Source organism: Nocardia sp. MDA0666 (genome assembly GCF_003023875.1).
Taxonomy (GTDB): Bacteria; Actinomycetota; Actinomycetes; order Mycobacteriales; family Mycobacteriaceae; genus Nocardia; species Nocardia aobensis.
Genome location: NZ_PYHT01000004.1, coordinates 1 through 57671 on the forward strand (window position 1 = coordinate 1; position 57671 = coordinate 57671).

The 57671-nt window shown below is 68.6% G+C and carries 50 protein-coding genes, 2 tRNA genes and 1 riboswitch (1 of these 53 running past the window's edge); of the genes, 20 read left to right on the forward strand and 32 right to left on the reverse strand.

Going from position 1 to position 57671, the window contains the following annotated elements; all coding sequences use genetic code 11:
- Positions 1 to 531 precede the first annotated feature (531 nt).
- The 12 genes from proB to C8258_RS08150 all read right to left on the reverse strand — a co-directional run bounded on the left by proB (position 532) and on the right by C8258_RS08150 (position 16370).
- Positions 532 to 1650 (reverse strand): glutamate 5-kinase, encoded by a 1119-nt coding sequence (gene proB, locus C8258_RS08100; protein WP_106954642.1) that lies wholly within the window; start codon positions 1648 to 1650, stop codon positions 532 to 534.
- A gap of 107 nt (positions 1651 to 1757) precedes the next feature.
- Positions 1758 to 3218 (reverse strand): GTPase ObgE, encoded by a 1461-nt coding sequence (gene obgE / locus C8258_RS08105; RefSeq protein ID WP_036499485.1) that lies wholly within the window; start codon positions 3216 to 3218, stop codon positions 1758 to 1760.
- Between the two features lie 126 nt (positions 3219 to 3344).
- Positions 3345 to 3611: a 50S ribosomal protein L27 gene (gene rpmA / locus C8258_RS08110; RefSeq protein ID WP_025352062.1), complete on the reverse strand. Its 267-nt coding sequence runs from the start codon at positions 3609 to 3611 to the stop codon at positions 3345 to 3347.
- Between the two features lie 48 nt (positions 3612 to 3659).
- Positions 3660 to 3971 carry a 50S ribosomal protein L21 gene (gene rplU / locus C8258_RS08115; RefSeq protein WP_030512746.1) on the reverse strand — a complete coding sequence of 104 codons (312 nt, stop codon included), beginning with the start codon at positions 3969 to 3971 and terminating at the stop codon, positions 3660 to 3662.
- Between the two features lie 340 nt (positions 3972 to 4311).
- Positions 4312 to 7671, reverse strand: a complete 3360-nt coding sequence (locus tag C8258_RS08120) for a translation initiation factor IF-2 N-terminal domain-containing protein (protein ID WP_233224975.1) — start codon at positions 7669 to 7671, stop codon at positions 4312 to 4314.
- Positions 7672 to 7858: 187 nt separating this feature from the next.
- The gene (locus C8258_RS32225; RefSeq protein ID WP_143859875.1) at positions 7859 to 8056 is read right to left on the reverse strand and encodes a hypothetical protein; all 198 of its coding nucleotides are present in this window, start codon (positions 8054 to 8056) and stop codon (positions 7859 to 7861) included.
- Positions 8057 to 8351: 295 nt separating this feature from the next.
- Complete coding sequence (gene ndk, locus C8258_RS08125; protein ID WP_030512744.1) at positions 8352 to 8753, reverse strand: nucleoside-diphosphate kinase; 402 nt, start codon at positions 8751 to 8753, stop codon at positions 8352 to 8354.
- Positions 8754 to 8798: 45 nt separating this feature from the next.
- Positions 8799 to 9140, reverse strand: coding sequence for a DUF4233 domain-containing protein (locus C8258_RS08130; RefSeq protein ID WP_106954869.1), 342 nt, complete (start codon positions 9138 to 9140; stop codon positions 8799 to 8801).
- A 165-nt stretch (positions 9141 to 9305) separates the two neighbouring features.
- Positions 9306 to 10694, reverse strand: coding sequence for a folylpolyglutamate synthase/dihydrofolate synthase family protein (locus tag C8258_RS08135; RefSeq protein ID WP_106954870.1), 1389 nt, complete (start codon positions 10692 to 10694; stop codon positions 9306 to 9308).
- 86 nt (positions 10695 to 10780) lie between these two features.
- Positions 10781 to 13483: a valine--tRNA ligase gene (locus C8258_RS08140; protein WP_106954644.1), complete on the reverse strand. Its 2703-nt coding sequence runs from the start codon at positions 13481 to 13483 to the stop codon at positions 10781 to 10783.
- Between the two features lie 341 nt (positions 13484 to 13824).
- Positions 13825 to 14796: a diacylglycerol kinase family protein gene (locus C8258_RS08145; protein ID WP_369974728.1), complete on the reverse strand. Its 972-nt coding sequence runs from the start codon at positions 14794 to 14796 to the stop codon at positions 13825 to 13827.
- The gene (locus C8258_RS08150; protein WP_106954872.1) at positions 14793 to 16370 is read right to left on the reverse strand and encodes an FAD-binding oxidoreductase; all 1578 of its coding nucleotides are present in this window, start codon (positions 16368 to 16370) and stop codon (positions 14793 to 14795) included. The genes C8258_RS08145 and C8258_RS08150 overlap by 4 nt, the downstream gene beginning before the upstream one ends.
- Before the next feature lie 158 nt (positions 16371 to 16528).
- On the opposite strand from C8258_RS08150, the gene C8258_RS08155 reads away from it, so the two are divergent.
- Positions 16529 to 17134 carry a TetR/AcrR family transcriptional regulator gene (locus tag C8258_RS08155; protein ID WP_106954645.1) on the forward strand — a complete coding sequence of 202 codons (606 nt, stop codon included), beginning with the start codon at positions 16529 to 16531 and terminating at the stop codon, positions 17132 to 17134.
- 46 nt (positions 17135 to 17180) lie between these two features.
- Entirely contained in the window at positions 17181 to 18761 is a 1581-nt protein-coding gene (locus C8258_RS08160; RefSeq protein WP_106954646.1) for a glycerol-3-phosphate dehydrogenase/oxidase, read from the forward strand.
- 6 nt (positions 18762 to 18767) lie between these two features.
- On the opposite strand, the gene C8258_RS08165 is transcribed toward C8258_RS08160, so the two are convergent.
- Positions 18768 to 19610, reverse strand: coding sequence for a patatin-like phospholipase family protein (locus tag C8258_RS08165; RefSeq protein ID WP_233224951.1), 843 nt, complete (start codon positions 19608 to 19610; stop codon positions 18768 to 18770).
- Positions 19611 to 19708: 98 nt separating this feature from the next.
- Entirely contained in the window at positions 19709 to 20503 is a 795-nt protein-coding gene (locus tag C8258_RS08170) for a VOC family protein (RefSeq protein ID WP_106954647.1), read from the reverse strand.
- 154 nt (positions 20504 to 20657) lie between these two features.
- On the opposite strand from C8258_RS08170, the gene C8258_RS08175 reads away from it, so the two are divergent.
- Both C8258_RS08175 and C8258_RS08180 read left to right on the forward strand, forming a co-directional pair.
- Entirely contained in the window at positions 20658 to 22901 is a 2244-nt protein-coding gene (locus C8258_RS08175) for a molybdopterin-dependent oxidoreductase (RefSeq protein WP_106954648.1), read from the forward strand.
- Entirely contained in the window at positions 22898 to 23395 is a 498-nt protein-coding gene (locus C8258_RS08180) for a helix-turn-helix domain-containing protein (protein ID WP_106954649.1), read from the forward strand. Before C8258_RS08175 ends, C8258_RS08180 begins: the two co-directional genes overlap by 4 nt.
- A gap of 20 nt (positions 23396 to 23415) precedes the next feature.
- Here C8258_RS08180 and C8258_RS08185 read toward each other — a convergent pair whose 3' ends face one another.
- Positions 23416 to 23853, reverse strand: coding sequence for a MarR family winged helix-turn-helix transcriptional regulator (locus tag C8258_RS08185; protein WP_036499443.1), 438 nt, complete (start codon positions 23851 to 23853; stop codon positions 23416 to 23418).
- 99 nt (positions 23854 to 23952) lie between these two features.
- Between C8258_RS08185 and C8258_RS08190 the strand changes: the two genes are divergently transcribed.
- Positions 23953 to 25425: an MFS transporter gene (locus tag C8258_RS08190; RefSeq protein ID WP_233224952.1), complete on the forward strand. Its 1473-nt coding sequence runs from the start codon at positions 23953 to 23955 to the stop codon at positions 25423 to 25425.
- 22 nt (positions 25426 to 25447) lie between these two features.
- On the opposite strand, the gene C8258_RS08195 is transcribed toward C8258_RS08190, so the two are convergent.
- Positions 25448 to 25804, reverse strand: coding sequence for a hypothetical protein (locus tag C8258_RS08195; protein WP_106954650.1), 357 nt, complete (start codon positions 25802 to 25804; stop codon positions 25448 to 25450).
- A gap of 62 nt (positions 25805 to 25866) precedes the next feature.
- Between C8258_RS08195 and C8258_RS08200 the strand changes: the two genes are divergently transcribed.
- The gene (locus C8258_RS08200) at positions 25867 to 26334 is read left to right on the forward strand and encodes a MarR family winged helix-turn-helix transcriptional regulator (protein WP_106954875.1); all 468 of its coding nucleotides are present in this window, start codon (positions 25867 to 25869) and stop codon (positions 26332 to 26334) included.
- A gap of 3 nt (positions 26335 to 26337) precedes the next feature.
- Here C8258_RS08200 and C8258_RS08205 read toward each other — a convergent pair whose 3' ends face one another.
- Positions 26338 to 26877: a hypothetical protein gene (locus tag C8258_RS08205; protein ID WP_146161181.1), complete on the reverse strand. Its 540-nt coding sequence runs from the start codon at positions 26875 to 26877 to the stop codon at positions 26338 to 26340.
- Between the two features lie 102 nt (positions 26878 to 26979).
- On the opposite strand from C8258_RS08205, the gene C8258_RS08210 reads away from it, so the two are divergent.
- From C8258_RS08210 to C8258_RS08225, 4 genes are all read left to right on the forward strand, one after another.
- Positions 26980 to 29283: an FdhF/YdeP family oxidoreductase gene (locus tag C8258_RS08210; RefSeq protein WP_106954652.1), complete on the forward strand. Its 2304-nt coding sequence runs from the start codon at positions 26980 to 26982 to the stop codon at positions 29281 to 29283.
- Between the two features lie 45 nt (positions 29284 to 29328).
- Positions 29329 to 30165 carry a formate dehydrogenase accessory sulfurtransferase FdhD gene (gene fdhD / locus C8258_RS08215; RefSeq protein ID WP_106954653.1) on the forward strand — a complete coding sequence of 279 codons (837 nt, stop codon included), beginning with the start codon at positions 29329 to 29331 and terminating at the stop codon, positions 30163 to 30165.
- A 77-nt stretch (positions 30166 to 30242) separates the two neighbouring features.
- Entirely contained in the window at positions 30243 to 30617 is a 375-nt protein-coding gene (locus C8258_RS08220; RefSeq protein ID WP_106954654.1) for a nuclear transport factor 2 family protein, read from the forward strand.
- A 96-nt stretch (positions 30618 to 30713) separates the two neighbouring features.
- Positions 30714 to 31247 carry a hypothetical protein gene (locus tag C8258_RS08225; protein ID WP_199195628.1) on the forward strand — a complete coding sequence of 178 codons (534 nt, stop codon included), beginning with the start codon at positions 30714 to 30716 and terminating at the stop codon, positions 31245 to 31247.
- Between the two features lie 204 nt (positions 31248 to 31451).
- Here C8258_RS08225 and C8258_RS08230 read toward each other — a convergent pair whose 3' ends face one another.
- Together C8258_RS08230 and C8258_RS08235 are read right to left on the reverse strand one after the other, a co-directional pair.
- Positions 31452 to 31910, reverse strand: a complete 459-nt coding sequence (locus tag C8258_RS08230; protein ID WP_106954655.1) for a MarR family winged helix-turn-helix transcriptional regulator — start codon at positions 31908 to 31910, stop codon at positions 31452 to 31454.
- Between the two features lie 109 nt (positions 31911 to 32019).
- Complete coding sequence (locus C8258_RS08235; protein ID WP_106954656.1) at positions 32020 to 32619, reverse strand: TIGR03086 family metal-binding protein; 600 nt, start codon at positions 32617 to 32619, stop codon at positions 32020 to 32022.
- Positions 32620 to 32780: 161 nt separating this feature from the next.
- On the opposite strand from C8258_RS08235, the gene C8258_RS08240 reads away from it, so the two are divergent.
- On the forward strand, positions 32781 to 33356 hold the full coding sequence (locus tag C8258_RS08240) for a carboxymuconolactone decarboxylase family protein (protein WP_106954657.1): 576 nt from the start codon (positions 32781 to 32783) through the stop codon (positions 33354 to 33356).
- Positions 33357 to 33446: 90 nt separating this feature from the next.
- Here C8258_RS08240 and clpX read toward each other — a convergent pair whose 3' ends face one another.
- The 5 genes from clpX to C8258_RS08265 all read right to left on the reverse strand — a co-directional run bounded on the left by clpX (position 33447) and on the right by C8258_RS08265 (position 38843).
- Positions 33447 to 34727 carry an ATP-dependent Clp protease ATP-binding subunit ClpX gene (gene clpX / locus C8258_RS08245; protein ID WP_036499502.1) on the reverse strand — a complete coding sequence of 427 codons (1281 nt, stop codon included), beginning with the start codon at positions 34725 to 34727 and terminating at the stop codon, positions 33447 to 33449.
- A gap of 387 nt (positions 34728 to 35114) precedes the next feature.
- Positions 35115 to 35783 (reverse strand): ATP-dependent Clp protease proteolytic subunit, encoded by a 669-nt coding sequence (locus C8258_RS08250; protein WP_039777019.1) that lies wholly within the window; start codon positions 35781 to 35783, stop codon positions 35115 to 35117.
- A gap of 40 nt (positions 35784 to 35823) precedes the next feature.
- Positions 35824 to 36411 (reverse strand): ATP-dependent Clp protease proteolytic subunit, encoded by a 588-nt coding sequence (locus tag C8258_RS08255; RefSeq protein ID WP_036499422.1) that lies wholly within the window; start codon positions 36409 to 36411, stop codon positions 35824 to 35826.
- Positions 36412 to 36675: 264 nt separating this feature from the next.
- A complete protein-coding gene (tig, locus tag C8258_RS08260; RefSeq protein WP_106954877.1) occupies positions 36676 to 38055 on the reverse strand; it encodes a trigger factor in 1380 nt (459 codons plus the stop codon).
- Positions 38056 to 38261: 206 nt separating this feature from the next.
- Positions 38262 to 38843 (reverse strand): FKBP-type peptidyl-prolyl cis-trans isomerase, encoded by a 582-nt coding sequence (locus C8258_RS08265; RefSeq protein ID WP_036499499.1) that lies wholly within the window; start codon positions 38841 to 38843, stop codon positions 38262 to 38264.
- A gap of 308 nt (positions 38844 to 39151) precedes the next feature.
- On the opposite strand from C8258_RS08265, the gene C8258_RS08275 reads away from it, so the two are divergent.
- Positions 39152 to 41548, forward strand: coding sequence for a phosphoketolase (locus C8258_RS08275; RefSeq protein ID WP_233224976.1), 2397 nt, complete (start codon positions 39152 to 39154; stop codon positions 41546 to 41548).
- A 100-nt stretch (positions 41549 to 41648) separates the two neighbouring features.
- Positions 41649 to 42239: a hypothetical protein gene (locus C8258_RS08280; RefSeq protein WP_106954659.1), complete on the forward strand. Its 591-nt coding sequence runs from the start codon at positions 41649 to 41651 to the stop codon at positions 42237 to 42239.
- A 3-nt stretch (positions 42240 to 42242) separates the two neighbouring features.
- On the opposite strand, the gene C8258_RS08285 is transcribed toward C8258_RS08280, so the two are convergent.
- Together C8258_RS08285 and C8258_RS08290 are read right to left on the reverse strand one after the other, a co-directional pair.
- Positions 42243 to 42734, reverse strand: a complete 492-nt coding sequence (locus C8258_RS08285) for an NUDIX domain-containing protein (RefSeq protein WP_106954660.1) — start codon at positions 42732 to 42734, stop codon at positions 42243 to 42245.
- Between the two features lie 64 nt (positions 42735 to 42798).
- A complete protein-coding gene (locus C8258_RS08290; RefSeq protein ID WP_106954879.1) occupies positions 42799 to 45003 on the reverse strand; it encodes a glycosyltransferase family 39 protein in 2205 nt (734 codons plus the stop codon).
- Between the two features lie 345 nt (positions 45004 to 45348).
- Here C8258_RS08290 and C8258_RS08295 point away from each other — a divergent pair, with 345 nt between their 5' ends.
- Complete coding sequence (locus C8258_RS08295) at positions 45349 to 47067, forward strand: DEAD/DEAH box helicase (RefSeq protein WP_106954661.1); 1719 nt, start codon at positions 45349 to 45351, stop codon at positions 47065 to 47067.
- Positions 47068 to 47188: 121 nt separating this feature from the next.
- Here C8258_RS08295 and C8258_RS08300 read toward each other — a convergent pair whose 3' ends face one another.
- The 3 genes from C8258_RS08300 to C8258_RS08310 form a co-directional block, all read right to left on the reverse strand.
- Complete coding sequence (locus C8258_RS08300; protein ID WP_106954880.1) at positions 47189 to 47503, reverse strand: multidrug efflux SMR transporter; 315 nt, start codon at positions 47501 to 47503, stop codon at positions 47189 to 47191.
- Between the two features lie 17 nt (positions 47504 to 47520).
- Positions 47521 to 47588: riboswitch (guanidine-III (ykkC-III) riboswitch) on the reverse strand.
- Between the two features lie 44 nt (positions 47589 to 47632).
- Positions 47633 to 47709, reverse strand: a tRNA-Pro gene (locus tag C8258_RS08305).
- 79 nt (positions 47710 to 47788) lie between these two features.
- A tRNA-Gly gene (locus tag C8258_RS08310) sits at positions 47789 to 47859 on the reverse strand.
- Positions 47860 to 48532: 673 nt separating this feature from the next.
- On the opposite strand from C8258_RS08310, the gene C8258_RS08315 reads away from it, so the two are divergent.
- From C8258_RS08315 to C8258_RS08330, 4 genes are all read left to right on the forward strand, one after another.
- Positions 48533 to 49537, forward strand: a complete 1005-nt coding sequence (locus C8258_RS08315; RefSeq protein WP_106954662.1) for a GGDEF domain-containing protein — start codon at positions 48533 to 48535, stop codon at positions 49535 to 49537.
- A 93-nt stretch (positions 49538 to 49630) separates the two neighbouring features.
- Entirely contained in the window at positions 49631 to 50437 is an 807-nt protein-coding gene (locus tag C8258_RS08320; RefSeq protein WP_369974734.1) for a DUF1542 domain-containing protein, read from the forward strand.
- Between the two features lie 53 nt (positions 50438 to 50490).
- Positions 50491 to 51819: a phosphatase PAP2 family protein gene (locus C8258_RS08325; RefSeq protein WP_255420414.1), complete on the forward strand. Its 1329-nt coding sequence runs from the start codon at positions 50491 to 50493 to the stop codon at positions 51817 to 51819.
- The gene (locus C8258_RS08330) at positions 51816 to 53111 is read left to right on the forward strand and encodes a glycosyltransferase family 87 protein (protein WP_233224954.1); all 1296 of its coding nucleotides are present in this window, start codon (positions 51816 to 51818) and stop codon (positions 53109 to 53111) included. The genes C8258_RS08325 and C8258_RS08330 overlap by 4 nt, the downstream gene beginning before the upstream one ends.
- Here the strand turns inward: C8258_RS08330 and C8258_RS08335 are convergent.
- Both C8258_RS08335 and C8258_RS08340 read right to left on the reverse strand, forming a co-directional pair.
- Positions 53099 to 53914 carry an Fpg/Nei family DNA glycosylase gene (locus C8258_RS08335; RefSeq protein ID WP_106954664.1) on the reverse strand — a complete coding sequence of 272 codons (816 nt, stop codon included), beginning with the start codon at positions 53912 to 53914 and terminating at the stop codon, positions 53099 to 53101. The genes C8258_RS08330 and C8258_RS08335 overlap by 13 nt on opposite strands.
- 80 nt (positions 53915 to 53994) lie before the next feature.
- A complete protein-coding gene (locus C8258_RS08340; RefSeq protein ID WP_106954665.1) occupies positions 53995 to 54465 on the reverse strand; it encodes a ribose-5-phosphate isomerase in 471 nt (156 codons plus the stop codon).
- Between the two features lie 73 nt (positions 54466 to 54538).
- Here C8258_RS08340 and C8258_RS08345 point away from each other — a divergent pair, with 73 nt between their 5' ends.
- Positions 54539 to 55639 carry a M48 family metallopeptidase gene (locus C8258_RS08345; protein WP_369974729.1) on the forward strand — a complete coding sequence of 367 codons (1101 nt, stop codon included), beginning with the start codon at positions 54539 to 54541 and terminating at the stop codon, positions 55637 to 55639.
- A gap of 46 nt (positions 55640 to 55685) precedes the next feature.
- Here the strand turns inward: C8258_RS08345 and C8258_RS08350 are convergent, their stop codons facing one another.
- Positions 55686 to 56342, reverse strand: a complete 657-nt coding sequence (locus C8258_RS08350; protein ID WP_106954666.1) for a DsbA family protein — start codon at positions 56340 to 56342, stop codon at positions 55686 to 55688.
- A 153-nt stretch (positions 56343 to 56495) separates the two neighbouring features.
- On the opposite strand from C8258_RS08350, the gene C8258_RS08355 reads away from it, so the two are divergent.
- Positions 56496 to 57671 carry the 5' portion of an NAD(P)/FAD-dependent oxidoreductase gene (locus tag C8258_RS08355; protein ID WP_106954667.1) on the forward strand. It continues 45 nt past the right edge of the window, so only the first 1176 of its 1221 coding nucleotides appear in the window; the start codon lies at positions 56496 to 56498; its stop codon lies off the right edge, out of view.

Genomic DNA, 57671 nt, shown 5'->3' on the forward strand with positions numbered 1-57671 from the left:
CCACCGCCTCAACCCCCTGCGCCCACACCACCTCCGGCCCCCGTGCCACCCGATCCGTCGACGCCTCCGCTCACCGACCAGGAAGGTCAGCCGGGTATCACCGGTCCGATCCCGAACACCGATACGCCGACGACTCCAGACCAGCCCGGGGTGTCCCCGCCGGGCTGAGCGAGAGTGGAAAGCGCGAAAGATTTCGGCAGGTCGGCTGCGGCCGGGCGGAACGCACCGACCGCCCAGTCCGGGTAGGACTGCTGATCACCGCGGCACAGCGGTGGCGGTTCCCGATGAGGCCGGTCACACGCGGTGACTGCCGGGATTCGCGCCGTCCGCGTGACGCATGATCCGCCCTGGACTCGTTCCCAGTCGTGAACTGCGTGCGATTCGCGATCGGCAGTCCGCACTCGCGAAACTGCTGCCAGCGCAATCGACACACCGTGAGGGAGCGGTGCACGGCCGACGATGGCACGATCACCATCGTCCCGGCCACCACACGGACCCGCTCGCGACAGGTGCGCGGCCGGGCCGAGATCTCTACACCTTCACCAGATCGTCGGCGTGAATGACGGGGCGTTGCATACCTTCCGGCAGTTCGGAAGTGGAATGGCCGGCCATGGCCTGTAGTTCGGTGCTGTCGTATTCCACGACGCCCCGAGCCACCGTGCGGCCGTCGGGGGCGAGCAGGTCGACCACATCGCCGCCGTAGAAGCGGCCCCTGACGCCGGTGATACCCGCGGCGAGAAGCGACCGGCGCGAATGCGCGACGGCTCTGACGGCGCCCGCGTCGAGGTGGATGGCGCCGCGGCTGTCGGCGGCGTGGCGGACCCAGAACTTGCGGGCCGACAACCGGACCGGACGCGCGGCGAAGGCCGTGCCGACCGAGGCGTCGCGCAGTGCCAGCGCCGCATCGGAGGCGGCGGCCAGCAGGACGGGCACGCCGGCGTCGGCGGCGAGGCGGGCGGCCGACAGCTTCGACGCCATACCACCGGTGCCGAGAGCGCCGCCGCTGCCGGCGATCACACCGTCGAGGTCGGCGCTGCTGCGCACCTCGGGAATGAATGTGGCGGCGCCCTTGCGGGGGTCGCCGTCGTAGAGACCGTCCACGTCCGACAGCAGGACCAGCGCGTCCGCACCGACCAGATGCGCCACCAGCGCGGCCAGCCGGTCGTTGTCGCCGAAGCGAATCTCCTCGGTGGCGATGGTGTCGTTCTCGTTGACCACCGCGACCGCGTGCAGGGCGCGCAATCGGTCGAGGGTGCGCTGCGCGTTGCGGTGGTGTTCGCGCCGGGCGAAGTCACCCGCGGTCAGCAGCACCTGCCCCACAACTCGGTCGAATCGGGCGAACGAGGTGCCCCAGGCGTGGGCCAAGGCCAATTGGCCGACGCTCGCCGCGGCCTGTTTGGTCGCGAGATCCCTTGGGCGGGCGGCCAATCCGAGCGGGGCGATACCGGCGCCGATCGCACCGGACGACACCACCACCACATCCGAGCCCGCACGCATCCGCGCCTCGATCGCCTCGGCGAGCTTGTCCAGGCGCGCGGTATCGAGTCCGCCCTCGAGGCTGGTCAGCGCCGAGGAGCCGATCTTGACGACCACGCTGCGCGCGGTCCGGATCGACTGCCGAGTAGTTACCGCTCCCTTGTCAGAATCCACGTGTGTCACAACAACACTCACTCACTTGACACGCCACCACCGTGGCGCACGACGACAAACCGGACCGATACGCCCGCGCACACCGGAAATACCGGCGTGGCGGGCGATCACGGTTGGTCCTCGTCCTCCGAGACCAGGCCGCGGCGTACCCGGGAGGCATGTTTGCGCTCGGCGGCGGAGATGCGGTCGGTCTGGTCCAAGCGGGGGTCGGTCCCGCGCCCGGTCATCACCATATCGACACCGGCCGAAATCTGCGGCTCCCATTCGAAGCTCACATCGCCGATGGTGACCTCGGCGCCGGGCACCGCACCCTGGCGGACCAGCTCATCCTCGACGCCGAGGCGCGCGAGCCGGTCGGCCAGGTAGCCGACGGCCTCGTCGTTGTCGAACTGCGTTTGGCGCACCCACCTTTCGGGGCGCTCGCCGCGGACGATGAATCCGCCCTCGACCTCCGGATCGGGTGCGACGGTGAAGCCGGTCTCCCCGGCCACGACGGGCCGGATCACCGGACGCTTCGGCGCCGCCTTCGGATGCGCCTCGCGATATTCGCGGACCATATCGGCCAGCGCAAAGGTCAACGGGCGCAGACCTTCCCGGCTCACCGCGGAAATCGTGAACACCGGCCAGCCGCGTTCGGTGAACTCGGGCGTCACCATCTCGGCCAATTCGGCGGCGTCGGGGATATCGGCCTTGTTGAGGATGACCACGCGGGGCCGGTCGGCCAGATCGCCCAATCCGGCGTCGGCCTGCAGGGCCGGGCGGTAGGCGGCCAGCTCGGCCTCGAGCGCGTCGACATCGGAGATCGGGTCGCGGCCGGGTTCCAGTGTCGCGCAATCGACTACGTGGGCCAGCACCGCGCACCGCTCGAGATGCCGCAGGAAGTCCAGGCCCAGGCCGCGTCCGTCGCTGGCACCGGGGATCAGACCCGGCACATCGGCGACGGTGAAGGTGGTGTCACCACTCGAGACCACGCCGAGATTCGGCACCAGCGTGGTGAACGGGTAATCGGCGATCTTCGGCTTGGCCGCGGAGAGCACCGAGACGAGTGAGGATTTTCCGGCCGAGGGGAAACCGACCAGGCCGACATCGGCCACGGACTTCAGCTCGAGAACGAGATCGCGCTCCTCGCCCTCCTCGCCCAGCAGGGCGAAGCCGGGGGCCTTGCGGGCGCGCGACACCAGCGCCGCGTTGCCGAGGCCGCCGCGGCCACCGCGGGCCGCCACGAACCGGGTGCCCGCGCCGACCAGATCGGCCACGACCTCACCGTCGTCGTCGATGACGACCGTGCCGTCGGGCACCTTCAGCAGCAGTTCCCCGCCCTGTTTGCCATCGCGGTTGCCACCCTCGCCGGGTTTGCCGTTGCCGGCCTTGGCGTGCGGGTGGAAATGGAAGTCCAGCAGCGTGTGCACATTCGGGTCGACTTCGAGGATCACATCCCCGCCGTTGCCACCGTTGCCACCGTCGGGTCCGCCGAGCGGCTTGTACTTCTCCCGATGCACCGAGGCACAGCCGTGACCGCCCTTACCGGCGCGGACGTGCAGTACCACACGATCGATGAATTTGGACATGCCAGTTGGACCTCTGTGTTTCGGTGGACGGTGGTGGTGAGCCTCCCGGAACGGCGAACGGGCCAGGGTTTATCTGCTAAACCCTGGCCCGCTTCGAAGAGTGTGTGGAGAAGGCTCCGGCGCGGCTCAGGCCTGCGCCGGCTCCGGTACCACGATGTTGACGGTCTTGCGGCCACGCTTGGTGCCGAACTGGACCGCGCCCGCCTCGAGGGCGAACAGTGTGTCGTCACCGCCACGACCGACATTGACGCCGGGGTGGAAGTGGGTTCCGCGCTGGCGAACCAGGATCTCGCCGGCCTTGACGGCCTGGCCGCCGAAGCGCTTCACGCCGAGCCGCTGAGCATTGGAATCGCGACCGTTGCGAGAGCTGGACGCACCCTTCTTATGTGCCATGGCTGAAAACTCCTCGATTCGAAACCGGGTGGTTTCGCTAGGTCGAAATTACTTGATGCCGGTGACCTTCAGGACCGTCAGCTTCTGACGGTGGCCCTGACGCTTGTGGTAGCCGGTCTTGTTCTTGAACTTGTGGATCCGGATCTTCGGGCCCTTGGTCTGCTCGACCACTTCGGCGGACACCGAAACCTTGGCCAGCTTGTCGGCATCGGTAGTCAGCTCGGCGCCGTCAACCACCAGCACCGGCGACAGCGATACGGCCGTGCCCGGTTCACCCTCGATCTTCTCGACCTTCACCAGGTCACCGACCGCGACCTTGTACTGCTTTCCGCCGGTCTTGACGATCGCGTACGTTGCCATCGGTCGGCTGCCCTCTTTCCTCAACTAGTGCTCGGCACTCTGCTCGCACGGCCGCGTGCCGGTGGACACCGGCAACCGCCGTACGACTGGTCTGATAGTCACCGCCGCCTCGGTACTTCTTCCGCACCGGAGGGCTCGTTTCGAGCCGGATCTCATGACAGCGCAGCGTTTTCTCAACACAACACGGTGCTGTCACCGGGCAGCGACTGTCCAAGATTACAGGACTGCCACCCCCCGCACCAAACCGGGGCGCCACCACTGTGAACGCGGTCCGCAGCACAGGCCCCGCCCGCCGTGCGGGCGGGGCCTGTGCTGCGAGTTCTCCGGTCCGGCGGCCGGATCAGTTCGGCGATTCCGGCGCGCCCGCGGCTCGTCCGGCGGCCCGGCGACGGGTCCGCTGCCGCGGGGTCACCTCGGCCGGAGCCAGCTCGTCGAGCGAGAACTTCGGCGCGCTGTCCTGATCGGCGTCGGTCAGCACGAAGACCGCGCCCCGGCTGTCGGTCGACGGAGCCGACGCGGTGCGCGCCACCCGGCGACGGCTACGACGGGCACCCGTTTCCGGAGTCTGTTCGGCGGGCTTCTCCTCGGCCGGTGCCGGAGTAACCGCGGGCTCGGCCGGCGCCGACTGTGCTCCGACCCGGCCTGACACCGCGGGCCGCTCGGGCTCCGCGACCGGCTCGGCAACAGCGGGTTCGGCCGCCACCGGCTCGGTGCCGTCACGTTCGGCGGCCACAGGTTCGGCCGCTTCCGCTGCGACGGACTCCGCTTCGGCGGATTCGGCGACCTCGGCCGCCGCGGCACGTCCGCGTCCCCGGCGCGAACCCCGTGATTCCTTGGCCTGCGGCCGCGATTCGGCCTTCGCCTCGACCGGCGCACCGGCCTCGGCCACCTCGTCGTCGGTGTGATGCGCGGCCATCGCGAGCGCGACCGGATGAGCCCGCTTGGCGGCCGCATCCTCCTCGGGATGCGCATCCGCGGTGTCCGGCGCGGCGATGCTCGTCTGCTTGGTGTCCTTTTCGCGGTCCTTGTCCTTGCGACGGCGACGGCCTTCGCGGCGGCCGGACCCCTCTTCGGCGGGGGCGGTCTCGACCGGATAGTTGTGCACGATGATGCCGCGGCCGTGGCAGTGCTCACAGGTGGTGGAGAACGCCTCGACCAGTCCGGTGCCCAGCTTCTTGCGGGTCATCTGGACCAGGCCGAGCGAGGTGACCTCCGATACCTGATGGCGGGTGCGATCGCGCCCGAGCGCCTCGGTCAGACGGCGCAGCACCAGATCCCGGTTGGATTCCAGCACCATATCGATGAAGTCGACGACGATCATGCCGCCGATATCGCGCAACCGCATCTGGCGCACGATCTCCTCGGCGGCCTCCAGATTGTTGCGGGTGACCGTCTCTTCCAGGTTGCTGCCGCCGGATCCGGTGAATTTGCCGGTGTTGACGTCGATCACGGTCATCGCCTCGGTGCGGTCGATGACCAGGGTGCCGCCGGACGGCAGCCACACCTTGCGATCGAGAGCCTTCGCCAGCTGCTCGTCGATGCGCAGGCTGCCGAAGACGTCCACGCCGTTGTTCTCGTAGCGCTCGACCCGAGCCAGCATGTCCGGTGCGACGGTGCGGACGTAGTTCTCGACCGTCGTCCACGCCCGGTCGCCCTCGATGACCAGCTTCGAGAAGTCCTCGTTGAACAGGTCCCGGACGACCTTCACCAGCAGGTCCGGCTCTTCGTACAGGGTCTTCGGGGCGCCCGACCCGTTCTCGGCCTGCTTCTCGATGGTCTTCCAGGTGGCCTGCAGCCGCTCGACGTCACGAGCCAGCTCGGTCTCGCTCACGCCCTCGGACGCGGTGCGGATGATCACTCCGGCGTCCTGCGGGACGATATCGCGCAGGATCTCCTTGAGCCGCTTGCGCTCGGTATCGGGCAGTTTGCGGCTGATACCTGTCGAGGTCCCGCCCGGGACATAGACCAGGAAGCGACCGGCCAGGCTGATCTGCGTGGTCAGCCGGGCGCCCTTGTGCCCGACCGGATCCTTGCTGACCTGCACCAGGACGGTGTCGCCGGGTTTGAGGGCCTGCTCGATCTTGCGTTCCTTGCCGCCGAGCCCGGCGGCCTCCCAGTTCACCTCACCGGCGTAGAGCACGCCGTTGCGGCCGCGGCCGATGTCGACGAACGCCGCCTCCATGCTGGGCAGCACGTTCTGCACCTTGCCCAGGTAGACGTTGCCGACCATGGACGCGGTGCCGGTGTTGGTGACGAAGTGCTCGACCAGGATGTTGTCCTCGAGCACGGCCACCTGCGTGGTCGCACCGACATGCGAATGCTCGCCGGCCGGGAACGACTTCTCGCGGACCACCATGACCCGGTCGACCGCCTCGCGGCGGGCCAGGAATTCCGACTCGGTGAGGATCGGCGGGCGGCGGCGACCGGCCTCGCGACCGTCGCGACGGCGCTGCCGCTTGGCCTCCAGCCGGGTCGACCCGCTGATGCCCTGCACCTCGTCGACCGTGCGGCGCTTGTTACGCGGTTCCCGCTCGTGCACGACGGTGTTCGGCGGATCGTCGTCCGCGGGTTCGGATTCGTTGTCCTCACCGGCCTTGCGGCGACGGCGACGGCGGCGACGGCGGGTGGAACCCTCCGGCGTCGAACCCGAGTCGTCGTCGCTCTCCTCGCCGGTCTGCTCGGCAGCGTTGTCCTCGGCGGATTCGTCGGCGTCGGCGTGCGCCTCGATGTCCTCGTCGTCGGAGTCGTCGTCGGCCTCGTGATCGGCGTGCTGTTCGCCCCGGCCCCGGCCACGACCGCGGCGACCCCGGCGGCGGCGACGCGAACGACCACCGTCCTCCTGCTCGTCGCGCGACTGCTCGTCGTCCCAGTCGCCGGATTCGGTCTCGGTCTCTGCCGCCGCGACGGTCTCGGGCTCCGCGGGTGCTTTCTCCGGCGCGGGTTCGGCGACCTTTTCGGTGGCTTTCTCGGCGGCCTTCTCCGCAGCCTTTTCAGCCTTTTCAGCAGCCTTTTCGGCGGCCTCGGCCTCGCGCTCGGCACGCCGGCGGCGGCGCATCTCCTCGGCGGCCGCGGCATCCGGCGGCAGGAACAGCGGCGCGGCCGCGATACTCGCCGGCTCGAAGACGACCGGCTCCTCACGCTGCGCGGCGGACTGCTGGAACGGGCTGGTGAACAGCGACGTGTGCGGCGCCGATTCGGGCTCGCCGGATGCCGCCGGCGACTCGGTCGCTACCGGCGATTCCGATGTCACTGCCGAGTTCGCGGTGCCGGCGGTCTCGACGACGTCCGCGGCCTGCGCGGTACCGGCGACCTCGGTTTCGGCGACCTCGGTGGATGCGCCGGACTCGCTCGGCTCAGGCTCGCCGGCCGTATCCGGCGCGGTGGCGGTCTGCGCGGTATCGGCCGCGGCGGTGGATGTGGTCGCCGGAGATGCACTCTCGGCGGGCGCCGGAGCAGGCGTCTCGGCCTGTTCGGTCGCGGGCTCGGCCACCGGTTGCTCGGTGCCGGCCGGTGGGGGAACGAGCGCGTCGCGCACGGATTCGGCGACGGTCCGGTCCAGGCTGGATTGGGCGCTGCGAGCTTCGGCGCCCAGTTCGGTCAGATGGGCAAGGATGCGTTTGCTGGTGGTACCCAGAAGTTTCGCCAGCGCGTGCACCCGGATACGTTCGGGCAACTGCGCTGCCTCCCCTACCCCGGCCACCTCGGTAGAGGTGGAATCACCATTGCTCTGCGACGTTCCTTGCGGCTCTTGATCGGCCACGAAATCTCCTCGGGCCCCCGGGCGCGTCCCACTCGTACGAGAGTGACGCGGCCGACGCGGGGGCGCTGTCCGTTCGCCTCACGCCTGTGGCGCAAGGTCTGATGGTCTCGCCCCGCGTGCCCGGTTATCACCTGTCGTACGTCGTTCGGGCTAACTGGTCACGCGGCGCCTGGCTGTTGGCTTTCACACCTGAGCTCGAGCGCTCATCCAGCGTGCCGCCGAACAGCCGAGTCTTGGAACCGTCCGGGGCAGCGATGATCGGCGTCGAGCCGCGGTGCCATTCGGTTGCGTTCGCCACCTGCCCCGATAGGCGGGCGTCGATCACATCCGCTTCCAGTATCCCACACAGCGACCCACTGGTACGTCATCGGAGCGTGCCCGCACCGTTTCCGTGGCCCGACCGGGGAGACTTTCCTACACCTGAGTAGGTCTTTTCCGCCGGATTCTGCCGACGCGCTGTCGCGCCCCGCACAGAGCGAGTCTTACGAGCGACCGTTCGCGGCCGGCTCGCCGTTCGGGTACCGCTGCGCACGCGACGAAGGAGCAAGCAGCGGTGCCCGAACGGCGAGCCCTAGGGGCCGCGAACCCGCCGGAGCGAAGCGGAGGCCGAACGACACAGCTCAGAACCAGAGCGCGATCTCGCGCTTCGCGGATTCGGGGGAATCGGAGCCGTGCACGAGGTTGAACTGGGTTTCCAGGGCGTAGTCGCCGCGGATGCTGCCGGGGACGGCCTTCTCGACGGGGTCGGTGCCGCCGGCGAGCTGGCGGAAGGCGGCGATGGCGCGCGGACCCTCGAGGATGGCCGCGACGACCGGGCCGGAGGTGATGAATTCGATCAGCGAGCCGTAGAACGGCTTGTCGGCGTGTTCGGCGTAGTGGGCGGCGGCAAGTTCCTCGGAAACCTGCTCGAGCTTCAGGGCCGCGATCTTCAGGCCTTTGCGTTCGATGCGGGTGATGATCTCACCAACCAGGCCTCGGGCCACGCCGTCCGGCTTGATGAGTACCAACGTCTGCTCAGTCACGGCGACACTCTAACCGTCGCTGCCATCGGATTCCGAACCGAGCCGTCAGGATGAGCCCTGCATTCGCTGGCTGGGCAGCAGACCCTGCTCCATGCGGCGTTTGACGTCGGAGCGCAGCACCAGAATGAATGCCCACACCGCCGCGAACACGACGCCGATGATGCCGATCGACAGATGGATGAATCCACCGGCCAGCACCAGCACCTGCAGGCCGAGATTGAACGGCACGGCCCAGGAGCGGCGCTGCATGCCGGAGCCGACGAACATCAGGACGGCCAGGCCGACCAGGTAGGTCACCGACCACCAGCTGAGTCCGCCGCCGACGGCCCCCACCACCGGCAGCGCCAGCAGCACGGTGATGGCCTCGAGTACCAGCGCGCCGGCCATCACGCCGCGAAAACCCTTCCACGGGTCGGTCGCGGGCGCGGGTACACCCGGCTTCGGTGCGCCGGCCTCGCCGCGCACATCGTCCTCGCTACCCACGTTGCCTCCTCCGCGCCGGCCCGCCGATGCCCTCGATACCCAGCTTCCCACCGCCTCCGGCCCGCTGCTTCACGCGGGGTCCTTCCCGAACAGCGAGCGCGCCGCGCCTGCGGTGACCACCGAGCCGGTGACCACGATGCCCGCGCCGGATACCGGTTCGCCGGCGCCTCCCGCTTCCTCGGCGATGGCGATGGCGGTTTCGACCGCATCGGCGAGGCTGTTCGCGGTGACGACTCGCTCGTCGCCGAACCGCTGGACGGCCAGGTCGGCGAGTTCGTCGACGCCGAGCGCCCGCGGTGAGCCGTTGGTGGTGACGACGACCTCGTCCAGCACCGGCTCCAGCGCGGCGAGGATGCCGGCCGCGTCCTTGTCGGAGAGCACCGCGACCACCCCCACCAACTTGCGGAAGTCGAATTCCTCGCTGAGCGTCGCGGCCAGCGCCCGCGCACCGGCGGGGTTGTGCGCGGCGTCGATGAAAATGGTGGGCGCGCTGCGCATCCGTTCCATCCGGCCGGGGCTGGCCGCCGCGGCGAATCCCGCCCGCACCGCGTCGATGTCGAGCTGCTTCTGCGCGCCGGCGCCGAAGAACGCCTCGACCGCGGCCAGCGCCAGCGCCGCATTGTGCGCCTGGTGTTCACCGTGCAGCGGCAGGAAGATCTCGTCGTAGACCCCACCGAGCCCCTGGATCTCCAGAACCTGACCGCCGATCGCGACGCGTCGCGACAGCACCCGGAACTCGGAACCGGCACGGGCGACCGCGGCATCGGCGTCCACCGCGCGCCGCAGCAGCACCTCCATCGCCTCGGGTTCCTGTTCGGCGATGATGGCGACGGTGTCGCGCGGAATCAGCAGATCCTCCGGCGACTTCTTGATGATCCCGGCCTTCTCACCGGCGATCGAGGCCAGATCCGGCCCCAGATAGTCGGTGTGGTCCAAGCCGATCGGCGTAATCACCGCGACCTGCCCGTCGATGACGTTGGTCGCGTCCCAGGTGCCACCCATCCCGGTCTCCACGACCGCGACATCGACCGGCGCCTCGGCGAACGCCGCGTACGCCATCGCGACCAGGACCTCGAATTTGCTCATCCGGGGTCCCGGTCCGTCGCCGAGGGTGCCGTCGGTCGAGCGCGCGTCGATCATCTCGACGTAGGGCAGCAGTTCCCGATAGATCTCGACGTAGCGGGCCGGGGTGATCGGCGCGTTGTCGATGGCGATGCGTTCGGTCGCCAGTTGCAGATGCGGACTGGTGAACCGGCCGGTGCGCCGGTGCAGCGCGGTGAGCAGCGCGTCGACCATGCGGGTGACCGAGGTCTTGCCGTTGGTACCGGCGATGTGGATGGCGGGATAGCTCTGCTGCGGGGAACCGAGCAGATCCATCAGGGTCGCGATCCGGGTCAGCGACGGCTCGATCTTGGTCTCGCCCCAGCGCTGGTCGAGTTCGGCCTCGACCAGCGCCATTTCGGCGAGGTCGACCGGGGAGGGACCGGTGCGCAGCCGGTCCGCACCGCCGGCGAGCGGTTCGTGGTCGAAACCTTCGCCGCCGCTCACTTCTTCGCCACCGACTCCGTGATCTGAGCCAGCCGCGCCCCGATCCGGGTCACCTCGGATTCGGCGACCTCGCGGCGGGTGCGGATCTTGGCGACCACCTCGTCGGGCGCCTTGGCCAGGAAGGCCTCGTTGCCGAGTTTGGCGGTGGTGGCGGCGAGGTCCTTCTGCGCGGCCGCGAGATCCTTCTCCAGCCGGCGGCGTTCGGCGTCGAGGTCGACCGTGCCGGAGGTGTCCAGTTCGACGGTGACGGTGGCGCCGGACAGCCGCACCTCGACCGCGGCGGTAGCGGAGAAATCGGCGTCCGGTGCGGTGAGCCGCGCCAGGCTGGCGATTTCGGCGTGCAGCCCGGTGAGGTCGGCGGTATCGATGCCGATCAGTTTCGCGGCGACCTTCTGCTTGTCGGTCAGCCCCTGATCGCTGCGGAACCGGCGGATCTCGGTGACGAGCTTCTGCAGATCTGCGATGCGCTGTGCCGCAACGGTATCGGTGACGACCCCTGAGGGCTGCGGCCACGCGGCGATCACCAGGGAGTCGTCCGCACCGGCCTCGGTGAGGGCCTGCCACAGCGTTTCGGTGACGAACGGGATGGCCGGGTGCAGCAGGCGCAGCACCGAATCCAGCACGTTGCCGAGGACGATGCGCGTGCTCGCGGCCCGCTCCTCCGACTCGGCGAACTGCACCTTCGCCAGTTCGAGGTACCAGTCGCACAGTTCGTCCCAGGCGAAGTGGTAAAGCGCCTCACAGGCCTTGCCGAATTCGTAGCGGTCGAAGGCACCGTCCACCTCGGCGCGCACCTCGTCGAGCCGGTCGAGGATCCAGCGGTCGGTGTCGGTGAGGGTGGCGCGTTCGGGCAGGTCACCCGGCGCGGCACCGTTCATGAGCGCGAACTTGCTGGCGTTGAACAGCTTCGTGATGAAGTTGCGCGAAGCCTGCACGTGCGGCGGCCCCACCGACAGGTCGCTGCCCGGCTGCGCGCCCCGGGCGAGGGTGAAACGCGTTGCGTCGGCACCGTATTCGTCGATCCACAGCAGCGGGTCGACGCCGATGCCCTTGGACTTGGAGTATTTGCGGCCGAATTCGTCGCGGATGAGGCCGTGCAGGAAGACGTCGTCGAACGGAACCTGCTGCCGCCCGGAGTCCTTTCCGGTGGCGATGACCGGGTCGTCGGAGACGAACATGCCGAACATCATCATCCGGGCCACCCAGAAGAACAGGATGTCGTAGCCGGTCACCAGCACGCTGGTGGGATAGAACTTCGACAGTTCCGGGGTGGCGTCCGGCCAGCCCATGGTGGAGAAGGGCCACAGGCCGGAGGAGAACCAGGTGTCGAGGACGTCGGGGTCCTGCACCCAGCCCTCGGGCGCCTGCTCGTCGGGGCCGACGCACGCGATCTCGCCCTCGGGGCCGTACCAGATCGGGATGCGGTGGCCCCACCACAGCTGGCGCGAGATGCACCAGTCGTGCATGTTGTCGACCCATTCGAACCAGCGCGGTTCCTGACTGGCCGGGTAGATCGTCACCGCGCCGTTGCGCACGGCATCACCGGCGGCCTTGGCCAGTGATTCGACCTTCACCCACCACTGCATCGACAGCCGCGGTTCGATCGGTTCGCCGGAGCGTTCGGAGTGGCCGACGCTGTGCACGTACGGGCGCTTCTCGGCGACGATGCGCCCCTCGCCGGCCAGCCGCTCGCGGATCTTGATCCGGGCCTCGAACCGGTCCATGCCGTCGAATTCGGTTCCGGTGTCGGCGATCTTGCCGGTCTTGTCCATGATGGTCGGCATCGGCAGGTTGTGCCGCAGGCCGATCTCGAAGTCGTTGGGATCGTGCGCGGGGGTGATCTTCACTGCGCCGGAACCGAATTCGGGGTCGACGTAGTCGTCGGCGACGATCGGGATCTGGCGGCCGGTGATCGGGTGGTAGACGGTGGTGCCGATCAGCGCCTTGTACCGCTCGTCCTCGGGGTGCACCGCCACCGCGGTATCGCCGAGCATGGTCTCCACGCGGGTGGTGGCCACGATGACGTGCGGTTCGTCGTCGTTCAGCGAGCCGTAGCGCAGCGAGACGAGCTCACCCTCGACGTCCTCGTATTTCACCTCGACGTCGGAGATGGCGGTCTCGAGCGAGGGCGACCAGTTCACCAGGCGCTCGGCGCGGTAGATCAGCCCGGCGTCGTAGAGGCGTTTGAAGATGGTCTGCACCGCGCGGGACAGGCCCTCGTCCATGGTGAAGCGGTCGCGGCTCCAGTCGACGCCGTCGCCGAGGCGGCGCATCTGGCCCTGGATGGCGCCGCCGGATTCACGCTTCCAATCCCAGACCTTGTCGACGAACAGTTCGCGGCCGAAGTCTTCCTTGGTCTTGCCGTCGACGGCGAGTTGCTTCTCGACCACGGTCTGGGTGGCGATGCCGGCGTGGTCCATGCCGGGCAGCCACAGCACCTCGTAGCCCTGCATCCGCTTGCGGCGGGTGAGCAGGTCCATCAGGGTGTGGTCGAAGGCGTGGCCCATGTGCAGGTTGCCGGTGACGTTCGGCGGCGGCAGCACGATCGAATAGGGCGACTTATCGCTGGCCGGGTCGGCGGTGAAGTAACCGGCCGCTACCCAGCGCTCGTACAGGTCGGCCTCTACATCGCTGGGGTTCCAGCTCTTGGGGAGGGCGTCGGCACGATTTCGCGAGTTATCAGGGGCTGCGCTGGTCACCGTGCGATTCTACGGAGTTGAGCAGGAGGACTCGACACGGCCCCGTCACACCCTCGAGACCCCGCCACCCGGGGCGCCGGACGTGCGGGCCGGGTCGCGCCGCGCAGTAAAGAGGCGGGCCGGCCGGAGAAAGATGTAGGGCGGGGTTTTCGGCGGATGAGGGACACCGAAAACCCCGCCCACGTCTTCGAGACTACCGCCCGGATCGGCGCAATACACCAATCCATATGCAATTCTCAGCTTTTGCCCGAATCCGTTGTGCAGGTGCGGGTTTGCCACTCAGCATGCTCGCAGATTCGCCACGGGGATGCGGAGGCCGCGCCCAGCCGGTGGAGGGGCGGTCACGGCACGAGGATCGCCAGCGCTCCGGGTTCGGCGCGGAAGGTCGCCGGGAGCAGTCCCGCCGGGTCGCCGTCGGCGGTCGCCGGTACCGCGGCGGTGAGGGTGATGGTGCGGGCCCGGTAGTGCCCGACCGCGGGATGGTCGACGCGCTTGCCGGCGGCCAGGGCCGGGAGCAGGCGGACCATCTCCAGCCGCGACATCGCGCCGACCACGGTCAGGTCGAGCAGGCCGTCGTCGACGATCGCGTCGGGGCAGATGAGCATGCCGCCGCCGTAGGTCCGGGTATTGCCGACCGCCACCATCACGGCCTCGGTCTCGACGACGCGATCATCGTCTTCGCCCGGCTCGCCGGACAATTCGATGCGGTAGGGCACGCCCAGCTGACCGAGCAGTTCCGGAACCGCGGCGAAGGAGTAGCGCAGCGAGCCCTTCGGACGGCGCATACGGTTGGCGCGCAAGGTCACTCGCGCGTCGAAGCCGGTGCCGGCGACGGTGGCGAATCGCATGGGCCGATGGGCGACGGCGGGTTCGATGCCGGCCGACCAGCCCTGGGCGTGCTCGGGATCGGGCGTGGATTCGATCGCGCCGAGGTCGATGGTGCGCACGCGACCGCCGAGCACGATGTCGGCCGCGGCCCGCGGATCGTCGTCGGGCACTCCCAGCTCCCGGGCCAGGTCGTTACCGGTCCCGCCGGGCAGCAGCCCCAGCGGCACCCCGGTCGAGGCGATGGCCTGCAGTGTGACGCAGACCAGTCCGTCACCGCCCGCGCAGACGACGGCGTCGGGGCGCTCCGGCCCGCGCACCGCATCCCGGACCAGGCGAACGGTTTCGGCCGCGTCGGCACCGCGGATCTCGCGCACCCGCACGCCATGCTCGGCGAAAAGGGCGGTGGCCGCGGCGGCGGCCGCCAGTCCCCGGCCGTGGCCGGAGTGCGGGTTGGTCACCAGCGCGACCGATCGGATGGCGGTCACGGAATCAGCTTGCCCGGGTTGAGGATTCCCGCCGGGTCGACGGCATCCTTGACCGCTCGCAGGATCCGCGCGCCCAGGTCGCCGATTTCGGCGGTCATCCACGGCCGGTGGTCGGTGCCGACGGCATGGTGATGGGTGATGGTCCCCCCGTGTCCGGTGATGGCGTCGCCGACGGCGCGTTTGGCCTGCGCCCATTGTGCCGACGGATCGTCGGCCTGCTTGGCGACGACGGTGAAGTACAACGAGGCACCGGTCGGGTAGGTGTGCGAGATATGGCACATCACCAGCGCGGGAGTGCCCTGCGCGCCGAGCGATTCGGTGAGCGCGGTGGTGACCGCCGCCTTGAGCCGCTCGACATTCGACCAGTTGGTCGCCGTCTCGAGGGTTTCGCACAGGACGCCGATATCCAGCAGCGCATCACGCAGATACGGTGCGCCGAAACGGCCGTGCTCCCATTCCCGCGCCGGTTGTTCACCGAGCGCGGTGCCGCCCGCGGCGGCGAGCAGGGCCGAAGCCTCGGCGCTGCGCGCGGCCACGTGGGCTTGGGTGCCCTCGAACGTGGTGACGGCCAGACAGCCGCTGACCGGCGCGCCGCCGACATCGCCGGAACGGGCCAGGTTGAGCCCGGTCTCGGCTTCGTCGGACAATCGCAGCACGGTCGGCGCCGCGCCGTTCTGCACCACGGTGCGCAGCGCGGCGGCGCCGGTGGCGAAGTCCGGGAACGACCACGCCTGATACACGGTGGTCTCGGGAATCGGGTGCACCCGCAGCGTCACCTCCGTGAGGACGCCGAGCGTGCCCTCGGATCCGGCGAACAGCTCGCGCAGATCCGGTCCGGCGGCCGAGGCGGGGGCGCGGCCGAGATCGACTGTGCCCGTGGGGGTTGCGACCTTCAGGCGCATGATCATGTCGTCGAAGCGGCCGTAGCCGGCCGAGGCCTGACCCGAGGATCGGGTGGCCGCGAAGCCGCCGATGCTGGCGTATTCGAAACTCTGCGGGAAATGCCCCAGCGAAAGCCCATGGGCGGCAAGCAGTTTCTCCGCTTGCGGCCCGGTCAGTCCGGCGCCCAGGGTCGCGGTGCCGCTCACCGGGTCGACGTCGGACAGCCCGTCTAGTCGCCGCAGATCCAGGGCGATCACGGTGCCGAAGCGGCCGCGCGCGGGATCCACTCCGCCCACCACGCTGGTGCCGCCACCGAAGGGCACGACGGCGATCGACTGTTCGGCGCAGTAGGTGAGCACGGCCAGGACCTGGTCGTGATCAGCCGGGAAGACGACAGCGTCGGGTGCGTCCTGCGGCGCTTCGGCGCGGCGGCGCAGCAGGTCGGGCGTACTCTTGCCGCCCGCGTGCAGCAGCCGGTCGCGGTGGTCGGCCGACACCTGATCCGCGCCGACCACCGCCGACAGCCCCGCGCGATGCGCGGCCGTCAAGCCGGATTCCCGCAGTGGCACGTCGCCCTCATCACGACGGGCCACCGGTTCCCCGGACACTCCGAACACCTGCGCCACCAGGGTCCGGATCCGGTCCGAGAGCGGCGCATGGGCCGAGGCGATGCCCCAGGCGTCCCACACCATACTCGGGCGATCGGACGACTCGCCCGGTGTCGAGTTTTCCGATTCTGTCGCGGATGTGTCCTGTCGCGTATCGACCATGCGTTACAGTCTGACATAGACTGTCAAGCAGTAACGAACACGAATCGCAGTAACGAACACGGACCGATGGTGAGTTGTTGATGGATCCGAACGAACCCCCCGGCCCCGACGGCGAGCTGTCGGCTATCGACCTGGCGATCCTGGCGGCGGGACGCGCCTGTGTCGAGGAATTCGGCGTGCGCCGGACCACGCTGAGCGAAGTCGCCCGGCGCGCCGGCGTCAGTCGCCCCACGGTGTACCGGCGCTGGCCCGATACCCGGTCGCTGATCGCCGAGTTGCTGGTCCGGGAGCTGAGTGAGATCGTGGCAGCGAGCATTCCCGCCGATGGTCCGGCGCGTGCGCGCCTGGTGGAGGGCATCGTCTCGGGTGCGGCCGAGATCAGGTCGAACCCGTTGTTCGCCAAGATCTTCCGCATCGACACCGATCTGATGCTGACCTATGTGTTCGGCCGGCTCGGCCGCAATCAGCGGCAATTGATCCAGGTGTTCTCCAGCGCGGTCCGCGAGGGACAGCGCGACGGTTCCGTCCGCGCCGGCGATCCCGATCACCTGGCCACCATGCTGCTGCTGATCGGCCAGTCCACGGTGCAGTCGGCCGGAACGGTCAGCCATCTGCTCGACGACGCCGGACTCGATGTCGAGCTCGCTCGCGTCGTCGACCGGTACCTGCGCCCCGATACCGATTAGTCGCCCCGATACCGATCAGCCCCGAGAACAGAGAGCGAGACAGCGCATGCTCGACGAGAGCACACCGGCCGCGGGCCACGAGCTCGGCGACACCGCGAGTGATTCGGCACTCAACGCCGCCCGCCGCGGCCGCGAACTGCGGGAGCTCGGCGATGCGGACCGCATCGACGTCCTGGTCGTCGGCGGCGGTGTCACCGGCGCGGGCGTGGCATTGGACGCGGCGGCGCGCGGACTGCGGACCGTTCTGGTGGAGGCGCACGATCTGGCGTTCGGAACCAGCCGGTGGAGTTCGAAACTCGTCCACGGCGGATTGCGGTATCTGGCCTCCGGCGGGGTCGGTATCGCCCACGAGAGCGCGGTCGAACGCGACATCCTGCTCACCACCACCGCACCTCATCTGACTCGCTCGATTCCCCAGCTCGTCCCGGCGTTCTCCGGCGGTTCCGTGCCACAGCGACTGTTGGTCCGCGCGGGCTTCCTGGCCGGAGATGTGCTGCGGCGCAGCGCCGGAACCTCACCGGAGGTGTTGCCGCGATCGCGCCGGGTCGCCGCGGCCGAAGCGCTGCGGCTGGCGCCGACACTGCGCCGCGCCGGACTGCGCGGCGGGATGACGGCCTGGGACGGTCAGCTCGTCGACGACGCCCGGTTGGTGGTGACGATCGCGCGCACCGCCGCGGCGCACGGCGCGACCGTGCTCACCCGCGTCCGCGCCGAGCGGGTGAGCGGCGACTCCGCGGTGCTGCACGATGTGCTGACCGGTGAAACCCTGTCCGTACGAGCACGTTCGGTGATCAACGCGGCCGGGGTGTGGGCCGACCGGGTCGATCCGAGTATCGAGTTGCGGCCCAGCCGCGGCACCCACCTGGTCTTCGACGCCGCGGCCTTCGGCGGTCTCACCGCCTCGCTGACCGTGCCGATTCCGGGCAGTACCAGCCGCTTCGTCTTCGCCTTCCCGGCCGCGCACGGCCGCGTGTATCTGGGGCTGACCGACGAGGACGCACCCGGCCCGGTTCCGGACGAACCGAAGCCCACCGACTCCGAGATCGATTTCCTGCTCGACACCGTGAACACTGTGCTCCGGGAACCGTTGCAGCGCAGCGACATCCGCGGATCCTTCGCGGGCCTGCGGCCACTGCTGCGCACCGCCGACGACGCCACCGCCGACATCTCCCGCGAACACGCGGTCCTGCACTCCCCCGGCGGCCCGATCACCGTTGTCGGCGGCAAGCTGACCACCTACCGGCAGATGGCCGAGGACGCGGTCGACGCCGCCGTGTCCGCCGCCGGTCTGACCGCAGCACCCTGCCGGACCAAGCGAATCCCGTTGGTAGGCGCCGTATCCGGGCGGGCACGCGACCGGATCGCGGCGCCACCGGTGCTGGTCGAGCGTTACGGAGATCAGGCCACACAGGTACTCGCCGCGGCGCAGCGCGATCCGCGCCTCGCCGAACCGGTCGCACCCGGTATCGACGTGCTGCGTGCCGAATTCGCCTTTGCGACAACCCACGAGGGCGCGCTGGACGAAGACGACCTGCTGGACCGCCGGACCCGGATCGGCCTGGTCGACAGCGACCGAGCCGCCGCCCTTCCGTCTGCGCGGGAAGTGCTCGCAGCTGGCCGAGCCTGACGCCGCCTAGCTCCAAAGCTCGGCGATCCGCGCCGCCGCCGACTTGCCCTGCACCCGACCGGCATGCGCCGACGGCACACGAGAGGCGGTGTCGAGCGGATTCGCCCCGAAGGCGGCGATCGCGGCCTCGTCGGGGGCGATCGATTCCACTCGTGCACCCCGTTCGATCAGTCCCGCGATCTCACCTTCCAGCGCCGGATCGGGCAGCGGCGCGATGATCAGCACCCGATCGAATCCGGCCGCTAGATCGGCATTGACACTGGTCCGCACGCCGCCGTCGGTATAGCGCACGCCGTCGACGGTGTGCGGCGGCCAGACCAGCGGCACCGCCGAACTGGCGGTTACCGCGTCGACCAGCGCGACCCCGGAGTCGCGGTCGAAGACACGCGGTTCACCCGTGCCGGCGTCGACGGCGGTGATCAGCAGCCGCTGCCGAGGCCATTCGTGCACCGGCAACCGCGATTCGATGACCGCGCGCCGGGCGGATTCCGGCACCGTCTCGGTCGCCAGGGCGAGGTTGCCGAGTCGCCGCCGCGCCACGGCCATATCCCCACCGCTCTCGGTGATGATCCGGTTGATCGTCTCCCACACGCCCTCGAGCGGATTGCCCTCCGGCACGATCTCGGCGCTCTGCACCGTGGGGTCGATCTGGCGGCGGAACAGCTCCTCCGTGGTCAGCCCGCTGGTCAGCTGTGCCGCCACATTGGCGCCCGCCGACGTGCCGAGGTACAGATCGGCGGCGGTGAGATCGATTCCCGCATCGGCCAATCCGGCGATCACGCCGTTCGTCCAGGCGATTCCCGCCACCCCACCGCCGCCGATCACCAGCGCCCGTTCGTCCGACATCATCGCTCCCACATTCGTTCCGCGTTCCCGACCGCTCGGGACAACCTCGACGGTAGCGATGACCATTCCCCCGGCGCGATTACCGGCCGGGTAATGACATATCAGGACGCGTTGCCGCCGACGCTGAACGCGATTCCGCTCGGATCGCGGAGCGCGGCCAACCGCCCGTACGGCGTGTTCTCGGGCTCTGATTCGACCGAACCCCCCAGGCTCACCACCTGCTTCACCGTGGCGTCGACGTCCTCGGCGCCGATGTAGATCCGCCACCCGCCGGTCGATCCCGGAGGCAGGTACGCCGCCGAATCCATCACGCCACCGAGCATCGGCGTGGCGGAATGGATTGTCGTGTACCGGAACTCGGGCGAATCACCGACGGTGAAGGGATCGCGCCAGCCGAACACCTCGCGGTAGAACTTCAGCGCGTCGGCATAGGCCGGCGTGTGCAGTTCGAACCACGACGGGTACCCGACGTGCCCGCTCCAGTTCCCGCCGCCGGCGACACCGAAGGAACCGAAACCGTGGTGGACGCCGGGCTGCCAAGCACCGACCGCCGCACCGGACGGGTCGGCGAGGACGGCCATACTGCCCAGCTCGCCGACGGCCATCGGCTCCGCCACGACCCGGCCGCCGTGGTCGGCGGCGGAGGCGGCGGTGGCGTGGACGTCGACACTGGTCAAGTACACGGTCCACTGATCGGGTGCGCCGTCCGAGCCGTCGTTGCGCATCCCGCCGGCGACGGCATTGCCGTCCTTGCGGAAGGTGATGTATCCGCCGTACTGCTCATCGCTTTCGGCGGTCCAGCCGAACAACTCGCCGTAGAAATCGACGGCTCGATCGGTGTCGGCGGTGAACAGTTCGATCCAGCACGGGTCTCCGGGTTCGAAGGTGTAGGACATGCTCGCTCCTCTGGATGGGGATTGCGTTCTCTCACCGGTACGACGGCGCCGAACGGACAAACTCATCGGCCCCTGTCCAAGCCTGGCACGACGCGGCGACCATCCGCCCGGTTTGTGGGTAGCGCTTGTGAACTAACTCTTCTACGCTGCCTCTATGACCGAATGGCATCCGACGGCATGCATCCTGTGCGAGTGCAACTGCGGCATCCAGGTGCTGCTGGGCGCCGACGGCCGCAGCTTCGACAAGATTCGCGGCGACAAGCTGCATCCCTCCTCGGCGGGCTACACCTGCAACAAGGCCCTGCAGCTGGATCGGTACCAGAACGGGCGCACCGGTCGCCTCACCGCGCCGCTGCGCCGCAACCCCGACGGCTCGTTCACCGAAATCGATTGGGATACCGCCATTTCGGAGATCTCCGCGCGCCTGCGCGAGATCGGCGCCGAATACGGCGGCGAGTCGATCTTCTACTACGGGGGCGGCGGCCAGGGCAATCATCTCGGCGGCGCCTACGCTCCGGCCACCATGGCCGCCTACGGCATGCGTTATCGATCCAGCGCGCTGGCCCAGGAGAAGACCGGCGATTTCTGGGTCGGCGCGCGGATGACCGGCCATCCGGTCCGCTCGGACGTCGAACATGCCGAGGTGGCGTTGTTCGTCGGCAAGAACCCGTATCAATCCCACGGTTTCCCGCGCGCCCGGTCGGTGTTGAAGGAGATCGCGCGCGATCCCCGGCGCTCGATCATCGTGCTCGACCCGGTCCGCACCGAAACCGCCGAACTGGCGGACTTCCATCTGCAACTGCGGCCCGGGACCGATATCTATCTGCTGGCGGCGATGGCGGCGATCCTGGTCCGCGACGACCTGGTCGACCACGACTGGCTGGCCGCGCACACCGAAGGTTTCGACGAGGTCGCGGCGGTGCTGCGCACGGTGCCGATCGACGAGTACTGCGCCCTGGCCGATGTCGAGATCGACCTGGTCACCGCGGCGACCCACCGTCTGGCCGCGGCGGATTCGGTGGCCGCGCTCGAGGACCTCGGCGTGCAGATGAACCGCCACTCGACCCTGGTCAGCTACGTCGAGAAACTGCTCTGGCTGCTCACCGGAAACCTCGGCAAATCCGGTACGCAGTACGCCTTCTCCGGAATGGCGGCGATCGGGCACGATCGTGGCCATCCCGCCGACTCCGGTCCACGCAGCCCGGTCGTGGGCGCGCGCATCATCAGCGGGCTGGTGCCGTGCAATGTGATCACCGAGGAGATCCTGACCGACCATCCCGCCCGCTATCGGGCTATGATCATCGAGAGCGCCAATCCTGTTCATTCACTCGCGGATTCGGCCCGGATGCGCGCCGCGCTGGCGGCGCTGGAGCTGGTGGTCGTCATCGACGTGGCGATGACCGAAACCGCCCGCGCGGCCGACTACGTGCTGCCCGCGCCGACCCAGTTCGAGAAGTACGAGGCGACCTTCTTCAACTTCGAATTCCCCCGCAACGTCTTCCATCTGCGGCATCCGGTGCTCCCCGCTCCGGCGGGTGTACTCGCCGAACCCGAGATCCACGCCCGGCTGGTCGAGGCGGCCGGTGTCCTGACCGAGGACGATTACCGGCCGCTGCGCGCGGCCCTCGATCAGGGCCGCGAGGCCTTCGCCATGGCATTTCTCGCCGTCCTCGCCGATCCGGCGAAAGCGAAGCTGGCTCCGATCCTGCTCTACCGCACCCTCGGCCCGACGCTGCCCGACGGCGCCGCTGCCGCCGCGGTGCTGTGGGGCGCCGCGTACACCTGCGCCCGGAAGAACCCGTCCGGCGTCGAGCGAGCCGGCTACGGCACCGGTCTCGCCGCGGGAGAGCGGCTGTTCGAGGCGATCCTCACCGGCGAGCACGGCGTGGTGATCACCGACGACGAGGTCGGCGAGACCTGGAACCGGCTGCGCGGCGGCATCGTCCGCCTCGCCGTCCCGGAACTGCTGTCGGCGCTGGCCACACTCCCCGCACCGGCCGAGGACCGGGACTGGCCGTTCGTCCTGGCCGCCGGGGAACGGCGCGCCTTCACTGCCAACACCATCATGCGCGATCCGGCCTGGCGCAAACGCGATCCCGGCGGCGCCCTGCGCATCAGCACCACCGATGCTCTCCGATTGGGCCTGACCTCCGGCGACCAGGTGCGGCTCACCACCCGCAACGGCAGTGCGCAGGTGACCGTCGAGCCGACCGATCGCATGCGCAGTGGACATCTGTCGCTGCCCAACGGCCTGGGCCTGTCCGTCGTCGAGGCGGACGAGGTCCTCACCAGCGGGGCGGCGCCCAACGAGCTGACCGCCTTCGACGAACGCGACGAATGGGTCGGCACCCCGTGGCACAAGTACGTCCCGGCCCGGATCGATACGGTGGGGACATGAAGCGCACCACCTTCGCCACCTGGCCCTGTTCGGTCGCCCGCACGGTCGATCTGATCGGCGACTGGTGGACGCCGCTGGTGCTGCGCGAAGCCTTCTACGGCACAACGCGTTTCGACGATTTCGAACGCACGCTGGGCCTGAGCCGCAACGTCCTCACCCAGCGCCTTACCCGGCTGGTGGAGGAGCAGATGCTGGAGAAGGTTCCCTACCAGGATCGCCCGGTCCGCTACGAGTACCGGCTGACCGACAAGGGACGCGATTTCTTCCCGGTGCTCACGGCCATGATGCGCTGGGGTGACCGCTGGCTCGCCCCGGAGGCCGGGCCGCCGGTGGTCGTCCACCACGACACCTGCGGTCACGACACCCACGCCGAAGTGGTGTGCGCCCAGTGCGGAGAACCCCTGCGGCATGCCGACGTCTCGGCGCGGCTGGGCCCGGGCTTCCCACCGCAGCACCGCGACAGTGCTGTGCGCAGCGGGCGATTCGCCTCCTGAGAGGCAGCGCCGCCGCGGCGCTAGTCCGCGTTCTCCAGTTTCGGGACCAGGCGTTCCAGTAGTTCCCGCAGCACCTCTTCGTCCTCCGGCGCCAATTCGGCCAGCGCCTTGTACGCGCGCACCTGCGAGCCGCGGATCTGTGCGGCCAGCTCACGGCCGGCGTCGGTGGACACGAGATATTTGACGCGCCGGTCGGCGGGATTCACCGTGCGCCGGACCAGCCCTCGCGTTTCCATGCGGTCGGCGACACCGGTGAGATTCGACGGATCACACGCCATCCGGTCGGCCAGCACCCGCATGGGCAGTTCGGCGGGCGGTTCGTTGAGCGCCAGCAGCAGTTTGGCCTGGGTCAGCGTGAGCCCGTGCCCCTCGGCCGCGGTCAGGAAATCCTGCAGGTAGGCCGAGACGAATCGCGCGATCAGCAATGCCAGCGGGCTCTGCGCTGTGTCCGGTGACATAGCTCCGATGCTACCGAAACGATTGACAACGGCTATCGTCGACTCCTTAAATACTTGAGGTCTTCAAACATATAGGTCTTCAAACTTCTGGAGGTGGATGTGGAGCGCAGAGGTTCGCTGCTGACCGGCGTATTGGCCTTCGCGGCGATGATCGTCACGGTCATGCAGACCCAGGCCGTGCCGATTCTGGGCCTGATCGCGACGAAGCTGCAGGTCTCGACCACATCGGTGAGCTGGGTGACCACCGCGACGCTGCTGTCGGCCGCGGTGTTCACACCGCTGCTGGGCCGCATCGGCGACCTCTACGGCAAGAAGCCGACCCTGCTGGGCGTGCTCGCGGTGGCCACGGCCGGTTCCGTCGTCTCGGCGCTGGCGAATTCACTGGGCGTGCTGCTGGTCGGCCGGGTGCTGCAGGGTGTGGCTACCGCGATCTTCCCGCTGGCCCTGGCCGTGCTGCGCGAGGAGATTCCGGCGCGCCGGCTGCATCACGCAATGGCGATCGTCAGCGGCACGCTCGGCTTCGGCGGCGGCCTCGGCCTGGTGTCGACCGGTCTGCTGACCAAGGGGGCGAACCCGGACTATCACATCGTGTTCTGGTTCACCGCGGTGCTGTCGGTGGTGGCGCTGGCGGCGGCCGCGGTGGCGGTGCCGGCCACGGGTAAGCGGCATCCGGGCAGCGTCGATCTGCCTGGCGCGCTCACACTCGGCGGCTTCCTGGTTCTGCTGCTACTGCCCATTTCCCAAGGGCACGAATGGGGTTGGACCTCCGCGACCACGATCGCCTGCTTCGCCGGCGCGGTCGCGATGGCGGTGGCCTGGGTGGTGACCGAGCGGCGGGTGCGCACTCCGCTGGTCGATCTGCGGATGTTCACCCACCGGCCGGTGCTGTTCACCAATCTGTCCGGCATGTTCATCGGATTCGCGATGTTCATGCAGTTCATGGGCGTGTCGTATCTGGCCCAGATGCCCTCACGGGTAGCCGGTTACGGATTCGGCGCCTCGATTCTGCGCGCCTCGGTCGAGTACCTGCTGCCCGCGACGCTGTCGTCGATGCTGGCCGCGCCCGCGGGCGGAATTCTGGTCGGCCGGCTGGGCGGGCGTCGTGTGCTGGCCCTGTCGGGAGCGATCGGCGCGGCCGGATTCGCCTGGCTGGCAGTGGCACACGATGCGACCGGCTCGGTGATCGCGGCGAGCGTGGTGATCGGCGTCGCGATCAGCTTCGCCTACGCGGCGATGCCGGCGCTGATCGCGGCGAGCGTCCCCCATCACCAGAGCGGAATCGCCAACGGCATCAATTCGATCTCCCGCACGGTCGGCAGCTCGCTGGCCAGCGCCATCATCACCACTTTGCTGACCGCGAAACTGCTGCCTCATCTGCCGCTGCCGCAGGAGAGTCAGTTCACCATCGCGTTCTGGGTCGGCGCCGCGGCATGTGCGGCGACCGTGCTGGCGGCACTGTTCGGCTTGCGACCGGAAGGCGCCGGAACCGACGGCAACGAACTCGACGCAGCCGAAATGGGAAGTGGCACAGTATCTTTCGAGCGGTTCCACCTTCCTAGCCGGGTCGGCTGAGATCGACGGCGGCATGGCCGGCTCACCGAGCGAACAGCCATGCCGCCGTGCCCAGGTGCACCGCCGCCAACCCGACGCAGGTGATCGCCATCGGCGTATTCCGTTGGCGCACACCGACCATCGCATCGCCGATCTGAGCCAGTCCCGCGACCACCAGCACCGGTAGCGCGGCCGCCTCGTTCCCCCCGACCAGCACGGCCACGGTCACCACACTCAACGGCAGGGCCCGTGCGGCATAGGCGCCGAGAAAGAACGTCGCCGCGGAGGTGAGGTCTTCCCCCTCCGCCAAGGCCAGACGCGGTCGCACCAGGCCGATCAGGCACGACACACCGGAGATCACGGCCACCACCGAATTGGCGACCACGGGCAGCAACAGCATAATCATTCTCCTCGAGAATCATTCACGTTGTGAATCGTTCAGGCAAAGATATACTCGTGGGCGTGACGCACGTCAAGACCGCGGTCCCCGCGACGATCGCCTTCCGCCTCGGCACTCTGGGCGCGATCGTGACCGAACGTTTCGCCGTGGCGATCGAGGAGTTGGATCTCAAGCCGAAACATGTCGGCGTGCTGGTCGCACTCGATCACGGCGTCGCCGCCTCCCAGCAGGATCTGGCGGCCCGGCTGGGCGTCGCGCCCAGCCTGGTCGTGGCATTGGCCGATCATCTCGAACGCCTGGGAGCGGTCCGTCGCGACCGGGATCCGGACGACCGCCGGCGCCAGATCCTCACCCTCACCGACCACGGGCGCGAACTGCTCGCCGCGACCGAGGAGCGGGCGCGTCGGATCGACCGCGAATTCACCGGCTCCTTGACGGCAGCGCAGCGCACCGCCCTGCAGTCGGCACTGGCCGTCCTCGCCGCCGACGCGGGGCTACCGGGCGAGGGAGATGTTCACTCGCCGGGGTGAGTTCTAACCGCCGATGACCAGGCAGGCATACCCGAGGTGAATGCCGGTGCCGACCGGAAGATCGAGCATCGCCGCGGGCATCTGCGCGGGCCGGCCGGCTTGCACCGCACTGAGCGTGTGCCGCCCCGGGACCGCCGGAACCCAGGTGATGAGCGCATACGCACCGCCGGGCGGCGCCACGCCGATCGGGGCGCCGTTGTCGTAGAAGGTGACCGGCGCGACCGGATCGGTGACGTTCGCCTGCAGGGTGTAACTGCATCCGCTGCCGTAATTGGTGGCGATACCGAAGTTCATGTCGGGGGTGGCGCCGAGTCTGGTCACCGCGGCATTCGCCGTCTGCGGGATGGCGAGCGCGAACACCGCCGCGGCCCCGAGGATGCCGCCCGCCACTACCGTGCCGGCCCGACGGCACACCCGCTGCCGGGGCGGCCCGCCGATCGTCGTCTCGTGCATGATGCCGTCCTCGTCGTAGGCGCCGCAGCGCGAACCGAGACCGTCTGTCGTGCGCGAAATCCCCGACGGCGCCGCACGGTCTGTCGGCACGATACCCCGTAGGCTCGGCGGCGCGGCCCGGTTCGCGGTCTCGATGTCGCGCGATCGGCGGGCCGGAGACGGGGCCCGCGCGCACAGGAGGACGATGGGGCTATGCACCGCAAACCGCCGACTCGCGATATCGACGAAGCCCAGCTGGCGGTGACCCCGCCGAAGGAGCAGGCCGCCGGCGTCACGGCCGTCGCGGTCGCCCTCGACCGGGCCGTCGAGGAGATGGGCATCGTTCGCACGGCCCGCACCCTCGCCCGGGTCAATCAGCGCCACGGTTTCGACTGCCCCGGCTGCGCGTGGCCCGAACCCACCGGCCACCGCCGCCCGGCCGAATTCTGCGAGAACGGCGCCAAGGCCGTCGCCGAGGAGGCGACACTACGCACGGTCACGCCGGAATTCTTCGCCACCCACTCGGTGGACGACCTCGCCGGCAAGACCGGGTACTGGCTCGGACAGCAGGGACGTCTGACCCATCCGATGGTGTTGCGGCCCGGCGACACCCACTACTCCCCCATCGCCTGGGAGCAGGCCTACCGGCTGATCGCGGACACGCTGCGCGCCCTGTCCTCTCCGGACGAGGCCGTGTTCTACACCTCCGGGCGCACCGCCAACGAGACGGCCTTTCTCTATCAGCTGCTGGTGCGCAGCTTCGGCACGAACAATCTGCCCGACTGTTCGAATATGTGCCATGAATCCTCCGGTGCGGCGCTCACCCGGTCGATCGGTATCGGCAAGGGGTCGGTGTCGATCGACGATTTCGCCGCGGCCGATCTGATCATCGTGGCCGGGCAGAACCCGGGCACCAACCATCCGCGCATGCTCTCGGCGCTGAGTACCGCGAAAGCGCACGGCGCCACGGTGATCGCGGTGAATCCGCTGCCGGAGACCGGACTGATCGGCTTCCGGGATCCGCAGACGGTGAAGGGTTTCACCACTGGCGTCACCATCGCCGACGACTTCCTGCAGATTCGCCTCGGCGGCGATATGGCCCTGTTCCAGGGCTTGGCGAAACTGCTGTTCGACGCTGAGGATCGCGCCCCCGGCACCGTGGTGGACCGGATCTTCGTCGACGCGCACACCGCCGGATTCGCCGAATACGAAAAGCATATGCGCGCAGTGGATCTCGACGAAGTCGTCGAGGCGACGGGCCTGACCCGCGAACAGCTCGACCGTACCGCCGAGCTGCTGGCCCGCTCGAAGTCCACCATCATCTGCTGGGCCATGGGCCTGACGCAGCAGCGCCACGGCGTCGCCACCATCGAGGAGGCGACGAATCTGCTGCTGCTGCGCGGCATGATCGGCAAACCGGGTGCGGGAGTGTGCCCGGTGCGCGGACATTCCAATGTCCAGGGCGACCGGACCATGGGCATCTGGGAGAAGATGCCCGAGAGTTTTCTCGACGCACTGGATTCCGAATTCGGCATCACCGCGCCGCGCGAACATGGCTGGGACACGGTCGATTCCATCCGCGCCATGCGCGACGGGCGCGCGAAGGTGTTCGTCGGCATGGGTGGCAACTTCGTCTCGGCGACCCCGGATACCGAGGTCACCGAGGCCGCTCTGCGCGCCTGCGAGCTGACCGTGCAGATTTCGACCAAACTCAACCGCAGCCATGTCGTGCACGGCCGCACCGCACTGATTCTGCCGACCCTCGGCCGCACCGACCTCGATCTGCAGGACGGGACGAAACAGCAGGTGTCGGTGGAGGATTCGATGTCGATGGTGCATCTGTCCACCGGACGGCTGCAGCCGGTGAGCGAGGATCTGCGCAGTGAGGTCGCGATCGTCTGTGAGCTGGCACTCGCGCTGTTCGGCCCCGCTCATCCCGTGCCGTGGGAGCGGTTCCGTCGCGACTACGACCACATCCGCGACGCCATCTCCCGGGTGGTGCCCGGCTGCGCCGACTACAACCGGAAGGTGCGCAGTCGCAACGGTTTCCAGCTGCCACATCCGCCCCGCGACAACCGCGAATTCCGCACCGCCTCCGGGAAGGCCAACTTCGCGGTCAACGACCTGCACTGGCCGCGGATCCCGCAGGGGCGGCTGTTGTTGCAGACGCTGCGCAGCCACGACCAGTACAACACGACGATCTACGGCCTCGACGACCGTTATCGGGGCATCCACAACGCACGGCGCGTGGTACTGGTGCATCCGGACGATATCGCCGAATTCGGTTACACCGACGGCGATCTCGTGGATCTGATCTCCGAATTCAGAGACGGCGTCGAGCGCCGGGTCACCGGTTTCCGGATCGTCGGCTACGCGACGCCGCGCGGCAATGCCGCGGCCTACTACCCCGAGACCAACCCGCTGGTCCCGCTCGACCACGTCGCCGAGCGCTCCAACACCCCGGTCTCCAAGGCGGTCGTGATCCGGCTGGAACCGCACCGCCACACCACCGCCTGACCGCCCGGCCGTGCGGCGGCACCGACCAGAACTGCGAGGAAGCGTGTGAGCAGAGTAACCGCGCGCAGACCCACCCGGCGCATCACGCCCGCGGGCATCGTCTCCCGGCCCGATACGCTCGCCGTGGAGGAGCCGCTGGAACTGCGCGTCGACGGGACGGCGCTTACCGTCACCATGCGCACCCCCGGCAACGATATCGACCTGCTGCACGGATTCCTGTTCAGCGAGAACATCATCGAGTCGGCGGACGACATCGTGTCGGCGAGGTACTGCGCGGGGACCGACGACGAAGGTCGCAACACCTACAACGTGCTCGATATCCAGCTGCGCCGTACCGTTGCCGTCCAGCCCCGTGGGTTCGTGACCAACAGTTCGTGCGGGTTGTGCGGCACCACCGCGCTGGATCAGGTGCGCACGCGCAGCCGCTTCCGGCTGCCGACCGGGTCGCCGCGCGTCGATCCGGCGCTGCTGGCCGCCCTGCCCGATGAGTTGCGTTCGCGCCAAACGGTGTTCGATGCCACCGGCGGACTGCACGCGGCCGGGCTGTTCACCCCCGACGGCACCGTGCTGGCCGTGCGCGAGGACATCGGCCGGCACAACGCGGTGGACAAGGTGATCGGCTGGGCGCTGCGCGAGGGGCGCGTACCGGCTCACGACACCCTTCTGATCGTCAGTGGCCGGGCCTCGTTCGAACTCGTCCAGAAGGCGGTCATGGCGGGGATCCCGGTGCTCGGCGCGGTCTCGGCGCCCAGTTCGCTGGCCGTCGACCTGGCCGCCGACAACGGCCTCACCCTGGTCGGCTTCCTGCGTGGCGACACGATGAACATCTACAGCGGGCTCGACCGGCTCGAGACCGCACCCGCGGCAGCCACCGGCACCTGACCCGCGAACCGGCGCCCCGATCCGTGGAACCCTGCTACCCTGCCAACTAGAACACGTTTCAATTCTTGGGAGTTCACATGGCAGCGCAGCAGATCCGCGAAACGGCCGAACGCTACGTGCAGTTGGTGGCCACCGGTCCGACCTCGGAAATCCTGTCGCTCTACGCACCCGATGCCGTCGTCGAGGACCCGATCGGCAGCGACCCGCGCCACGGGCACGAGGCCATCGGCCAGCTCTACCAGGCGCTGGAGTCCATGGAACGCAAGACCGAGCTGCACGCCGCCCGCATCGTGGGCAATCACGCCGCCGTCTCGTTCACCCTCGTCGGCGAGGCCGGCGGCCACCGCATGACCCTCTCGGCCATCGACGCCATGGAATTCGACGAGCAGGGCCGGATCACGAGCATGCGGGCCTACTGGGGACCCGACGACCTGATCAGCGAAAAGATCTGAGTCCCGCGACGGCATCGCCGTAGGCCTTCCACCTCTTGTCCCTCCCTTCTGCCCGGCTTACCGTAAGGCGACAACCGGCGGACGGGAGGGCGCGCGATGCGGATTTCGGTACACGGCATGGGTGAGGGGGTCCAGGTGCGCATGCGCCTGGACGTCAACCGCCGCCGCTGGCTGATCACCAGAATCTCGTTGTGGCTGTTGGCGATCAACGGCCTCGTGGTCGGACTCTGGGCGCTACTGCTGCCCGAACCGTGGTTTCGCAGCTTCCCCGGCTTCGGGCTGAACTGGGTGGGCATGGACGGCCCCTACAACCACCACCTGGCCACCGACGTCGGGGCATTCTTCCTCGGCTTCGGCGCGGTCAGCCTGGCGGCGCTGTATTACCGCGACAGTGTGGTGGCCCGAGTCGCCGGGATCGGCTGGCTGGTCTTCGGAATTCCCCACCTCATCTACCACGCCGCGCACAAGCCGGAACAGATGAGCGGCGGCAATTTCGCCCTCAGCCTGATCGCCGCCGTGCTGCTGCCGGCACTCGCCGCCGTCGTCGTCGTGGCCGCACCGCGGGAGCGCGCGCAGCTGCGCGATCCGGCGCCGATGAATATCCGGTTCCCGCGCCGTCGTAGTAGGTGAGGCAACCGCCCAGCCGCCGCCGGGAAAGGCCCTGCGAACAGCAGTAACGGGCTCGCTCCCGTCGGCGATGAGCAAGCATCGGAGAAAAGGTTCAACGGCGAACCACGGAAGATCAACGGCGATCTTCGGCAACGGGCGCGACGGGGCAACCGGTCGTCACCGCCTCCGACCAGCTCCACGCGCTACCGCCAGAACTCGATACTTCTATTGCGAATCCGCGCCGGCATCGACGATGTCGGCGCGGGGAACCACCGCAAGCGCCATCAGGGCGTTGAGGAATCCAGCCCGGTCCGCCGCATCCAGGCGGCCGAGCAGCGCTTCTTCCTTGGCCTGGATATCGGCCTGTGCCGCCTGCACCAGGGCCTGCCCCGCCTCGGTCACGGCCAGCAGGCGGGCCCGCCGGTCGGCCGGATCCGGATAGCGCTCGATCAGGCCACGTTCCTGCAGATCGTCGAGGACGGCGATGATGCGAGTCTTGTCGGCGCCGATCTCCTCCGCGAGCACCCCCTGCCCTCGCGCCGGCCCCCGGCCCAACGCCAGCAGCACCGAATACGCCCACATCGTCAGCCCGTGCGATTCGAGTACCGGCCGCTCGGCCGCCATCAGGGCACGTCCGAGCGGGACGATCATCGCCGCCAGATCGGGTCGCTGCGCATCCGCCATGCCGAACAAGATACGTGCTCGCCGGTCCGCTTCCGCCGCGGTCCGGCCGACTTCGCCGGCGCCGCCGCGAGCTCGGGCGCCGGGATGCGCAATTCCATTGAGCGAACGCCTATTTCGCCCCTGCCGGCCATGACGGCGATCGGCCCAGCAGGCCGAGGATCCGAGCGAGCGGATCGGAGGGGTCGACATTCGGCACCGCGGGCGCGAACGCCGAACCCGGCTGCAAGCGAAAGTCTCCGTCGGGCACCGCCTCGGCGATCCGCAAGGCGGGCTCCGCCAGTTCCGGATCCAGCTCGTAGGGCAGACCGATCGCCCGGGCCACATCCCACCCGTGCACGACGTAGTCGATGAGATGGAAGCCGATGGCCTGACCGCCCGCAGCGGTGAACCCGGGACCGAATTCCGGAAGTGCGAAATCCCTTTCCAGCACACCGGTTTCGGAGAAGGCCGCCGTCACATCGGCCGCCGCCTCGCGATACACCGCCACCGGATCCGCCGGTGGATCCAGCTGCCAGACGGCCGGATCGCCACCGTGGCCACGCGCGGCGGCCGCGAAGCCGCGATGCTGCGCGGCCATATGGGTGAGCAGTTGGGTCAGATCCCATTCGCCACAGGGTGTGGGCCGGTGCAGATCGCCACGGCCCACCTTCGACACGATCGTCACGCTGTAGTCGACCGCCTTGCGATCGAGCGCGGAAATATTAGTCATGAACTTATCGTAGGCTGACACATACCATATGTCTACGCTTACGACTTTCTGGCTCACCGCGACTACGCTCGGAGGGATGAGACCGGCATCACATTTCGGCCCCGTCACATCGAGGGACGGCGTCTCGTCCAAGGGGTGAACCGTCTTCCGAAGGGAGAATCATGAGTGCCACCCGCATTCCCCCGGTGCCGCCGCAGCAGGCGGGCCCACTGACCCGGTATATGTACCGCGTCAGCAAACGCAGGTTCGGCGAGGTGCCCGAGCCGATGGCTGTGCTCGCCAATCATCCGAAAATGCTCACGGCGTACGCGGCCCACGAGTCTTTGGTCGGCCGCGCCAGCTCTGTTGTTCCCGACGATGTTCTCGAGATCGCGGTCTACCGGGTGGCCTGGACGATCGGCTGTTCCTGGTGCGTCGATTTCGGCACGATGCTGATGCGGCTGAGCCACCTCGATATCGACAAGCTGAAGCAGATCGCCGAGTACCGGACCTCGTCGGCCTACAGCGCGGACGAGCGCGCCGCGATCGGCTACGCCGACGCCATGACCGCCACTCCCACCACGGTCACCGATGAGCAGATCGAGGACCTGCGGGCCCGCTTCGGTGACGCGGGCGTCGTGGAGTTGAGTTATCAGATCGCGCTGGAGAATTCCCGCGCCCGTACGTATTCGGCGCTCGGCATCACCGCGCAAGGCTTCAGCACCGATTCCTGCCGAGTGCCCTGGGCACAGGACTGAGCAAGAAGCGATTCCGGATCGCGGGCACGGAAAAGGGGCGGGAGGTTCAGACCTCCCGCCCCTTTCGCAGCTTTCGGAAACGCTCTCCGCTCAGGCCGACTTCTCGCGGCGCTCGGCCGCCTGACGCTTGCGCGGCACGATGGTCGGCAGCACGTTGTCGTTGACCGTCTCGGCGTTGATGACCACCTTGGCGACATCGTCGCGGCTCGGGATGTCGTACATCACCGGCAGCAGCACTTCTTCCATGATGGCGCGCAGACCGCGGGCGCCGGTGCCGCGCAGGATGGCTTGATCCGCCACCGCCTCCAGGGCGTCCTTGGTGAACTCCAGGTCCACACCGTCCATCTCGAACAGGCGCACGTACTGCTTCACCAGTGCGTTCTTCGGCTCGGACAGGATGCGGACCAGAGATTCCTTGTCGAGGTTGGTCACCGAGGCGACCATCGGCAGGCGGCCGATGAATTCGGGGATCAGGCCGAATTTGATCAGATCCTCGGGCATGACCTCGGCGAAGTGGTCGGCGGTGTCGATCTCGGCCTTGGACCGGACCTCGGCGCCGAAACCGATGCCGCGCTTGCCGACCCGGTCCTGCACGATCTTCTCCAGCCCGGCGAAGGCGCCGGCCACGATGAACAACACGTTCGTCGTGTCGATCTGGATGAACTCCTGATGCGGATGCTTGCGCCCGCCCTGCGGCGGCACGCTCGCCTGGGTGCCCTCGAGGATCTTCAGCAACGCCTGCTGCACGCCCTCACCGGAGACGTCGCGGGTGATCGACGGGTTCTCGCTCTTGCGGGCGATCTTGTCGACCTCGTCGATGTAGATGATGCCGGTCTCGGCGCGCTTGACGTCGTAATCGGCGGCCTGGATCAGCTTGAGCAGGATGTTCTCGACATCCTCACCGACATAGCCGGCCTCGGTCAGCGCGGTGGCGTCCGCGATGGCGAAGGGGACGTTGAGCATCTTGGCCAGCGTCTGCGCGAGGTAGGTCTTACCGCAGCCGGTGGGGCCGAGCATGAGAATGTTCGACTTCATCAGCTCGACCGGCTCGCCGCGGCTGTCGCGGCCCTTGTCACCGGCCTGGATGCGCTTGTAATGGTTGTAGACGGCCACGGCCAGCGTCCGCTTGGCCGAATCCTGGCCGATCACGTACTGCTCGAGGAATTCCCGGATCTCGGCCGGCTTGGGCAGCTCGTCGAGTTTGACCTCACTCGACTCGGCCAGCTCCTCTTCGATGATCTCGTTGCAGAGGTCGATGCACTCGTCGCAGATGTACACCCCTGGTCCCGCAATGAGCTTCTTGACCTGCTTCTGACTCTTTCCGCAGAACGAGCATTTCAGCAGATCGCCGCCATCACCGATGCGCGCCATCTCGTGGGTCCCTACTTCCTTGTCCGCGTGCAACCGTCTGTCCCGGATGCCGACAAGCCGCCTTCGAACAACGCTACCCGCCGTGCATCCGATCAGTGTCGCGCGTCGATCGGATTCTCGCACTTCGGCGTATGTCGTCCGGGTCGGTCGTTCATGCCGACACCCCATGAGCCAAGGTCCCTAGACCGACCGTACCCGGTCGACGCGACGGAGGTCGACAACTCGAGGATGTTTCTCGCGGAGAGAGTGTCGGAAAGCTCACCCGACGCGCTCTCACCACGGCCATCCCGGCTGCCGATCCGGGCGGTGCCGACCTCGCTCCGCCGCCCGGACCAGCGCCCGCGGGGCCAGCTCGGCGAGCCCCGCGGCCGGATCACTTCTTCTGGATCACTTCTTCTGGGCGCTCAGCTTGCGGTAGTCGAACACCGTGTCGATGATCCCGTAATCCTTGGCCTCGTCGGCGGTCAGGATCTTGTCGCGATCGGTGTCCTTGCGGATGGTGTCGGCATCCTTACCGGTGTGGCGGGCCAGCGTGGTCTCCATCAACCGGCGCATGCGCTCGATCTCGGCGGCCTGGATCTCCAGATCGGAGACCTGGCCCTGGATGCCACCCTCCAGCGACGGCTGGTGGATCAGCACGCGGGCGTTCGGCAGGCAGGCCCGCTTACCCGGGGTGCCCGCCGCCAGCAGCACAGCCGCCGCCGAGGCCGCCTGGCCCAGGCAGACCGTCGCGACATCGGCACGCACGTACTGCATGGTGTCGTAGATGGCCATCAGCGAGGTGAAGGAACCACCGGGCGAGTTGATGTACATGGTGATGTCGCGGTCGGGATCGAGCGACTCCAGCACCAGCAGCTGCGCCATGATGTCGTTGGCCGAGGCGTCGTCCACCTGCACGCCGAGGAAGATGATGCGCTCCTCGAACAGCTTGTTGTAGGGGTTGGACTCCTTGACGCCGAAGCTCGAGTGCTCGATGAACGACGGCAGAATGTACCGGGCCTGCGGGCTCGCCGGTGCGCTACCGGACAGGCCGGCACGCGGGTCGATCAGGGTCATCTTCGTCTCCAAAGTCGATGGGGGATGAGCGGTTTCGCGCTCAGTTACCGGCGCCGTTCGCCTGGCGGGCATTGGTGATCACGTGGTCGATGAAGCCGTACTCCAACGCCTGGGCCGCGGTGAACCAGCGGTCGCGGTCGGCGTCGGCGGTGACCTGCTCCACGGACTGTCCGGTGTGCTGTGCCTGCAGTTCGTTCAGCTCCCGCTTGGTGTGGGCGAGCTGCTCGGCGTAGATCGAGATGTCGGCCGCGCTACCACCGATACCGGCGGAGGGCTGGTGCATCATGATCCGGGTGTGCGGCAGCGCGTAGCGCTTGCCCTTGGTGCCCGCGGTGAGCAGGAACTGGCCCATCGAGGCCGCCAGGCCGAACGAGATGGTCGCGATATCGCATTCGGCGAACTGCATGGTGTCGTAGATGGCCATGCCCGCGGTGACCGACCCACCGGGGGAGTTGATGTAGAGCGAGATGTCGCGGTTCGGGTCCTCGGCCGTGAGCAGCAGGATCTGCGCGCACAGCTTGTTGGCGATGTCGTCGTCGACCTGGGTGCCCAGGAAGATGATGCGGTCGCGGAGCAAACGCTCGTACACCGAATCACTGAGGTTGAGCCCAGCAGTCGCGGATGTCATGACCGGCCCCGACTTCAAAGGTGCCACAGCCTGATTGATTGTCACGGATACCTGCCCTCTCTCGCCGGCACGATGCCTGCCGGCACAGCCTCTGTCCAATATGCGGTCTTCCGGGGCCCTTCGTGGTTACGCAAGCTACCGCCTCCGTCCCCGACGTCCGACCGCGGCCTGATTCGGTTGACACAAACCCTAACGAAACAAGGCGGCACCGAACTCCCGGTACCGCCTTGCTTCGCTTACAGCTGACTCATATGTCGCCGATGGCTACTCGGCGGCGTTCTCGGCCGACTCCGCGGCGCCCTCGGAATCCGCCACCGTCTCGGCCGGCTCACCGAACATCTCGGCGGTGTCGACCGTGTTGCCGTCGGTGTCGGTGACCTTGGCCTTGAGCACCACGCCGGCCAGCGCCTTACCCCGGCGCACGTCGGCGAAGATCGCGCCGAGCTGTCCGGCCTGCTGGATCTGCTGGATGAACTGTTCCGGCGCCATGCCGTAGCGCTGCGACTGGAACAGGATCCGCTCGGTCAGCTCCTGCTGGCCGACCTGGGTGTTCTCCGATTCGGCGATCGCGTCCAGCAGCAGCTGGGTCTTCACCGACTTCTCGGCGGCTTCCTTGGAGTCCTTGTCGAACTCCTCGCGGGTGCTGCCCTGGGCCTCGAGCGCCTCGGCGAACTTCGCCTCGTCGTGGTCGAAGCCGTGCACCGCGTCGTGCAGCACGGCGTCGACCTCGGCCTGCACCGCGGCCTCGGGCAGCGGCACCTCGGTCTTGTCCAGCAGCGCCTCGAGCACCTTGTCGCGGATCTCGCCGGCCTGCTCCACCTTCTTGCTCTGCTCGACCCGCTTGCGCAGATCTTCCTTCAGCTCGTCGATGGTGTCGAATTCGCTTGCCATCTGGGCGAATTCGTCGTCGGCCTCGGGCAGCTCGCGCTCCTTGACCGAGTTCACCTTCACGGTGATGACGGCTTCCTTACCGGCGTGCTCGCCGGCCACCAGGGTGGAGGTGAAGTCCTTGGACTCCTCCGCCTTCAGGCCGACGAGGGTGTCGTCCAGTCCCTCGATCAGCTGGCCGGAGCCGACCTCGTGCGACAGACCGGAGGTCGTCGCCTCCGAGACCTCTTCGCCGTCCACGGTGGCCGACAGGTCGATGGAGACGAAGTCGCCCTCCTGCACGGCGCGCTCGACGCTCTTCAGGGTGCCGAAGCGCTGGCGCAGCGACTGCAGCTGCTGGTCGATGTCCTCGTCGCCGATGCTCAGCGGATCGACGGTGACCTCGATGCTCTCGTAGTCGGGCAGCGCGATCTCGGGACGGACGTCGACCTCGGCGGTGAACGCCAGCTCGTCGCCGTCCTCGATCTTGGTGATCTCGATCTCGGGCTGGCCGAGCACCTTCACCTCGGAGGCGGTGACGGCCTCGCTGTAGCGAGCCGGCAGCGCGTCGTTGACGACCTGCTCCAGGATGGCGCCGCGACCGAGGCGGGCCTCGAGCAGCTTGGCCGGGGCCTTGCCCGGACGGAAGCCGGGAATGCGAACCTGCTGGGCCAGCGCCCGGTACGCCTTGTCGAAGTCCGGCTTCAGCTCCTCGAAGGGCACCTCGACATTGATGCGGACCCGGGTCGGGCTCAGCTGCTCGACGGTGCTCTTCACGGACATGCTCCTTGTTCGTTGTTCACTGGTCTGTGTGGTCGCCGGACGGAGGTGTGATCCGCCGGCGACGATGTTCGGGTGCCGCCGTACAACGGCGCTGTTTCCCCCCGAAATCGCATCCGATCAAGGGTAGTCGACAGCGGTATTCGGGCCGCAATCGGCTGGCCCGCCTCGGTCGGCGGCGGCTTTGTCGCCGAAGGCGTCGATCAACCGACCTTCACGGCATCGGTGACGAAGACGAGGGTTTCGTTGGGTTTCACACCCTGGCCGCCCTGGCCGTAGCCGAGGTCGGGCGGGATGATCAGCAGGCGGCGGCCGCCCTGTTTGATACCGATCAGGCCCTGGTCCCAGCCCTGGATGACCTCACCGGTACCGAGGGTGAGCGGGAAGGTCTGGCCGCGGTCGAAGGAGCTGTCCAGCTTCTTCTTGTCCGACCAGGTGACCAGCGTGTAGTTCATCTCCACCGGCTGGCCGGTCGCCGCCGCCGGGCCGGTGCCCTCGACGAGATCCTTGGTGACCAGCTGCTTCGGCGGATCGCAATTGTCGGGAATGGTGATGGTCGGCGCCTGGCCGAAGCCGCCGGTGACACCGATGTCGTCGGCGGTGCATTCGCGGCCGTGGCTCGCCGTGGGAGCCGCGGCGGCCGAGGTGCCCGCGCTCGGCTGGGCGCCTGCGACGGTGCTCGAGGTCGTCGCCGAGCCGTTGTCGTCGTTGCCGCCGCAGGCGGTGAGGGCGACCGCCGCGACCGCGACGGCGGCCGTGCCGATGATCCTGGCCAAAGTCTGCATGCGCCGCACCCTAATCGGTGCGGCGGACGAACCGGCTGTGGGCCCCGTCACCGCCGTTCGATCCGGCGGGCCGGGAGGTTTTCCGGCAGCGGGTGCGGATACCCGGGCTGCGGGTGCGGATCGGCCCGGGATCGCCGCGGCCCGGTAGCCTGGCGTCGAGTCTCCATCCGAAGCGGTTACCCGAACACCCCACTGCGAGGAGCACGATCGTGACCGACTTGGCGAGTTCGGAAGGACGGATCCCGGCCACCGACCCGACCGGCGCGGATACGGCGGCCGACAATATCGGCGGCAGCGGCGGGGCCACGATCGCACCCGAACCGTATCGACTGGCCGAGGTTCCCGGCCCGCTCTCACCGGACGAACTCGCCGATCTGGACGCGTGGTGGCGCGCGGCGAACTATCTGGCGGTGGGTCAGATCTATCTGACGGCCAATCCCCTGCTGCGTACCCCGCTGGCGGCCGAACACATCAAACCGCGTCTGCTCGGGCACTTCGGAACCGTGCCGGGACTGAATCTGGTATGGGCCCATGCCAATCGGGCGATCCAGGCCCGCGATCTGGACGCGGTCTTCGTCGCCGGGCCCGGACACGGAGGGCCGGGGCCGAATGCATGTGCCTGGCTGGAAGGCACGTATTCCGAGCTGTACAGCAATATTTCGCGCGACGGGGACGGGATGGGCGCGCTGTTCGCACAGTTCTCCTATCCCGGCGGCGTGCCCAGCCATTGCGCGCCCGAGACGCCGGGTTCCTTCCACGAGGGCGGCGAACTCGGCTATTCCCTGCTGCACGCCTACGGCGCCGCGCTCGACCATCCCGACCTGACCGTGTTCTGCGTGGTCGGGGACGGCGAGGCCGAGACCGGGCCGCTGGCGACCAGCTGGCATGCGAACAAATTCCTCAATCCGGCGCGCGACGGCGCGGTGCTGCCGATTCTGGCGCTCAACGAATACAAGATCGCGAATCCGACCCTGCTGGCCCGCATTCCGGAATCCGAACTGCTGTCGCTGCTGCACGGGTACGGCTATGACCCGATCATCGTCGCCGGGCACGACCCCGCCGCCGTACACCAGGCGATGGCCGCCGCGCTGGATCGCAGCCTGGACCGCATCGCCGAATTCCAGCGCGCCGCGCGCGAGAGCGGTGACGGGACACGGCCCCGCTGGCCGATGATCGTGCTGCGCACGCCGAAGGGCTGGACGTGCCCGCCGGTGGTCGACGGCGAACAGGTCGAGGGCACCTTCCGCGCCCATCAGGTGCCGCTCCCCGCCGCGCGTTCCGACGACGGTCACCGCCGGGTGCTCGAGCAGTGGCTGCAGTCGTATCGTCCCGCGGAACTGTTCGACGAGGACGGCCGCCCGTATCCGCAGTTGCTGCGCCAGGTCCCGGCGGGGCCGCGGCGGATGAGCGCCAATCCGGTGGCCAACGGCGGCGCGACGATGCAGGATCTGCGACTGCCGGATTGGCGCCGCTACGGCGTGGAGGTTCCCGCGCCGGGCGCCACCTCGCACGAGGCCACCCAGGTGCTGGGCACGTGGCTGCGCGACGTCACCGCTGCCAACCGCGACAATTTTCTGATCCTCGCACCCGACGAATTGGCCAGTAACCGGCTCCAGGACGTCCTCACCGTCACCGGCCGCAACTGGCAGGCCGACATCGGGGAATTCGACGTCAAATTGGACCGCCGCGGCCGCGTGATCGAGGTGCTGTCGGAACATATGTGCCAGGGCTTGCTGGAGGGCTATCTGCTCACCGGGCGGCATGGTGTGTTCACCTGTTACGAGGCCTTCATCCACATCGTCGACGCGATGTTCAACCAGCACGCGAAATGGCTGGACGCCAGCAGCGCGGTGCCGTGGCGCCGGCCCGTTCCGAGCCTGAACTATCTGCTGACCTCCCATGTGTGGCGGCAGGATCACAACGGATTCACCCATCAGGACCCGGGTTTCCTCGATGTGGTGATGAACAAGCAGCCTTCGATCGTGCGCGTCTACCTGCCGCCGGATGCCAACACGCTGCTGTCGACCTACGACCACTGCCTGCGGTCGCGCCATTACGTGAACGTGGTGGTGGCCGGCAAACAGCCGCAGGCGGATTGGCTGTCGGTCGACGAGGCGCGGCTGCACTGTGCCCGCGGGGCCGGTATCTGGGAATGGGCCGGCCACAACGACGCGACGGGCACGACTCCCGATGTGGTGCTGGCCTGCGCCGGCGACGTACCGACCCTGGAGACGCTGGCGGCCGCCGCCATTCTGCGGGAACGCTTGCCGCAGTTGCGCATTCGCGTGGTGAACGTGGTCGATCTGATGCGGCTGCTGCCGGCGGACGAACATCCGCACGGCCTGCCCGATCGCGAATTCGACACCTTGTTCACCCGGGATCGCCCGGTCATCTTCGCCTTCCACGGCTATCCCTGGCTGATCCACCGGCTCACCTATCAGCGCACCAACCACTCCGGGCTGCACGTGCGCGGATACAAGGAGAAAGGCACCACGACCACCCCGTTCGACATGGTGATGCTCAACGACCTCGACCGCTATCACCTGGTGATGGATGTGATCGACCGCGTTCCCGGACTGGGCACCCAGGCGGCCGGGCTGCGCCAGGACATGGCCGATGCCCGTCTGGCCGCGCGTATCTGGACGCGCGAGCACGGCGCCGATATTCCGGAGGTGGCCGACTGGCGCTGGCCGTACGGCCGATAACCCTCGCCCGTACCCGTCGAACAGCGCGGACGCGTGTTCGGAGTTAGGCTCCGCGTGTGCCCGCCGGGACTGGGGTACGGACGAGGAACGGAAATGCCGCATGGAACTGCGCTCTACCGCCGCGGTGGTCCCCGCCGTGTCGCCCGTCGGCCCGACGCCCGCGGGAACGGCATCGTTCACCGTGCATTTCACGGGATATCTCTATGCCGTCGGATTGCGCGACGCCTTCGCCGATCTGATCGCGCGGCACGAACAGCTACGCACCGTGTACCCGATGCCCGGTTCGAGTGCGGCGCCCCGGGTTTTGTCCGCGACCGCCGCGGTGTTGCCACGACTGGTGCCGACGCCGGTGATCGCAGCCGAATTGCCGGACGCGATCACCGAATTCGTGGACGCGGAAACGGCTGCGCCGCTGTCGGTTCCGGTGCGGGCGAGAACGTTCCGGCCGCTCGCCGATCCCGAGGACATTCCGCACCATCTGCTGGTGGTGATCCTGCGGCGGGCCGCGGTCGACCGGGTGTCGCCGGCCCGGCTGGCACGCGATCTCATGACCGCCTACGCCGCGCGTCGTCGCAACCTCGTCCCGACGTGGGACGGGGCGCGCCCCGCTCATCGGCTGACCGTCCACGAACTCCAGGGTGTACGGCTCGTCGAATCCGGTGGTGAAGGGATCGCCGACGCCTACCGCTGAACCTCAGCCGTCGGCGAGCACCTCGGTGAGCCGGTCCAGAAAGGGACGCTGACCAGCGACGATCTTCTCGCGCGCGAGCTCCGGTTCGAGCCACTCGACCCGATCGATCTCCGGGAACGTCTGCATGCGGCCGGATCTCGGCGGCCACTGCATCTCGAACGTGCCGGGGACCACCTGCTCCGGATCCAGGTCACCCGCCACGGCCCACACGGTGACCTGCTTACGGGAGCGACCGCTGCCGTACTGCGACTCCCCCAGCGCGATCCACTCACCGTCGGGTACGGGCAGGCCCAGTTCCTCGGTGAACTCACGCGCCGCGGCCGTCCGGGCATCCTCGGAATCCGGTGCGTACTCGCCCTTGGGGACCGACCAGGCACCGGCATCCTTGCGCGCCCAGTACGGACCGCCCATATGTCCGAGCAACACCTGCAGCCGCGGGGCATGCCGGAACAGCAGAACTCCCGCACTGTATTTCGACGCCGTGGCTCCGGTCATGGTCGCAGTCTGCCGCACCGAAGCGCGGTGGGTGACGGCGCGGGGCCGCCACCCGCCGCGCTGGTTACCGGGCGGCCGTCGGCGCCGTCAGGTCGTAGACCTTGGTACCGCCGACATCGGTCGCCGCGTATGTACTCTCGACCCACTGGGCGATCCGGCTCGCCGCCGAGGTCTCCCCCGATCCGGGGCCGCGCCGCTGGGACCCGACGAAGTAGTGGATGCGCCCCTGTGCGACATCGGCGCGGAACTGATCGAGGGTCGGGGACGGATCGCCGCCACCGAATCCGCCGATCGGCATGACCGCGTAGCCGGAATCGAGCTGTAGGTCCGCGGCACCCATCGAACTGATCGCCGCGGCCGCCCACGTGTAACCGGCGCCGGTGTTCTTCAGCAGATCGATCAACTGCTGATTCGTCCGCTCACCCATGCCGGGACCGGACGGGCGGTCGGTGGATGCACGCTGCCCGGAGCCGGGCCCGGTCGCCGCCGGCTCGCCGGACCGCGGCACCCGGCCCGGTTGTCCGGGAGGCTGGGCGGTGCCGGCCGAATCCGAACCGCCGGTCGCCGGTCCTGCGCCGAGTCCGGCCGGCGCGCATCCGTTCTCCGCCCCAGCAGGTTGGGCGCCGGGTACCTCCTGGCCCGGGACACCCGGACGAGTTCCGTTCACGCCCGGCGCGGGTGTGGAGGGTCCGCTGCCGGTACCGCCCGGCATGCCCGGCCCGGCGGGTCCGCACGCGCCACCTGGGCCGCCCGGTCCGAAGCCGAAGCCGAACCCACCGCTGGTCTTCGGTCCGGCCAGGACGATGCCGCCGTTGTGGGCGGAGGCGATGGTCTGGATCGAGTAGGCCACCGGGCCGGCGATCGCGACGACCACCGCGAGGACGGCCGTCCAGGCGGCCGTCCGGCGCGGTTGCGGCATCACCAGCGCGACGGTCGCGACCGCGCCCGCTACACCGATGATCCACCGCAACCACGGCACGAAATCCGGGGTGCGATCGAGCAGGATCACCGCGGTGACCGTCGTCAGCCCGGCCGCCGCGGCCAGAACGATGCGGACCGGGAGCCGATCGCGCTGTCGCCACAGCACGACAGCACCGATCGCGGCCGCACCGGCGACGCCGGGCGCCAAGGCAACGGTGTAGTACTGGTGGAAGATTCCCTTCATGAAGCTGAACACCAGGGCGGTGACCAGCGCCCAGCCACCCCACAGCAGCAGCGCGGCCCGCCGGGTGTCGGTGCGGGAGGCCTTGCCGCACAGCACGACAGCCGCGACGCACAGGATCAGCGCCGCCGGGATCAGCCAGGCGATCTGACCGCCGACGGTCTCGCTGAACAGGCGCGTGATCCCGGCCTCCGACCCGAACGACGGTCCGTGGCCGCGCCCGCCGGGTCCGGGCGGACCGCCGAATCCGCCGCCGGAATCGACGCCGAGCCGCTGCAGTCCGTTGTAGCCGAGCGTCAGTTCGATGATCGAATTGTGTTTCGAACCACCGAAATACGGCCGCGAATCGGCCGGCCACAGTTGTGCGACCAACACCCACCATCCGGCGCCGACCACCAGGGCGGCCCCGGCGGCGAGCAGTTGCAGCAGCCGCTTACCCAGCCGGGGCGGCCCGGCGAACAGATAGGTCAGCGCCAGCGCGGGCACGACCAGCAACACCTGCAACTGCTTGGCCAGGAATCCGAGTCCGACGAAACCGCCGCACAGCAGCAGCCAGCGCCACCTGCCGTCCTCGAGAGCACGCGTCATCGCCCATACCGCGGCGATCATCAGCAGGACCAGCAGCGCGTCCGGGTTGTTGTAGCGGAACATGAGCGTGGCCACCGGCGTGACCGCCAGCGCGAGCCCGCCGAGCAGCCCGGCCCCGGGGCCGAAGGTGCGGCGCAGCGTCGACCGGAGCAGGGCGACCGCGGCCACCGCGATCAGCACCTGCGGGATCAGCATGCTCCAGCTGTTCATCCCGAAGAGGCGAGCCGAGATCTCCATCGGCCACAGCGACGCCGGCGTCTTGTCGACGGTGATCGAATTGCCCCAGTCCGAGGAACCGAAGAAGAACGCCTTCCACGATTTCGCACCCGACTGCACCGCGGCGGCATAGAAGGAGTTGGCCCAGCCGTTCGCGCTCAGATTCCACAGATAGGCGATCGCGGTGCCGCCCAGCAGCGCGGCCAGTCCCAGGTGCTCCCACGGCAGGCTCCGGGTGCGGCCCCGGCCGGGCGTCGTCATGCCGTCCGCCGGTCGGCCCGGCGCGATAGCAGTTTCGGTCATGGTTGCCATGATGGTCGGCCGCGCCACCGACCGGCTGGGACGGCGCTGGGAGAAACCTGTGAACCCGCCCAGCGGTTCACCCAGCCGAGTGGTCACACAGCCCGGTGATCCACGCGGCCCGGTGAGGAGAGAACCGTCACTCTTCCGCGATGCCGGAGAAACCGCCGGGACAGGATAGGCTGGGCCGTGGAGTGTCGGTTACTCGTACTCCCTCCGTCGTGGATGTCTTCTCTTCGCGTCGGCCACCCAGCGGTCAGCCTCCGTGCGTGCTACGAAGCCCGGCGCCGCTGCAACCCCAGCGCCGCTGCGGTTGACTCTGCTGCTCGAAAGGCACCACGACTACTCATGACGACTCGTTCATCGAGCCCTGCCGCCACCTTCGCAACCCTCGGCGTCGACGCGCCGCTGGTGCGCGCGCTGACCGCACAGGGTTTCACCGCACCGCTGCCGATCCAGGCCGCGACACTTCCGGACACGCTCGCCGGCCGCGATGTGCTCGCTCGCGGGCGCACCGGCAGCGGTAAGACCCTCGCCTTCTCGATTCCCATGGTCGACCGGCTGCACCGCCTCGGCCACCGGCGCGTCCCGGGCCGGCCCGCGGGTCTGGTGCTGGCGCCCACCCGCGAACTGGCCACTCAGATCGCGGCGACCCTCCAGCCGTTGGCCGATGCCTGCGAGCTGCGAGTGGTGACGGTGTTCGGTGGGGTGCCGCAGGCGCGCCAGGTCCGCGAACTGCGCTCGGGGGCGGATATCGTCGTCGCCTGCCCGGGCCGCCTGGAGGATCTGATCAAACAGCGCCTGGTCGCCCTGGACGAGGTGCGGATCACGGTGCTGGACGAGGCCGACCACATGGCCGATCTCGGCTTCCTGCCCGGCGTCACCCGAATCCTGGCCGCGACCCCCGCCGACGGGCAGCGGATGCTGTTCTCCGCCACCCTGGACAACGGCGTGAACAAGCTGGTGCAGCGCTTCCTGCGAAACCCGTTGTCGCACACGGTCGACGAGGCCCACTCACCGGTGCCCGCGATGACCCATCACGTCTTCGAGATCGGCGACAGCGAGGCCAAGCGCGTGCTGGTCCAGACCCTGGCCTCCGGAACCGGACGGCGAATCTTGTTCATGCGCACCAAACATCATGCGCGACGACTGGCCAAACAGCTCACCACCGCCGGAATTCCGGCCGCCGATCTGCACGGCAATCTGTCGCAGGTCGCGCGCGACCGCAATCTGGCCGCCTTCGCCGACGGCACCACGCGCGTCCTGGTCGCGACCGATATCGCGGCCCGCGGCGTCCACGTCGACGATGTCGAACTCGTCGTGCACGTCGACCCGCCCGCCGAACACAAGGCCTATCTGCACCGCTCGGGGCGCACCGCCCGCGCCGGCAGCACCGGCGACGTCGTGACGATCATGCTGCCGGAACAGCGCAAGGACGTCGCGGTACTGCTGCGCAAGGCCGGACTCGACGTCCGCCCGCAACAGGTGAGCCCGGATTCGGCCCAGGTCACCGCATTGGTCGGCACGGTCGCGGCACCGGTCGCGCCCGCCGCGAAACCTGAACGCGCCGAGCAGAATTCCCGCCGCCCCGCCCGCGACGGCAGCGCGGCCCGCAACCCCCGCCGGCGCGGCCCGGCGACGAGGAGCGAACGCCGCGAATCGGCGCACAACGGCCGCACCACCACCGGCCGCACCGCGACCGCCGACCGCACCGCGCCGCCACGCGACCGGTTCGCGCCCGGCCGCGACCGCACGGGCGTCGCACCCACGGATACCGACGGCCGTGCCACCTCGCGGCGCCGCCGGGGCGAGGACAACGACCGTGCCGCCGCATCGGACAACCGCAGGAACGGAGGAGGGCGACCCGGTCGCGAACTCCGTGATGCCCCTGCCCGCACGGGCGGCAAGCAGTCGGCGCGCGAACGCGGCGCCGCCGGGACGGGCCGGAACGAGCGCGGTTCGTCGGGCCGCTCGCCGGGCGCCGCACGCTCGACCGGTGCAACGAAACGCGTTCACGCGCAATCGCATTCGGCCGGCTCCGCCCGGCCGGCGCGTCACAGCCGATAACACGCACATCGGCAGCCGGGGTTACGCGCCGGAGCCGAGCGTGGCCGACGTGGCGGTATCCGCGGCGAATGTCGCCGCGGATACCGCTGCCGCTCGGCGTGGGACAGACCGATCCGACCGGCTAACCGGTCACCTTCAGGCCCACCACCCCGGCGACGATCAGCAACAGCAATACGATCTTCACCAGCGAGGCCTGCTCGGCCCCGGTCATCATCGCGTACAACACGGTGAGCGCGGCCCCGATGCCCACCCACACCGCGTACGAGGTGCCCACGGGCAGCGTGCGCATCGCATAGGCGAGACCCGACATCGAGGCGACGAGCGCGGCCGCGAAGACCAGCGACGGCACGACGCGGGTGAAGCCGTGTGATTTCCCCAGCGCGGTGGCCCAGACGGCTTCGAAGACTCCGGACAGCACCAGCACGATCCACGCCACAGTCAGCATTCCTTTCGGAAATACCGTCTTGTCGGGACCCGGGTACGGTTGCGATCGTCCGGTCGGCCGCAGAACGCGACCCTCTTTCGTTCAGCGCCCCACGACCGAGCGGAAATTCCCGGTCATCTGTGGTCGGGATGACAGGATTTGAACCTGCGACCCTCCGCTCCCAAAGCGGATGCGCTACCAAGCTGCGCTACATCCCGTTTCCGTCCAGCGGTTGCGCTGGCGCCTCCCGATGGACGGGATCCGGCGGCCGGGGATTGCCGACAATCCCCACATCGGAGCGGGTGACGGGAATCGAACCCGCACCATCAGCTTGGAAGGCTGAGGTTCTACCATTGAACTACACCCGCAGGCATACGACACCAATGGGATCGCCACGATGTCGTCTGCGTGTAGGACTGTACCGAACTTCACTTCCGGAATGCCAATCGCACACCCGGTTTTCGCCCGGCGCGTCCGCCGGGTTGCTCACCGGCGCGCCGAACTCCACCCGGAGCAGGCCCGTAGCGATTGGACAGCAAACTTCGACGACCGAACTTCGAGCGCGGCGATGCCGAAGTGGCGCATCGCGACCGCGAGATATCGCGCCACTCACTCCACGACCGAACCCGCTCAACCTGCTGTGATACTCGTCACCGGCGCCTCGCCGCCGCCGCGCGGACCGGATCCCGCGTCAAGGCCCCTGGCCTGCGATAAGAACGTTTCACGAAGTCCTGCACACTCAGGAGTGAACATCCCCCGCAACACGCCGCGAGCGACACGCTGAGGCAAGGTGTAACGCCGCAGGCCCGGAGTCGATCACACTGCCGATCGCCATTCGTGACTTATCGGAACAGGTTGTAAAACAGCGTTTTTCGGTGCCGAGTGGCTTGCTAGGATCCTTTTTGCCGGACGGGGGTATCTGGAAAGGGGGCGGTGAGCGTGCGCCGAAGGTGTACTCGACCGCGAAGCAGTGAGCGCGTTCCGGAGGGCGTGACCGGCCGGAGCGCCGGCGTCGACGACGTCTGCGCGAGGTGATCGGCGATGCCTGCCGAACTCGACACGCAGACCGCCGCGAACGTCGCGGCGACGACACGGGACTGGGTTCGTGCCGTCTATGCCGGCAGCGGGCTGACAGTCGAGCCCGAACACCTGGAGCAGGTGTTCGCGGCCATCATCGACGAATTGTTGAATCTTGCACAGTCCGAACCGTTTCCGGTTCCGGCCGCCCGCGCGATCGGGCGACGGCTGGCCGAGGCGCCCTTCGACCGCACCCGCATGCTCGCCCCCGCCACCAGAGCCCTGCTGGGCTTCGCGCCGGGTGAACCCGGCTCCCTGGTGGCGACCCGGTGGCCGTTCGTGGCCAGCCATGCCATCGACAGCTATGCCGAGGCCCTGCAGCAACGCGCCCTCGCCCAGCAGGAGCGCAATCTGACGGCAGCGGTCTCCGTGCGCGTACAGGAGATCGCGGCGCTGCAGAACCGGCTGCGGCACGAGGCGACCCACGACGCGCTCACCGACCTCGCCAACCGCTCCCTGTTGCAGGAACGCGTGCGTGTGATGGCCACCGACCACACCCGCGGCGTGGGCCTGCTGCTGATCGACCTGGACGACTTCAAGCAGATCAACGACGGCTACGGCCATTCCGTCGGCGACGAGGTGCTGGTGGAGATCTCGCGGCGGCTGCGCGCGGCCTGCCCGGACGAAACGGTCGTATGCCGCTACGGCGGAGACGAATTCGTCCTCGCCCTGCCCGCCCGCCGCAATACCCTCGCCGAGGTGGCGATGCGCGTGCTGACCGCCCTGCACGATCCGGTGCCGACCGACGCCGGACCGGTGCCGGTGTCGGCGAGCGTCGGCACCGCCTTCTCCCCACCCGGGCGGCCCTGCGACTTCTCCGATCTGCTGCGCAGCGCGGACCGGGCGATGTACTCCGCCAAGACGGCCGGCAAGCGGCAGTTCGCACTTTCCGAGCTCGGCGATTCCGACGGCGAGCCGGGCGGTTACGACGCCGCCCGACTCGCCTACGACGCCGCCGTCGCGGGCTGAGAGCAAGCCTCGGGCAAACCGCCGACGCGTACTCTGGTCGGTGTGTGGCTGCTGCTGATTCTTCTGGTCGTCGTGCTGATCGCGTGTGTCGCGATGATGCTCGCGGGGCGCTCGAACCAACGCACCCGGGACAACAACCAACTCGCCGACGCGAAGGCCGACGCACGCCGGTTGATCGAACGCCTCGGCGGCCAGGTCTACAACCTCACGGGGACCGACCAGGCCTCCAAGCAGGCGCTGGCGGATGCGGGTGAACGGCTCAACGCCGCCGGATCGCAGATCGATCAGGCCACGACCGTCACCCAGGCTCGGCTGGCCAAGGAAACCGCGATCGAGGGCCTGTACTACGTGCGCGCGGCCCGCACCGCGATGAATCTCGATCCCGGCCCACCGGTCCCCGAACTGGACGGACAGCGGTCCGCCGGACGCGTCACCGAGGACCGCACCGTCGACTTCGACGGCCGCAGCATCGAAGCGTCGCCGACGCCTTCTCCGCAAACTCCGAACTACTATCCGGGCGGCCGGGTCGCCGGGCGTCCGGTCCCGGCCGGCTGGTATTCCGAGCCGTGGTGGAAGACCGCGCTGGTGGCCGGCGCCTGGGGCGTGGGCTCGGTGCTGCTGTTCGATGCGCTGTTCGGCGGTATGCACGGCGTCGGCTACGGCGCGGCCGGTTTCGAAAACGGTTACGGCGCAGGCTATGACGCCGGATTCGACGCGGGTCAGGATGCCGGACAGGACGCCGGGCAGGGCTTCGACGGCGGGGACCAGGGCGGATACGACACCGCCGGCTACGACGGCGGCGGATACGACCAGGGTGGTGGCTACGACGGCGGCGGCTTCTTCGACGGCGGTGGCGGTTTCGACGGAGGCGACTTCGGCGGATTCGACGGAGGTTTTTAGCTTTCCGGTAACCGGAAGTTGCGCCTCCGTTTACGTTGTGTTATCGATCTTCAGTGTTGATCGACCACGAGGCGAGGGTAGTTCCCTCGTCGTCGTTATCCGGGGGTGGGAAAAAGCCCCGAGCAGGAGCCGCTGCCGCAGTCGTCGGCGCTGTGGTCCTGCTCACCATCGCCCAGGTGTGGGCATCCGCGCACGGCGCCCTCGGGCCCTTTCGTAGTCTCCTCGCCGATTACGCGGCCGATCCGCAGTCGGCGTTCGTCACCTGGGCGGGCCTGGGCCTCGCGTGCGTCGGCGTGCCCGCGCGCGTGCGCGTCATCAGCCTCGCGTCGGCCGCGGTACTCGACCTGCTGGTCCTCGGCGTGCAGGCGCTGTGCCACTGGCACCTCTCGATCGGAACCGGCCCGACGCTGGTCTTGACCGCGCTCGTGCTGACCGTCGCTCGGTGGCGTGGCCGGCGACGGCGGATCGCCCTGCGCGCCATCGCATTCGGTGTGTTGCTGATCATGGCGTCGAAGCTCGCCGACACCTGGCTGCTGGTGAGCATCTCCGCCGGTCCGCGCGTACTGGATCAGTACGTGCAATATGCCGATCGCGCACTGGGAGATCCGGCGTGGGTCGTCGGCAGCCTCCTGGATGCGGCGGGGCCGATCCCGTCGACCGTGTTGCACGCGGTGTACATCCAATTGCCGGCGGCCGCTGTGGTGGTCGCGGTGTGGCAGCTGCGCAATGTGACGACGAGGCCGTGGCCACGGCACAATCTGTTGCGTACCTTCCTGGTACTGGGCATCGTCGGGCCGCTCGTCTACGTGCTGTTTCCCGTGGTCGGCCCGGTCTTCGCCTACGGCCCGCTGGGCCACGGCCTGCAGATCGGCGACTGGCCGCACACGGTGCCGGCGATCACCGGCACGCCGGCGCCGATGCTCTTCGATGCCGGCACCGCCCGCAACTGCATGCCGTCGATGCACACCGCTTGGGCCACAGCACTGTTCGTGCATTCGCGCACCGGGCCGCGGTGGCTGCGCTGGGGCGGTGCGGTGTGGCTGGTGTGCACGCTGCTGGCGACGCTCGGCTTCGGCTACCACTACGGCTGCGATCTGGTGGGGGGTGCGGTCCTGTCCCTCACGGTGGAATCGGCACTGCGCGAACCCGATCGTGGCTGGGACAGCAAGCGGATTCACATGGTGACCCTCGGCGCCGGGGTTTTCGCGGGGCTGCTGCTGTCCTATCGTTTCCTCGCAGAGACCATGGCCGCCCATCCGTTGCCGTCCGGACTCGCGGTCCTGGCCGCACTGGCGGCCGTGATCTCCCTGTTCTACACGACGTGGTTCGCCGCGCCCGAGCGCCGAACGGCGAACATCGAAAGGTCGGTCTCAGCTTCATGATCACGGTGCGGGCGGAGCGGCGTCAGCTGCTGCGCCAACAGCATTCGGACGACACGAGATATTTCCCCCGCATCCCGATCCTGATCGGACTTCTGCTCTCGGTGTCGGCTGCCCTGCTCATCTCGGCGTTGCACGGTTTCCTCGATCTACAGGTGTATCGGGTCGACACCCTGGCCTGGTTGCACCACGGCGCACTGTACGGGCCGCCGCTACCGGTAGCCGGCCACACCGACCTGCCGTTCACCTATCCCCCGTCGGCAGCGCTGCTGATGACTCCGCTGGCCGTGATGCCGCTGTGGCTCGCGGAGATCGCGGTGACGGCCAGTTCGCTGGCCTGTCTGTGGGTGACGATCTGGCTGGTGCTCTCCCGGGTCCGGCCCGATCTGAACCCGCGGTCGAAAGCGACTCTGATCACCCCCGTCGTCATCGCGATGGCGGCGCTCGAGCCGGTGCACACGACACTGTGGTTCGGACAGATCAACATCATTCTGATGGCCGCGGTCGCGCTGGACTGCCTGACCGAGAAGCCGCGCTGGCCCCGCGGCGTGCTGATCGGCATCGCCGCCGTCACCAAACTGACCCCGGCGGCCTTCGTGCTCTATCTGCTGATCCGCCGGGACTGGAAAGCGGCGGGAACGGCGGCGGCGACCGCCGCGGGGGTGGTGCTCGCCGGATTCGTACTGTTCCCGCGCACGTCCACGCAGTACTGGCTGCACGCGATCGTCGACACCGGTCGCATCGGGGCGCCCTACTACGCCGGCAACCAGTCCCTCAAAGGCATGGTCTACCGGCTCGGTCTGCCCGAATCCGCGGCCGCGGCGGTGTGGCTGGGTCTCGGGCTCGCCGTCGCCGCCGCCGGCGCGGTCGCGATGTACCTGCTCTTCCGCGCCGAGCGCACCGCCGCCGCCCCGATCACACCCGGGAACGCCCCCGCGATCACGAGACTCTCCGTTGCCGCGCTGCTCGTGAATGCCGCTGTGCTGCTGCTGGTTTCGCCGGTGTCATGGACTCATCACTGGGTGTGGGTGGCACCCGCGCTGGTGACCGCCGCGTTGTGGTCCACCAGCAGATCCGCCGCGGCGGTGGCCGGCGCGATCGCCGCCGTCACCGCACCGTTCCTGATCGGGCAGGTGCTGGTGCCGGGCGGTGGCGACCGGGAGCTCACCTGGAACTGGTGGCAGCACCTACTGGGCAACACCTACGTCCTCGTCGCCGTCGCGTTGCTCGGACTCGCGCTCACGCGTCTGCTCCGGCGGCGCGCCGCGGCGATACCGGCGACTCAGGCCGGCTGACAGGTGGGGCACCAGAACAGGTTTCGGCCCTCGAGCACGGCATGCGCGACGGTGGTTGCACAGATCCGGCAGGGCTCACCGGCACGGCGATAGACGTAGGTGCGTGGTTTGCCGACCGCATACGACGGCGCGCCGCGGTCGTGTTCGGGGCGCACCACCACGATCGCGCCCTTGCGCACCCCGACCTTCATCAATGCGACGAGATCCGCCCACAGCGCATCCCACTCCCCGGCCGTGACGGCGCGGCCGGGACGTTGCGGTGAAATGCCGTGCCGGAAAAGCACTTCCGCTCGATAGACATTGCCCACACCCGCCACCACCGACTGGTCCATCAGCAGCGCCGCGATGGACCGGTTCGAACGGCGGATCCGCTGCGCCGCCCGATCGGGATCAGCGTCGCGCCGCAGCGGATCAGGCCCGAGCCGGGCGGTGAGGGCGTCGACCTCCGGCGCGTGCAGGACCTCGCACGCGGTCGGACCACGCAGATCGGTCCCGTACAGCGTGGCCGCGGACTTACCGGCGCCGATCATCCGCATCCGCACCTGGCCGACCGGATCGCTCAGCGGCGCGGGCGATTCGGTGAAGGTGCCGTAGAGACCGAGATGCACATGGACGATCAAACCCGAATCATAGTGGTGCAGAAGATGTTTACCCCACGCCTCGGCCTTGGTCAGAGTGGTTCCGTCGACCAGGGCGGCACCGTCGGCGAAGCGCCCCTGCGGGCTGGATACCCGTACGACACCGCCGGCGAAGCGCTGCTGATGCAGCTTCGCCAGGCGATGCAGCGTATGTCCCTCAGGCATCGACCGAATTCCGTTCCGCTCACACCGGCCCGCATGCGGCCGGACGGGCCGGGCGCGTGGCCCGGCCCGCTCGATGCCTGCTAGCTCTGCACCGCCGGCGGCCGACCGGACTTCTCGTATTCGGCGATGATGTCGATGCGCCGCTGATGCCGCGCCTCGTCCGACCACGGCGTCGCCAGGAACGCATCGATGATGGCGAAGGCATCCTCGGTGCTGTGCATCCGGCCGCCGATACCCATGAGCTGCGCATTGTTGTGCTCACGAGCCAGTTTCGCGGTCTCCACGCTCCAGGCCAGCGCACAGCGCGCGCCGGGAACCTTGTTCGCGGCGATCTGCTCACCGTTACCGCTGCCGCCGAACACGATGCCGAGGCTGCCCGGATCGGCGACGACGCGGCGGGCGGCGTCGATGCAGAAGGCCGGGTAGTCGTCGACGGCGTCGTACTCGTGGGCTCCACAGTCGACCACGTCGTGACCGGCCTGCGTCAGATGATCCTTCACTTGGTTCTTCAATTCGAAGCCGGCATGGTCGGCACCCAGGTATACGCGCATGGCTGAGATTCTGTCAGGTGGGCGCTTTCGCTCCACATGGGGTGGTTCCCCGATCCTCTATAGAGTTCAGCCCATGCAGTCCGAAGATCAGTGGGCCGATCAGTCACCACAGCAGAGGCCCGGACCGGGGTGGAATCCGGTGACCGGTATGGCGGGGTGGGATCCTCGGCTGGGACCGCCGGGATGGGGTCCGCAGCAACCGTTTTCGCCGCCGCACGTCCCGCCGTTCCAGCCGACGCGCGGACTGTCTCCCTGGGGGATGCCGGCCCGGCACAGCTGGGAGATCCCGCTGCTGATCGTGGTGATTCTGGCCACCGTCACCGGTTATCTGATCGCGCTGCTGTTCCTGCTCGTCGGTGCGGTGAACTACTACGTCCTGCTGCTGATCCTCGCGCCGCTGCTGCTGTGGTTCGGCCGCGGCACCAACTATTCGATGCAGCGGCTCAATGCGGTGAAGATGTCGCCCACCCAGTTCCCGGAGGGATACCGGTTGGTGGTCGAGGCGGCCGCGCGCTTCGGCATGGCGACCGTCCCGGATGCCTACGTGGTGCTGGGCAACGGGCAGATCAACGCCTTCGCCTCGGGGCACGGGTTCCGCCGCTACGTGGTCGTCTACAGCGATCTGTTCGAGATCGGCGGCCAGGCCCGTGACCCCGACGCGCTGGCCTTCATCATCGGCCACGAGGTCGGTCACATCGCGGCCGGCCATGTGTCGTACTGGCGCCAGCTGGGCATGTTCCTCGTGCCGTTCCTGCCGATCATCGGCAATTCGCTGATTCGCGCACAGGAGTACACCGCCGACAATCACGGCTTCTGCAACCGGCACCTCGGCGCCCCCGGAGCGATGAAAACCCTTGCGGGCGGCAAATATCTGAACTCGCTGGTCGATTTCGACGAGATGGCCGACCGCGCGCCGCAGGACAAGGGCTTCTTCGTCTGGGTGGTCAACGCCATGTCCTCGCATCCGGTGCTGACGTGGCGGATGTGGGCGCTGCGCGATCGCAGCCGGCACGGGCGGATGTTCCTGCGGCCGAGCGGTCCGCCGCCACCACCGATGACGGCGACGCCTCCGCCGTATCCGCCACCGGCCGTCTCCCCGCCGCCGGCCGGACCGCCCACTCAGACGGGCAGCTACCCCGGATACGGCGAAATTCCGGGGCTGCCGCCGCGGTAGCCGCACGTCCGGCACGGGGCGTGCTGCGCCCCGTGCCGTTCATCCACTAGTCGAACTGCGGGTCCTCGTTGCGGGTCCGCTTGAGTTCGAAGAAGTGCGGATAGGACGCCAGCGCGACCGCCCCGTCCCACACCTTCCCCGCGTCCTCGCCGCGCGGAATCCGCGACAGCACCGGGCCGAAGAAGGCGGTGTCGTTGATGTGGATGGTCGGGGTGCCGACATCCGGCCCGACCTTGTCCATTCCGGCGTGGTGGCTCTTGCGCAGTGCCTCGTCGTACTCGGTGCTCGTGGCGGCCTCGGCCAGTTCGGCGGGCAGCCCGACCTCGGCGAGAGCGTCGGCGACGACCGCGGCCAGGCTGTCGGCCTGGTTCTCGCGCTCGTACTCCTCCCGGCGATTGTGGATGCGGGTGCCCATCGCCGTGTACAGCGGTGAGAGCACCTTCTCACCGTGTTGCTCGGCCGCGGCGATGGCCACCCGGACCGGCCCCCACGCCGATTTCATCATTTCGACGTAGCGCTCGGGAAGGTCGTCACGGCCCTCGTTGAGCACGGCCAGGCTCATCACGTGGAAGTGCGTGTCGATATCGCGGACCTTCTCGACCTCCAGAATCCAGCGCGAGGTGATCCAGCACCACGGGCACAGCGGATCGAACCAGAAATCGACGCGGTCCCTGGAACCGGCGGTGGTCGTCTGATCGCTCACATTTCGTCCCTTCGAAGAAACAGTGGGGAGGCCGCACGCCACCCGTCCTCAACATTGGTCAACGCCGCGAAGTTGGCGATATTTCCCGATCGCCGCGGGATCGCACAGTAGGGTCGGATACGACCCTGGTTGCCCGCTGCCCGGAGGTTTCCCATGCCCACAGATTCCAGGTTCGTCATCGTCGGCGGCGGTCTGGCCGCTGCGAAGCTGGCGGAGTCGTTGCGCGACAACGAGTTCGACGGCGCGATCACGTTGATCGCCGAGGAGGCGCAACTCCCCTACGAGCGGCCGCCACTGTCGAAGGAGCATCTGCTCGGCAAGAAGTCGCTCGCCGATTTCACCGTGCATCCCGAGCAGTGGTATCGCGATCACGATGTCGACCTGCTGCTCGGCACCGCCGTCACGGCCATCGACCGCACGTCGAAAACGGTTGCGCTGCCGGATGGTTCGACCCGGCCGTACGACAAACTCGCCCTGGCCACCGGATCGCGCCCGCGCCGGCTGCCGATTCCCGGCGCCGATGCCGAGGGCGTGTACATGTTGCGCACCATCGGGCAGTCCGATGCGCTGATCTCACTGTTCGGCTCGGCGCGGCGGCTGGTCGTCATCGGCGCGGGCTGGATCGGGCTGGAGGTCACGGCGGCCGCACGGACCGCCGGTCTCGAGGTGACCGTTCTGGAGGTCGGCGCGGTGCCGCTGCGGGCCGCTCTCGGCGACGAGATGGGCGCGGTCTTCGGCGAATTGCACCGCGCGCACGGCGTCGATCTGCGCTGCGGCGTGAAGGCCGCCGAGATCGTCACCGCCGACGGGAAGGCCACCGGAGTCCGCCTCTCCGACGACACGGTCGTGGACGCCGATGCCGTGCTGATCGCGGTCGGCGCGCGGCCGAATATCGAACTGGCCGCCGACGCGGGGCTCGCGGTCGAGGGCGGCGTGCTGGTGGACGAGAGTCTGGCCGGCAGCGATCCGGATATCGTCGCGGTCGGCGATATCGCCGACCAGCAGCATCCGGTGCTCGGGCAGCGAGTGCGGGTCGAACACTGGGCCACCGCGCTCAACCAGCCGGCCGTGGCGGCGCTGACGATGCTCGATCGGCCCGCCACCTACGACCGGCTGCCGTACTTCTTCACCGACCAGTACGACCTCGGCATGGAGTACACCGGTTTCGTCGCACCGGATGCGACGACCTCCGTGGTGGTTCGCGGCGACACCGCGAGCCGCGAATTCGTCGCGTTCTGGCTGGATCAGGGCAATCGAGTGCTGGCGGGGATGAACGTCAACGTCTGGGACGTCACCGAGCGGATCAAGGAGCTGATCCTCGGCGGCGAA

What these genes read in the sequence shown, in the direction of transcription:
- obgE (WP_036499485.1), bottom strand. Translation starts at nt 3,218, where the DNA reads ATGTCCAAATTCATCGATCGTGTGGTACTGCACGTCCGCGCCGGTAAG.
- rpmA (WP_025352062.1), bottom strand. Translation starts at nt 3,611, where the DNA reads ATGGCACATAAGAAGGGTGCGTCCAGCTCTCGCAACGGTCGCGATTCC.
- rplU (WP_030512746.1), bottom strand. Translation starts at nt 3,971, where the DNA reads ATGGCAACGTACGCGATCGTCAAGACCGGCGGAAAGCAGTACAAGGTC.
- C8258_RS08130 (WP_106954869.1), bottom strand. Translation starts at nt 9,140, where the DNA reads ATGGCCGGCGCGCTGGTACTCGAGGCCATCACCGTGCTGCTGGCGCTG.
- C8258_RS08135 (WP_106954870.1), bottom strand. Translation starts at nt 10,694, where the DNA reads ATGGCGCTGGTCGAGGCCGAACTCGACCAGCGCTGGGGCGAGACCAAG.
- C8258_RS08150 (WP_106954872.1), bottom strand. Translation starts at nt 16,370, where the DNA reads ATGGTGTGGGACGCCTGGGGCATCGCCTCGGCCCATGCGCCGCTCTCG.
- C8258_RS08155 (WP_106954645.1), top strand. Translation starts at nt 16,529, where the DNA reads ATGGATCCGAACGAACCCCCCGGCCCCGACGGCGAGCTGTCGGCTATC.
- C8258_RS08160 (WP_106954646.1), top strand. Translation starts at nt 17,181, where the DNA reads ATGCTCGACGAGAGCACACCGGCCGCGGGCCACGAGCTCGGCGACACC.
- C8258_RS08165 (WP_233224951.1), bottom strand. Translation starts at nt 19,610, where the DNA reads ATGATGTCGGACGAACGGGCGCTGGTGATCGGCGGCGGTGGGGTGGCG.
- C8258_RS08170 (WP_106954647.1), bottom strand. Translation starts at nt 20,503, where the DNA reads ATGTCCTACACCTTCGAACCCGGAGACCCGTGCTGGATCGAACTGTTC.
- C8258_RS08175 (WP_106954648.1), top strand. Translation starts at nt 20,658, where the DNA reads ATGACCGAATGGCATCCGACGGCATGCATCCTGTGCGAGTGCAACTGC.
- C8258_RS08180 (WP_106954649.1), top strand. Translation starts at nt 22,898, where the DNA reads ATGAAGCGCACCACCTTCGCCACCTGGCCCTGTTCGGTCGCCCGCACG.
- C8258_RS08185 (WP_036499443.1), bottom strand. Translation starts at nt 23,853, where the DNA reads ATGTCACCGGACACAGCGCAGAGCCCGCTGGCATTGCTGATCGCGCGA.
- C8258_RS08195 (WP_106954650.1), bottom strand. Translation starts at nt 25,804, where the DNA reads ATGCTGTTGCTGCCCGTGGTCGCCAATTCGGTGGTGGCCGTGATCTCC.
- C8258_RS08210 (WP_106954652.1), top strand. Translation starts at nt 26,980, where the DNA reads ATGCACCGCAAACCGCCGACTCGCGATATCGACGAAGCCCAGCTGGCG.
- C8258_RS08220 (WP_106954654.1), top strand. Translation starts at nt 30,243, where the DNA reads ATGGCAGCGCAGCAGATCCGCGAAACGGCCGAACGCTACGTGCAGTTG.
- C8258_RS08225 (WP_199195628.1), top strand. Translation starts at nt 30,714, where the DNA reads ATGCGGATTTCGGTACACGGCATGGGTGAGGGGGTCCAGGTGCGCATG.
- C8258_RS08230 (WP_106954655.1), bottom strand. Translation starts at nt 31,910, where the DNA reads ATGGCGGATGCGCAGCGACCCGATCTGGCGGCGATGATCGTCCCGCTC.
- C8258_RS08235 (WP_106954656.1), bottom strand. Translation starts at nt 32,619, where the DNA reads ATGACTAATATTTCCGCGCTCGATCGCAAGGCGGTCGACTACAGCGTG.
- C8258_RS08240 (WP_106954657.1), top strand. Translation starts at nt 32,781, where the DNA reads ATGAGTGCCACCCGCATTCCCCCGGTGCCGCCGCAGCAGGCGGGCCCA.
- clpX (WP_036499502.1), bottom strand. Translation starts at nt 34,727, where the DNA reads ATGGCGCGCATCGGTGATGGCGGCGATCTGCTGAAATGCTCGTTCTGC.
- C8258_RS08250 (WP_039777019.1), bottom strand. Translation starts at nt 35,783, where the DNA reads ATGACCCTGATCGACCCGCGTGCCGGCCTGTCCGGTAGCGCACCGGCG.
- C8258_RS08255 (WP_036499422.1), bottom strand. Translation starts at nt 36,411, where the DNA reads ATGACATCCGCGACTGCTGGGCTCAACCTCAGTGATTCGGTGTACGAG.
- C8258_RS08265 (WP_036499499.1), bottom strand. Translation starts at nt 38,843, where the DNA reads ATGCAGACTTTGGCCAGGATCATCGGCACGGCCGCCGTCGCGGTCGCG.
- C8258_RS08280 (WP_106954659.1), top strand. Translation starts at nt 41,649, where the DNA reads ATGGAACTGCGCTCTACCGCCGCGGTGGTCCCCGCCGTGTCGCCCGTC.
- C8258_RS08285 (WP_106954660.1), bottom strand. Translation starts at nt 42,734, where the DNA reads ATGACCGGAGCCACGGCGTCGAAATACAGTGCGGGAGTTCTGCTGTTC.
- C8258_RS08290 (WP_106954879.1), bottom strand. Translation starts at nt 45,003, where the DNA reads ATGACCGAAACTGCTATCGCGCCGGGCCGACCGGCGGACGGCATGACG.
- C8258_RS08295 (WP_106954661.1), top strand. Translation starts at nt 45,349, where the DNA reads ATGACGACTCGTTCATCGAGCCCTGCCGCCACCTTCGCAACCCTCGGC.
- C8258_RS08315 (WP_106954662.1), top strand. Translation starts at nt 48,533, where the DNA reads ATGCCTGCCGAACTCGACACGCAGACCGCCGCGAACGTCGCGGCGACG.
- C8258_RS08320 (WP_369974734.1), top strand. Translation starts at nt 49,631, where the DNA reads ATGATGCTCGCGGGGCGCTCGAACCAACGCACCCGGGACAACAACCAA.
- C8258_RS08330 (WP_233224954.1), top strand. Translation starts at nt 51,816, where the DNA reads ATGATCACGGTGCGGGCGGAGCGGCGTCAGCTGCTGCGCCAACAGCAT.
- C8258_RS08335 (WP_106954664.1), bottom strand. Translation starts at nt 53,914, where the DNA reads ATGCCTGAGGGACATACGCTGCATCGCCTGGCGAAGCTGCATCAGCAG.
- C8258_RS08340 (WP_106954665.1), bottom strand. Translation starts at nt 54,465, where the DNA reads ATGCGCGTATACCTGGGTGCCGACCATGCCGGCTTCGAATTGAAGAAC.
- C8258_RS08345 (WP_369974729.1), top strand. Translation starts at nt 54,539, where the DNA reads ATGCAGTCCGAAGATCAGTGGGCCGATCAGTCACCACAGCAGAGGCCC.